At 40.8% G+C, this 44,437-nt stretch carries 31 protein-coding genes and 2 pseudogenes; 2 read left to right on the forward strand and 31 right to left on the reverse strand.

Annotated features, from left to right (window positions below):
* Nucleotides 1-178: 178 nt before the first annotated feature.
* The 26 genes and pseudogenes from recO to DWX73_RS07020 all read right to left on the reverse strand — a co-directional run bounded on the left by recO (nt 179) and on the right by DWX73_RS07020 (nt 35,012).
* The gene (recO, locus tag DWX73_RS06895) at nt 179-931 is read right to left on the reverse strand and encodes a DNA repair protein RecO (protein ID WP_278321086.1); all 753 of its coding nucleotides are present in this window, start codon (nt 929-931) and stop codon (nt 179-181) included.
* A 253-nt stretch (nt 932-1,184) separates the two neighbouring features.
* Complete coding sequence (era, locus tag DWX73_RS06900) at nt 1,185-2,084, reverse strand: GTPase Era (protein WP_118348134.1); 900 nt, start codon at nt 2,082-2,084, stop codon at nt 1,185-1,187.
* Nucleotides 2,085-2,094: 10 nt separating this feature from the next.
* Nucleotides 2,095-5,019: an insulinase family protein gene (locus DWX73_RS06905; protein WP_118348136.1), complete on the reverse strand. Its 2,925-nt coding sequence runs from the start codon at nt 5,017-5,019 to the stop codon at nt 2,095-2,097.
* Between the two features lie 153 nt (nt 5,020-5,172).
* Nucleotides 5,173-8,712, reverse strand: coding sequence for a pyruvate:ferredoxin (flavodoxin) oxidoreductase (nifJ, locus tag DWX73_RS06910; RefSeq protein WP_118348137.1), 3,540 nt, complete (start codon nt 8,710-8,712; stop codon nt 5,173-5,175).
* A gap of 202 nt (nt 8,713-8,914) precedes the next feature.
* A complete protein-coding gene (gene lgt / locus DWX73_RS06915) occupies nt 8,915-9,856 on the reverse strand; it encodes a prolipoprotein diacylglyceryl transferase (protein ID WP_118348138.1) in 942 nt (313 codons plus the stop codon).
* A gap of 58 nt (nt 9,857-9,914) precedes the next feature.
* Nucleotides 9,915-11,012, reverse strand: coding sequence for a redox-regulated ATPase YchF (ychF, locus tag DWX73_RS06920; protein ID WP_118348139.1), 1,098 nt, complete (start codon nt 11,010-11,012; stop codon nt 9,915-9,917).
* Between the two features lie 83 nt (nt 11,013-11,095).
* Nucleotides 11,096-11,689, reverse strand: a complete 594-nt coding sequence (locus DWX73_RS13960) for a site-specific integrase (protein WP_242996685.1) — start codon at nt 11,687-11,689, stop codon at nt 11,096-11,098.
* 8 nt (nt 11,690-11,697) lie between these two features.
* Nucleotides 11,698-12,225: an N-terminal phage integrase SAM-like domain-containing protein gene (locus tag DWX73_RS13965; protein WP_242996683.1), complete on the reverse strand. Its 528-nt coding sequence runs from the start codon at nt 12,223-12,225 to the stop codon at nt 11,698-11,700.
* Between the two features lie 103 nt (nt 12,226-12,328).
* Entirely contained in the window at nt 12,329-12,529 is a 201-nt protein-coding gene (locus DWX73_RS06930; protein WP_004844455.1) for an excisionase, read from the reverse strand.
* Between the two features lie 41 nt (nt 12,530-12,570).
* The gene (locus DWX73_RS06935) at nt 12,571-13,386 is read right to left on the reverse strand and encodes an ATP-binding protein (protein ID WP_118348140.1); all 816 of its coding nucleotides are present in this window, start codon (nt 13,384-13,386) and stop codon (nt 12,571-12,573) included.
* Nucleotides 13,386-13,913, reverse strand: coding sequence for a replication initiator protein A (locus tag DWX73_RS06940; RefSeq protein ID WP_118348141.1), 528 nt, complete (start codon nt 13,911-13,913; stop codon nt 13,386-13,388). Before DWX73_RS06940 ends, DWX73_RS06935 begins: the two co-directional genes overlap by 1 nt.
* A 679-nt stretch (nt 13,914-14,592) precedes the next feature.
* Nucleotides 14,593-16,335: an AAA family ATPase gene (locus DWX73_RS06950; RefSeq protein WP_118348142.1), complete on the reverse strand. Its 1,743-nt coding sequence runs from the start codon at nt 16,333-16,335 to the stop codon at nt 14,593-14,595.
* Nucleotides 16,335-19,928, reverse strand: coding sequence for a DEAD/DEAH box helicase (locus tag DWX73_RS06955; RefSeq protein WP_118348143.1), 3,594 nt, complete (start codon nt 19,926-19,928; stop codon nt 16,335-16,337). The genes DWX73_RS06950 and DWX73_RS06955 overlap by 1 nt, the downstream gene beginning before the upstream one ends.
* A gap of 89 nt (nt 19,929-20,017) precedes the next feature.
* On the reverse strand, nt 20,018-20,206 hold the full coding sequence (locus DWX73_RS06960) for a helix-turn-helix domain-containing protein (protein WP_118125567.1): 189 nt from the start codon (nt 20,204-20,206) through the stop codon (nt 20,018-20,020).
* Nucleotides 20,207-21,553: 1,347 nt separating this feature from the next.
* Complete coding sequence (locus DWX73_RS06965; RefSeq protein ID WP_118348144.1) at nt 21,554-22,204, reverse strand: thiamine diphosphokinase; 651 nt, start codon at nt 22,202-22,204, stop codon at nt 21,554-21,556.
* Nucleotides 22,197-22,856 (reverse strand): ribulose-phosphate 3-epimerase, encoded by a 660-nt coding sequence (gene rpe, locus DWX73_RS06970; protein ID WP_118348145.1) that lies wholly within the window; start codon nt 22,854-22,856, stop codon nt 22,197-22,199. Before rpe ends, DWX73_RS06965 begins: the two co-directional genes overlap by 8 nt.
* A gap of 2 nt (nt 22,857-22,858) precedes the next feature.
* The gene (rsgA, locus tag DWX73_RS06975) at nt 22,859-23,737 is read right to left on the reverse strand and encodes a ribosome small subunit-dependent GTPase A (RefSeq protein WP_118348146.1); all 879 of its coding nucleotides are present in this window, start codon (nt 23,735-23,737) and stop codon (nt 22,859-22,861) included.
* Nucleotides 23,738-23,748: 11 nt separating this feature from the next.
* Complete coding sequence (gene pknB / locus DWX73_RS06980) at nt 23,749-25,929, reverse strand: Stk1 family PASTA domain-containing Ser/Thr kinase (protein WP_118348147.1); 2,181 nt, start codon at nt 25,927-25,929, stop codon at nt 23,749-23,751.
* Nucleotides 25,926-26,672 carry a Stp1/IreP family PP2C-type Ser/Thr phosphatase gene (locus tag DWX73_RS06985; protein WP_118348148.1) on the reverse strand — a complete coding sequence of 249 codons (747 nt, stop codon included), beginning with the start codon at nt 26,670-26,672 and terminating at the stop codon, nt 25,926-25,928. Before DWX73_RS06985 ends, pknB begins: the two co-directional genes overlap by 4 nt.
* 23 nt (nt 26,673-26,695) lie before the next feature.
* Nucleotides 26,696-27,729: pseudogene (gene rlmN, locus DWX73_RS06990) on the reverse strand (23S rRNA (adenine(2503)-C(2))-methyltransferase RlmN).
* A 3-nt stretch (nt 27,730-27,732) separates the two neighbouring features.
* Nucleotides 27,733-29,085 carry a 16S rRNA (cytosine(967)-C(5))-methyltransferase RsmB gene (gene rsmB / locus DWX73_RS06995; protein WP_118348149.1) on the reverse strand — a complete coding sequence of 451 codons (1,353 nt, stop codon included), beginning with the start codon at nt 29,083-29,085 and terminating at the stop codon, nt 27,733-27,735.
* Nucleotides 29,078-29,788 carry a zinc metallopeptidase gene (locus DWX73_RS07000; RefSeq protein ID WP_118348150.1) on the reverse strand — a complete coding sequence of 237 codons (711 nt, stop codon included), beginning with the start codon at nt 29,786-29,788 and terminating at the stop codon, nt 29,078-29,080. The genes rsmB and DWX73_RS07000 overlap by 8 nt, the downstream gene beginning before the upstream one ends.
* Nucleotides 29,789-29,799: 11 nt before the next feature.
* A complete protein-coding gene (gene fmt, locus DWX73_RS07005; RefSeq protein WP_118348151.1) occupies nt 29,800-30,744 on the reverse strand; it encodes a methionyl-tRNA formyltransferase in 945 nt (314 codons plus the stop codon).
* A gap of 1 nt (nt 30,745) precedes the next feature.
* Nucleotides 30,746-31,225 carry a peptide deformylase gene (gene def, locus DWX73_RS07010; RefSeq protein WP_118348152.1) on the reverse strand — a complete coding sequence of 160 codons (480 nt, stop codon included), beginning with the start codon at nt 31,223-31,225 and terminating at the stop codon, nt 30,746-30,748.
* A gap of 71 nt (nt 31,226-31,296) precedes the next feature.
* Complete coding sequence (gene priA / locus DWX73_RS07015; RefSeq protein WP_118348153.1) at nt 31,297-33,546, reverse strand: replication restart helicase PriA; 2,250 nt, start codon at nt 33,544-33,546, stop codon at nt 31,297-31,299.
* The gene (locus tag DWX73_RS07020; RefSeq protein ID WP_118348154.1) at nt 33,528-35,012 is read right to left on the reverse strand and encodes a UDP-N-acetylmuramoyl-L-alanyl-D-glutamate--2,6-diaminopimelate ligase; all 1,485 of its coding nucleotides are present in this window, start codon (nt 35,010-35,012) and stop codon (nt 33,528-33,530) included. Before DWX73_RS07020 ends, priA begins: the two co-directional genes overlap by 19 nt.
* Before the next feature lie 202 nt (nt 35,013-35,214).
* On the opposite strand from DWX73_RS07020, the gene DWX73_RS07025 reads away from it, so the two are divergent.
* Nucleotides 35,215-36,312, forward strand: coding sequence for a pyridoxal phosphate-dependent aminotransferase (locus DWX73_RS07025; protein WP_118348155.1), 1,098 nt, complete (start codon nt 35,215-35,217; stop codon nt 36,310-36,312).
* Here DWX73_RS07025 and DWX73_RS07030 read toward each other — a convergent pair.
* Complete coding sequence (locus DWX73_RS07030) at nt 36,309-37,550, reverse strand: DNA polymerase Y family protein (protein WP_118348156.1); 1,242 nt, start codon at nt 37,548-37,550, stop codon at nt 36,309-36,311. The genes DWX73_RS07025 and DWX73_RS07030 overlap by 4 nt on opposite strands.
* A 1-nt stretch (nt 37,551) precedes the next feature.
* Nucleotides 37,552-38,160, reverse strand: coding sequence for a TetR/AcrR family transcriptional regulator (locus DWX73_RS07035; protein ID WP_158556832.1), 609 nt, complete (start codon nt 38,158-38,160; stop codon nt 37,552-37,554).
* A gap of 156 nt (nt 38,161-38,316) precedes the next feature.
* Here DWX73_RS07035 and DWX73_RS07040 point away from each other — a divergent pair, with 156 nt between their 5' ends.
* Nucleotides 38,317-39,189 (forward strand): DegV family protein, encoded by an 873-nt coding sequence (locus DWX73_RS07040; protein WP_118348158.1) that lies wholly within the window; start codon nt 38,317-38,319, stop codon nt 39,187-39,189.
* 97 nt (nt 39,190-39,286) lie between these two features.
* Here DWX73_RS07040 and clpB read toward each other — a convergent pair whose 3' ends face one another.
* The 3 genes and pseudogenes from clpB to DWX73_RS07055 all read right to left on the reverse strand — a co-directional run bounded on the left by clpB (nt 39,287) and on the right by DWX73_RS07055 (nt 43,785).
* Entirely contained in the window at nt 39,287-41,884 is a 2,598-nt protein-coding gene (gene clpB / locus DWX73_RS07045; protein ID WP_118348159.1) for an ATP-dependent chaperone ClpB, read from the reverse strand.
* Nucleotides 41,885-42,143: 259 nt separating this feature from the next.
* Nucleotides 42,144-43,366, reverse strand: a pseudogene (locus DWX73_RS07050) (tyrosine-type recombinase/integrase).
* Between the two features lie 224 nt (nt 43,367-43,590).
* The gene (locus DWX73_RS07055; protein WP_002578394.1) at nt 43,591-43,785 is read right to left on the reverse strand and encodes a hypothetical protein; all 195 of its coding nucleotides are present in this window, start codon (nt 43,783-43,785) and stop codon (nt 43,591-43,593) included.
* Between the last annotated feature and the right edge of the window lie 652 nt (nt 43,786-44,437).

A 44,437-nucleotide genomic window follows, 5' to 3' on the forward strand; every position in this document is an offset into this window, starting at 1 on the left:
GGGAAGGAATAAATTACTATATTTCGAAACAACGACAAAAATCGCTATACCCCAGTAAACATGAGGGATACAGCGATTTTTTCTTTTTCTAACTGTCAAAGATGGGATTATATATTCTGCAGTGATTTTTTGCAACTGTTATGACACATTTCATCAAATCATTCTGTTTTTAAGCATGTTATGAGCAGGATGTAATCTGCTTTAAAATTTCTAAAGACTTAAATTCCCGGCCAATATAATGCTCCATATAACGTGTCACGATTTTGCGAAGTTTACTAAGAACTTCTTCGTTGACAATAAAGTTGTACATCCGTTCCGGAGGCGCTCCGACAATATATTGAAGCGTATATAATGTAGAATTATCAAGCCCAACTCCATATCGGTCTTGCTCTCTGCAGTTTTTGCAGAGCAGCCCGCCTTTTTTTACTGAAAACACTGCCAGATTCTCTTTCTCGCCACATTCTGCACATTGAAAGACTTCCGGTCCTTCTCCATTGATCGTAATGCTTTTTAGCTCAAATATGTAACGGATCAGTTCTTTCGGAATTTTGGGACTTGTCAGCGCCCGCATTGTCTGATAAAGCAGTTTCAGCATATCTGTCTCATCATTTCCTTCTCTTGTATAGTAACCTGCCAGATCAAGAAAGTAGAAACCATAATATGCTCCTTCCACATCTGTACGCAATTCAGAAAAATAATTGGAGATATCTGCCTGCATCATATTATAGGAATTCTTTCCTTCATAGAGAAGAAATGTTCCGAAGGCGAACGGATTGACTGCCGTCAAAAGAGAGCTTCCTGTCTTTCGTGCTCCTTTCGCAAAGGCAGCAATCTTTCCCCGTTCTTTTGTCAGAAGTACGATTCTTCTGTCATATTCCCCGATTGGCGCTGCTGAAAGCACCATCCCTGTCACGGTTATCGTTTCTCTCACGTTTTTCGACTCCTGCCTGTTTGATATTGTTTTCGTTCCGGCCCGCAGAAACTACTGTCTCTGATTTGTTTTTATAGCACAAGTAATCTTCTATCCGTCCGGTATGCATAAATTCATTCCAATAATCCGATTTCATCCTGACGCACCTTCTTATATTTTTATTTCCGCCTCCAATTCAGTTCTTCTTATTCCTTTGCTGCTTTGGCGGTATAAGAGTATCGTCTCCGATTCTTCCTCGAACTATACTGTATATTTATTCCTCTTCTTCCCGATATCCGAAATTCTTCATCAGAAATTCACTGTCTCTCCAGTCTTTTTTCACTTTTACCCAGAGCTGCAGATTCACTTTACAATCCAGAAGCTGTTCAATCTCATATCTTGCGCGGCTGCCAATCTTCTTCAGCATAGCGCCCTGTTTCCCGATGATAATCCCTTTGTGGGAATCTCTCTCACAGATAATTGTCGCATCAATATCCATAATATTTTTTCTGGCTTTCATGCGGTCAATACAAACAGCAATCCCATGCGGAATCTCTTCATTGAGACAATGGAGCGCTTTTTCCCGGATAAGTTCTGCCACGATCTGCCGTTCCGGCTGATCTGTCACAGTATCTTCGTCATAAAACTGAGGGCCATATGGAAGATACTGAAAAATCGTCTTTACAAGCTCCTCTGTATTGTCCCCGTTTCTTGCTGACACCGGAACAATCTCTGCAAAATCACAGATATGACGATAGGCTTCAATAACCGGAAGGATTTCTTCTTTCTTTACCATATCTACTTTATTGATAATAAGTATGACAGGTGTCTTTGTTCTGCGAAGCTGATCTGCAATATGCTTTTCTCCTACTCCGATAAACGTAGTCGGCTCTACGAGCCAGAGCACTACATCGACTTCATTCAATGTGCGCTCTGCCACATTTACCATATATTCTCCCAATTTATTTTTGGCTTTATGAATTCCCGGTGTATCGACAAATACAATCTGTCCTGCCTCCGTTGTAAGTACCGTCTGAATCCGGTTTCTTGTTGTCTGAGGCTTCTTCGATGTGATTGCAATCTTCTGTCCGATCAGATAATTCATTAGTGTAGATTTTCCCACATTCGGTCTTCCGATCAGCGTTACAAATCCTGATTTAAAGTTTGCTTCCATAGTTCCTCCATTAATTTAATTCTTTTGTTTCCATAAAGAGATCCTGCGCACCTGCAATCTTCTCCTCGCCGCCGATCACACAGATATTTTTCTGGGAAACGACTGCCTCCACAATGTCTGCAAGCTTTCGGATATCTTCCTGTGTCGCCTCAAGAATCTGTTGACGCTCTTTCTGAATCATCTCTGCAGTAACATGATTGAGATACAGATTCATCGAGCGGCTTCCTTTGATTGCCGGTGTCATCGGCTGATCGATATTGCTGATCGTTCCAATAATATATTTCGTCATATCTCTTTCATCAATATCAAACCGGCGCAGATACTCTGCCACTCCCTCATATACCTCTAATGTATTTTTCAGATGCGGATCTCTGAATGACACAAGGTAACTGTCTCCGAGACGATTAAAACTGCTCATACAACCGTATGCACCGCCTTTTACGCGGATGTTCTGCCACAGATATTCGTAACTTAAGATCACTTTCAGAATCTGCAGCGCTCCTGTATATTCATATCCGGCATCAATAAAGTTGCCCGCAGTTGCCACATACTGTACCTTTGATGCGGTCTTAAATCCTTCATTCTTCTTCTCACAGACAATCTCTACCTGGTGTTTTTCCTTTCCATACTCTGTAAGCTTTTCTTCCAGCGCTTTTACAAGATCACATGCCTGTGAAAGTCCTTCCTTCGCTGCGGTATAACTTACGAGCAGGCGAGATGGGCTGAAAATTTCCTCTGCAAGATGTTTCAATGTCTTGATCAGCATTTCCTTCTTTTCATCAAAATGAGCTGCAAGATCGCAGATTAACTCATAGTATTCAATTCCGGCTGTCATATCTTTCAGTCTTGCAGTCGGAGAATGGTACGCCATAGCGCGCATTGCAGCAGAAACATGACCTGATGACTGAATCCGCATCTGAAGTCTTGATTTTGTCTGGGCAACAATCTCTTTCAGACGTTTCTCATCGTCCAGTTTTGAACGAAGCAGGATTTCCTCCATCATGCAAAATGCAACCGGCAGCTGATGATACAGTGCTTTTGCACGCATTTCAAATGTCGGCCGGAACTCTTTTTCTTTTACTTTTGTTACGTCTGTATACAGTTCCAGAGAAGTACCGATTCCTCCTGTCTGAGCATTGATCTCATTAAAAAGTTCTCCGTATTCATAGTTCTCTGTGTCAATCACACCAAGTACAGACTGCAAAATTCCTGTATATGGGAGCAGTTCCTCTTCAATTCCACTCATGTCAAAAATCAAGTTCACATAGCCGATGCCATTCGTTTCAATATCATGGAACACAACGGTCGTATTTCCGGCTTTGATCTCTTCATTATAAATCGGTGCAATCTCTCTGCTGATATCTTCTCGCTGCAGAACCGGGATCTTCTCCAGGTCTTCTTTCTCTGACGGTTCTTCCTGATAAGCTGTCAGCGCTTTTGTTTTCTGAACAAGTTCTTCTACTTCTTCTGCTGTCAGACTGTCTTTATATGCCTGCAGTTTCTCTTCCAGAACCGCTTCTGTCTTTGCTGTCAGACCTTTTTCCGGTTTTACGATTACAATAGCGCCATGCTGATTGTCAAGCAGATATTTCTGGATCAGTTCTTCGAAATATCCTGTATCTGCCTTTGCCTTCAGTGTTTCAAATGTATCAAGCGCTTCTACATGGATAAATGGCTTTGTATCGTCATACAGCCAGCTGTCAAAAATCTGAAGTCCGTACATCAGTCCCTTTGGAAAACTTCCGAAATCTGCTTCACGATAGCGGAACTCATGATAATTGATTCCAGCCTCCAACGCTTTTTTAGACAATCCATTTGCCACAATTGATTTTAAAGTATCTTCAATAACTTTCACAAATTCATCTTTCTGGCACGCATTGGCATTCTTTGCAATAATTGACATCATTGGCTGCAGCGTTCCATTTTCATAAGAGCCCATAATGTCTTTACCGATTCCTGCATCTACAAGCGCTTTCTTTAGCGGCGCTCCCGGTGCAGATAACAGTGCATAATCAAGAATCTGGAATGCCTGGTATAATTCTCTGTCCAGGCTGTCTCCGATCACTTTATTGTAAGAAAGATAGGTATTATCTTCTTCTGATTCTGCATTCGTAATCGAATAAGACATTACCTTTTCTGCCATCTGTGTAAATGGCTGCTGGAAAGAAATCTGCGAATCTACTTCCTGTACCGTAAAGGAAGACAGATAATGCTCATCCATCCAGTTCAGCCGTTCTTCCATATCCATATCTCCATAAAGATAAATATAACTGTTAGAAGGATGATAAAACTTTCTATGGAAATTTAAAAATTGTTCATAAGTCAGATCGGGGATATATTCCGGATCTCCGCCGGATTCATTTGCGTAAGTTGTATCCGGAAACAGTGTGTTCATAACTACACGGTAAAGCACATCTTCCGGTGAAGAAAACGCACCTTTCATCTCATTATATACAACCCCATTATAGGTAAGCTTATCATCGGCAGCTTCCAGTTGGTAACTCCAACCCTCCTGACGGAAAATCTCTTCATGTTCATAAATTGCCGGATAGAATACTGCATCCATATACACATGCATCAGATTCTTAAAATCTTTTTCATTGCAGCTTGCGACCGGATACACTGTCTTATCCGGATAAGTAATCGCATTTAAAAATGTATTCAAAGATCCCTTTACCAACTCTACAAAAGGATCTTTGACCGGAAATTCTCTGGAACCGCACAGTACTGTATGTTCAATAATATGAGGAACTCCTGTACTGTCCTTCGGAGGCGTACGGAATCCGATCGTAAATACTTTATTATCGTCATCATTCTTCACAAGTACCACTCTTGCTCCGCTTTTCTTATGACGCAGAAGATATCCTTCTGACTTCAGTCCCTCCAGTGTTTCTTTCTGGATTAATTCATATGCCGGTACATTATTCAAATTCATCATGTCACACTCCTGTTCTGTTTATTTTTCTGTATCTATATCTTTTCCAGAATCTGCATTTTCAACACAGTATAGTATAACATGAGTACATTAAAAAAGAAAGAGCGTCAAAAGACGCCCTTTCTAAAATATTTTCAAAAATTCCGCAGAATCTTATTCTGTTTTTCCGTACAGAGCAACAAGTTTGCTGAGGTATTCGTATCTCTCTTTTGCTTCCTGCTCGTTCTTAGCAAATAATACTTTTGCTTTTTCCGGATTCTGTCTTACAAGTGAATTGTAACGAACTTCACCATTTAAGAATTCCTGATAATCTCCTGTAGGAGCTTTGCTGTCAAGAGTGAACTTGTTCTCTGCAGCCGGATTGAATCTGAAGTTATTCCAGTATCCACATTCTACTGCTAACTGTTCCTCTGTCTGAGCTTTGCTCATACCTTTCTTAATACCATGGTTGATACATGGAGCATAAGCGATGATCAGTGATGGTCCCGGATATGCCTCTGCCTCTGCGATTGCTTTCACTGTCTGGTTGAAGTCAGCACCCATAGCGATCTGTGCTACATATACATAACCGTAGCTCATTGCGATACTTGCAAGGTCTTTCTTCTTCACTTCTTTACCGCCAGCTGCAAACTGAGCGATTGCACCAGTCTTAGTAGCTTTAGAAGACTGTCCACCTGTGTTAGAGTAAACCTCTGTATCAAATACCATGATGTTGATGTCTTTACCACTTGCTAATACATGGTCAACACCGCCGAATCCGATGTCGTAAGCCCATCCGTCACCACCGAAGATCCACTGAGATTTCTTAGCAAGGAAGTCTTTATTCTCAAGAAGTTCTTTCTTAGCTTCACAGTCACAATCACATGCTTCCAGAGCTGCTACTAAGTTATCTGTAGCTGTTCCGTTTGTAGCGCCGCATCCAAATGTTTCAAGATATTCTTTTGCTGCTGCAACAACTGCTTCATTCTTAGCATTTTCTGCAAGGTATTCCACTTTTGCTTTTAAGCCGTCGCGGATTGCATTCTGAGCAAGTAACATACCATAACCAAACTCAGCGTTATCTTCGAACAGAGAGTTAGACCAAGCCGGTCCTTTTCCTTCCGGTGTTACTGTGTATGGTGTAGATGGTGAAGAGTTACCCCAGATAGAAGAACATCCTGTTGCGTTAGCGATGTACATTCTGTCACCGAATAACTGTGTGATTAATTTTGCGTAAGGTGTTTCACCACAACCTGCACAAGCTCCTGAGAACTCAAGAAGAGGCTGTTTGAACTGGCTGCCCTTAACTGTTGTTTCTTTGAATTTAGCAACAACTTCTGGTTTAACCGGAATCTCACGTCCGAAATCAAAGTATTTCTGAGTTCCGACATTTGCTTCCATGTTCTCCATAACAAGAGCTTTTTCACCCTTCTTACCTGGACATACGTTAGCACAAGATCCACATCCTGTACAGTCAAGAGCTGATACAGTCATTGTGAATTTCAGTCCTGGCATACCGATCATATCAAGTGTTTCGATACCTTCCGGTGCGTTAGCAGCTTCTTCTTCTGTAAGAGCTACCGGACGGATAACTGCGTGCGGACATACATATGCACAGCGGTTACACTGGATACAGTTTTCTGCTTTCCATACTGGAATATTTACTGCAATACCACGTTTCTCAAATGCAGACGTTCCTGATGGTGTAGAACCATCAACATATTCTGTAAATGCAGATACTGGTAAAGAGTTACCTTCCTGAGCATTTACTTTAGACTGAATATTTTTAACGAAGTTTACAGCATCTTCTCTTCCGCCTTTAACTTCTGGTGTGAATAATCCTTCATCTTCAGCATCTTTCCAGCTTTCCGGAACTGTAACTTCTACAACCTGTTTTGCACCGGCTTCGATAGCTGCCCAGTTCTTCTGAACGATATCATCACCTTTTCTTCCGTAAGTTGCTTTTGCAGCAGCTTTCATTAATTCGATTGCCTGCTCTTCCGGAATAATATCAGCCAGTTTGAAGAATGCAGACTGAAGAATTGTGTTGATACGTGTAGGTCCCATACCTGTCTCGATACCGATCTTAACACCATCGATTACATAGAATTTGATGTTATGGTTAGCGATGAATGCTTTTACCTGTCCTGGTAAATGTTTCTCAAGTCCTTCTGCATCCCATGGGCAGTTCAGAAGGAATGTACCACCGTCAACTAATTCCTGAACCATGTTGTATTTGTCAATATAAGACGGATTGTGGCATGCTACAAAGTTAGCTTTCTTAATCAGGTATGTTGATTTGATCGGGCTCTTACCGAAACGTAAGTGAGACATTGTCACACCGCCTGATTTCTTAGAGTCATAATCAAAGTATGCCTGAGCATACATATCTGTATTATCACCGATAATCTTGATAGAGTTCTTGTTAGCACCAACAGTACCATCAGCGCCTAATCCCCAGAATTTACAGTTAATTGTTCCTTCCGGTGTTGTAACAAGCGGTGCACCTACTGGTAATGACAGATGTGTAACATCATCTTCGATACCGATTGTGAATTTAGCTCTGTCTTCGTTCTCGAATACTGCTACGATCTGTGCAGGTGTTGTATCTTTAGAACCTAATCCGTAACGTCCGGAGAAGATCGGAACTGCATCGAATTTTGTTCCTTTTAATGCTGCCACTACATCTAAGTATAATGGTTCGCCAAGTGCTCCCGGCTCTTTTGTTCTGTCTAATACAGAGATACGTTTTACAGAATCCGGAATCACGTCAACTAATGCCTGTGCGCAGAATGGTCTGTAAAGACGAACTTTAACAACACCGACTTTCTTGCCCTGTGCTAACAGGTAGTCAATTGTCTCATCGATTGTATCACAAGCAGATCCCATAGCAACGATAACGCTCTCAGCGTCAGCAGCACCATGGTAGTTGAATAATTTATAATCTGTACCAATTTTAGCATTGACTTTGTCCATGTATTCCTGAACGATTGCCGGAAGAGCATCGTAGTATGGGTTACATGCTTCTCTTGCCTGGAAGAAGATGTCAGGGTTCTGAGCTGAACCTCTCTGGCAAGGATGGTTAGGATTCAGGGCATGTCTGCGGAATTCAGCGATTGCGTCGAAATCTGCCATATCCTTTAAATCTTCGTAATCCCATGTCTCGATCTTCTGAATCTCATGAGATGTACGGAATCCGTCAAAGAAGTTGATAAATGGAACTTTTCCTTTGATTGCAGCAAGATGTGCAACCGGTGTTAAGTCCATAACTTCCTGTACGCTTGATTCACAAAGCATAGCGCATCCTGTCTGGCGGCATGCATAAACGTCAGAGTGATCACCAAAGATTGATAATGCATGGCTTGCAATCGCACGAGCAGATACGTTGAATACACCCGGTAACTGCTCACCAGCAACTTTGTATAAGTTAGGAATCATTAATAATAATCCCTGAGATGCTGTGTAAGTTGTTGTAAGAGCACCTGCTGCCAGTGATCCGTGTACAGTACCGGCTGCACCAGCTTCTGACTGCATCTCTGTTACCTGAACTGTACGTCCGAAAATGTTAGTTCTGCCTTGTGTTGCCCATTCATCTGTAGCTTCAGCCATAACAGATGATGGTGTAATTGGGTAAATAGCTGCGACATCTGTAAATGCATATGATGCATGAGCTGCAGCATGATTACCGTCCATGGTTTTCATTTTTCTTCCCATTGGTTTTTGTCCTCCTTTTTATCTAAACCGGACAGAGAGATCGGTCCTTCCTCAAACGCCGCCGGTTCATGTCATAACTTTATATATTGTTACATATATATCATATTATATATCCTACGTTTTTAAAAGTCCATAAAAATCTTGTTCCTTTTTACAAACAAAAGAAGATGTACATCTTTTCTGCACATCTTCTTCTCTCTGTTTATTTCCATTCTTCGATTTCTTCTAAGATCTTTTCTGTTTCCTGAAGCTCTCTTTCTTCTTCCTGTCTTCTTTTCTTTCGTTTTTTCCTTCGCTCCTGTATCTTTCGTCCTCTCACGATCAGGAACGGACATATGATTGCAGTTACACCTGCAAGCACCTGCGACACTGGCCAGCCGGTAAAAAGAAACTCCAATTGATCTGTTCTAAGTCCTTCAATAAAAAACCGTCCCACTCCGTATAAAGACAGGTATAATAAAAAGATTTCCCCTTTAAATACTCTTTTTTTATGATACCACACAAGTACGATCAAAATGATCAGACACCAGATGGATTCATACAGAAAGGTCGGATGCACCTGAATGTAAGACATGTCATCAAGCATGACAATATGTGTACGCATCTTCTCCGTAATATCAGACGCTCTGACTGCATCAATCGGAAGCTGCATCGCAAACAGCCCTTTCGTATATTCTCCAAAGGCCTCACGGTTAAAAAAGTTTCCCCAGCGTCCGATCATCTGTCCGGTTACAAGACCAATGCTGATTGTATCAAGAATCAAAGGCGCTGAAATCTTCTGCCGGCCTGCATAGACAATGATAACAATTACTGCTGCAATAATCCCGCCATAAATGGCAAGTCCTCCCTGGCGCAGATTGAAAATACTAAGTAAATGATCTTTGTAATAATCCCATGAGAAAATTACATAATAAATTCTCGCACCGATAATTCCAAAGATAATCCCATAGATTGCCAGATCAAAATAATGTTCTGTATTCTGCTTCGTCTTCTTTGCCTCGGCAACTGCCAGAATAATTCCAAGCAGCATACCGATTCCAATGATGATTCCGTAATATGCGATCTCAAATCCAAATACAGAAACAGACTTTCCCACATGCTGCAAATGGATTCCGAGCTTCGGAAAATGAATCGCATAATTCATAGTACCCCTCCTTTAACACTGCCGTCTGCTCCCATGTGATCTCTCCCCTTTGCAGCTCTTATACATTAAATCTGAACAGCATAATATCGCCGTCTTTCACGACATATTCTTTTCCTTCCAATCTTACAAGTCCCTTTTCTCTTGCAGCCGCATAAGTACCGCAGTCGATCAGATCCTGGTATGCCACTACTTCGGCACGGATAAATCCACGTTCAAAATCTGTATGGATCTTTCCGGCTGCCTGCGGCGCCTTCGTTCCATTTTTGATCGTCCATGCCCGTACTTCCGGTTCTCCTGCTGTGAGGTAACTGATTAATCCAAGTAAGTGATAGCTTGCACGGATCAGTTTCTCAAGACCGGATTCGGAAAGTCCAAGTTCCTCAAGGAACATCATTTTCTCATCATCTTCCAGCTCTGCGATTTCCTGTTCAATCTCTGCACAAACTACAAAAACCTCAAATCCTTCTCCCGCTGCATACTCTCTGACTTTTGCAACGCCAGAATTAGAAGCTCCGTCATCTGCAAGGTCATCTTCCTTTACATTCGCAGCAAAGATTACCGGTTTATAAGTCAGAAGATTATATCCGTTCAGCCATTCCTGCTCATCTTCATCATCCGTCTCAAAGCTCTTAGCAAGCCTTCCATCTTCCAGATGTGCTTTGATCCGTTCCAGAAGCGCCAGTTCCTTTGCAGCTGTCTTATCCATTCGTGCGGTCTTCGTTGTCTTTGCGATCCGACGTTCTAAAATCTCGATGTCAGAGAAAATTAATTCCAGATTAATTGTTTCAATATCACGAAGCGGATCAATATTTCCGTCCACATGGATAATATTTTCGTCCTCAAAGCAGCGCACTACATGCACGATAGCATCTACTTCACGGATATTGGCAAGGAACTGGTTCCCAAGTCCCTCTCCTTTTGAAGCTCCCTTTACAAGACCTGCAATATCAACAAATTCAATTGCTGCCGGGATGACTTTCTTTGTATGATACATCTCTGCCAGCACATCTAAACGTTTGTCCGGAACTGTTACTACTCCGACGTTCGGATCAATCGTACAGAACGGATAGTTCGCCGATTCTGCTCCTGCTTTCGTCAATGAGTTAAACAGTGTACTTTTACCTACATTCGGTAACCCTACGATACCTAATTTCATTTTTTATATTTCCTCCTATAAATCCTTTGATTTCAAGGGATTTCAGCATACTTATTTTTGCAAGTGGGCCATTTAGTGGGCCATTACATTGCCATAAGTGCTTCTGCTACCAAGTCCATTTCTTTTTTCTTTTCTTCCTCAGTAGTATGAACATATAAGTTCATTGTAATTCCAATATTCGAATGGCCCAGTAACATCTGAAGTGTTTTCGGTTTCATTCCTGCTTCAATGCATCTGGTAGCAAAAGTATGTCTCAAGATATGCATCGAAAATCTTGGAATTTTCGCTTTGTCACAGATTTTAAACAGCGCTGTATCATATGTACTGTTCTTGACCGGTGTTCCTTTTCGACACAGAAACACAAATTCTTCCCATTCTGTTGAAATTTCTGAAATCCTCTTATTCTTTTCTTTTTGTTTTTTTAGTATAACAACCGCTTCTTCTGTTAAGGGTATCGTACGGTAACCTGATTTACTCTTTGGTTCTCCGATACGCCACTCCTTTGCACTGTAACGATATTCCATACTTCTACGAATCTGAATTGTCTTGGATTCAAAATCGACATCTTCCCATTTCAATCCTACCAATTCACCTGTTCGCAATCCGGTTTGTAGTATAAAACGATATTGATTTTCATAGCTTTGATTTTCTGCGTATTGTAAAAATGTTTTTTGTATGTCTCTTGTTAAAGCAACCTTCTTCTCAGAAGCTTTCCCATATCACTTTTCACAGATTTTTTACAGGGATTGCTACACAAGACTTCATTCTCTTTTGCATACTCAAACATATTGTATAATGCAATTCTTGCCTGATAAATTGTAGATGTGCGATATCCCTGATCTACCATATCATAAAATATTTTCTGACAGTGAAGTGGTTTCACATCTGATAGTGTCATCTTCCCAATTACCGGTTTAATATTTTTAATATATCTCTCCGTATAATTGCGAACAGTATTGGAACGGACTGTTTTCTTTTTTATCCCAATCCAATAATCAAACCATTGATTGACCAGCATATCTGATGGCATTGAAATATCACTATGTTCATCCACATAAGTCGCATCTGCAATCCATGCTCTGCACTCTTGCAGCTTTTTGAATCGTTTATGTTTTCTCTTTCCAAACCGATCTACAAATCTGGCTGAGTATAATCCCGTACTTTCTTGGGATATTCCCTTGCCAAGTTCTTTGCCTTTTAAATCTTTTCCCATATTTCAGCTCCTCTCATAAGAAGCCCTAATACAGTATCTTGTATTATACCATAGCATCTTATTTTTGTGAATATTCATTTTCATCTCATCTCCTGTCATCCATCTATATTTCCACACTTTCCGAAATGAATTTTTCAAATTCTTTTCTCTTTACAAGTTTTTTCGTGCCTACGTAAAGCACAAATGGACATCTCGGTTCTTTCAAAAGACTACTTATTCTGTTTTGTCCGATATTACTGTATTCTGCTGCCTCTTCAATTGTAAGAGCAACTTTTTCACATATTGCAACATATTGTTTGTTCATAAAATCCTTTCCCTATTGTTTAACGTGTGTAGCATACACTTCTATCCGTAATACACACGATCATTCTTTGTATTCAACAACGTTTTCGCTTTTTCCATTTTCATATTTGCAATCGCTTCTCGTTTACTTGTACCTCCAACATACATTGGCGTACACATTTCTAAAATGCGGTCATAGATACGCTTTTTATCCAACATGGTCTCGCTTTTTATTTCATTCAGCGGAAGATTGGTCGTTATGATCAAAGGTCGTCCCGAACGGATCCTGCGGTCTATGACACTGAAAATAATTCCTAACGCATATTCTGAATTTCGTTCCACTCCAAGATCATCAATAATCAAAAGCTGATAGGAAGCTAATGCATTGATATATTCCGTTTTGTCTGCCAATAGAAATATATTGTCGATAATAGTATTAAAATTTGTCATCTTTACTGTTACTTCCTGCTTAAGAAGTTCATTGGCAATACACCCGGCAATAAAGCTTTTTCCAGTGCCAACCGGTCCCCAGAACAAACAGCCTATATGATTTCTTTTCATTTCATCCCAGTTCTCAACATAGTTTTTTGCTCTATGCATGACTGCATCTGACATGTCTGCATTCTCAAATGTCCACTCTTCCATTCTGCTCTCATCAAAACAGATGCTCGTATTTCTGCTGACTAATTCCCGGTGCTCTTTGTCTTTAAAATATTTTTGTTCTGCTTCATATGCTTTTCTGTCACAGGCACATTGCCTGGAATGTTTCTTCATTCCCATAAAGCCACCCTCGGGAAAAAAAGCTTCTTTCGCTTCCCCACAGACTTCGCAGTATCGCAAACCATCACTGCCTACACATACGGTATCTTCTTCTCTCATCACAAACTCTCTCCTTCCCCATAGCAATAATTTACTTCATGATATTTATTTCTTTTATATTTCTCAGTTACTTTACTAGGTGCCATATTTCCGACTCCTGCACAGCCATTTTTACAACTAGATGATGGTTGCTTTTCCGGCTCTATCACAGCCATCTTTTCAACTGCCTTATTCTCAACCGACTGTAGACCAATCTCATCAGATGGAATTTTTACATATAAATGATTGGGTTTTGAAAATCCACCGGATCTGCGAACCAATAATCCCACATCATCTAATTCCTTCAATGCTGTTTTTACAGAAGATTTGCATTTGCCGATTTGAACAGACAATTCCTCTATTGGAAATATCAGATAAACATTTCCATACTTGTCTATCCAACTATTCTTTCTCGATATTCGTGCCCGGTCATACAAAATCATATAAAGAAATTTTGCATTTTGAGAGATCGGCAGCTTTAACAAAAACTTCGGAAACTGGAAGTATTGAAGCATCTGCTCTGACTCCTTCATGTATTCATATTGCATTCTTTTTTCGCCTCGTTTCTATTTCTAATTGTTGTAAAAAACATTTTTCTGCCGGCTCAAAAATGTCCTTACACATATTCAAAAGATGAAGGGCATAAATACAGTCTCTTGATGAAAATTTTTTTATTTTTTCCTGTCAAAAATACCCTTACATAAAACGAAACGCTGAGAGGCATTTTTACAGCCCCCTGATGAAAAACTTTTTTATTTTTTCGGTTAATTGAATACTTAAAAACAAAAAACACTCACCTATTCCAGGTGAATGCCTTATCAAAATTTCATTATTTTGTTGTCTGTGACGCTTACTCAGAAACGCTTGCGTATCTGCTAAAATGTAATTGCTTGCAATTATATTTTCACGTGGGTATGGGGACGTAACCCCCATCAAGTCTGCTACTCGTAAGTAATACAAAATTGTCAAAATGACAATACTGTAATACACGGGTGGATCTTGCTCTGGTTGTAACGCATGAATTCATACAATAATAGGCCCAAATGGGTACTTTCACCATTTGAGCCTATATATTATATGTCTTTTGGATAATAGCTTAAAAAGTATCTGTCTAGACGGTATGTTTTTATCGTAGAATTGATTTTGTGGAAGGCAGTGTAGATTTATTATATTTCATCGCAGATATATTCCATTCAGTCAACATATCAACGCCTTATAGTTCATTATTTAGTCTAACCTCAAAGGTGTTGCTTGAGTCTTCATCGCAATCTTGCCCTTGGGAGCAAAATTAGGTCCCGCTATGACATCTGCAATACTCTTGATTTTTTGATCGTCGCCTTCCACTATAAGTGATAAATATTGTGTTGCTCTTGAGCATGCAACATAAAAATTTCTTTTTCCCTTTTCATCATTGAAACTAGATTCATCGATATCAACAATAATAATAACTCGGCTCTCTAAACCTTTAAATTTTTTTGCTGTAGTAAACAAAATTGATGAATTACTTTTCTCTCTTGTGATAGGAATACCCGATATCTTTGAAATATTATTCATAATAGATTCCGATTCGGTCTTCAATGTAAGAATAACTATATCGCTATAATCATAGCCATATTTATCACCTGTCAGCATTCTCAAAAGCTTAACTAATTTACCCATTGGATCCCCCTTGACAAAGGCAAGGCTGGTCTTTTCACCATTCATCATTTGTATCTTCTGGTTAAGCTCAACATCAATTACGTTATAGGCTGTTAACGCTATCTCATAAGTATTTCTGCAGTTTTTTGTCAACAACAGTCTACATTCTGATTTTTCCACCCACTCAGGTACATTTTCTGTCTGAACGACCTGATTTTTATCAAAGAATGCCAAAAATCTACCATCTTTTAATTCAGCATACTCTTTAAAATATACAATCTCTCTATCATGAAAATCTTGCGCTTCATCAATAATAACATCATCAAAATCTAAATCATCCCAACTAATACGTTCAAGAATTTCCGCACGTTTGCTCGCATCTGATAAATCTTCAGTATTATTACTATATACTGAAATTAGCGAATGAATATTGTAGTATGTAACGTTCGTATATGGGTACTTCTTTTTTAAATCAACATACAAGAACTTATTAAAACAAAGGAACAACACTTTTCGTCCTTCCTCTCCAAAATTTTTAGCTGCTTCTTTTGCAATCAAGGTTTTACCTGTTCCAGCAACCCCCTGTATGGTAGCAAAACGTTGTTCAGAAATATAATCTAAAAGTCCGGTCTGTTCCTGCGTCAATTTCAAAAACGCGTGATCCAACTCATCTTTTTTTACTGCAGGTGCAGTTATTAATTCAAAATCAGAAGCAATCGCTTCAAGAATTTTATTGAATTCATCATCTGTAATATCAACTTTCTCCCTTGAACCATAAAAATCGAAAATATCATATATTGCCTGTGCTCCCTTATCAAAACTACTAAGATCAAGTACAGCTTGTTCAGCCTCTCTGTATGCAAGCGGAAACTTCTTCATTTTCTCACCAATTTTGCATCCTGGGAACCACACAGCAACTTCAACCGGAAATCTATCGTCCAATGCCATTCTTGTTTCAGTTGCCTTGGTTATTTTTTCAAATACGCGCCTATAGTGGTATGCCCCATCAATAGCTTGTGATAAAGGATCCTTTTTCTTTTTAGGATCTAAAACAGATACTTCCTCAGTCTGGGTATTAATCTGATGAAATACCGTTCCTGTATACTCGATGTCTCCTCCTTTAATCTCTAAAACAAGAGCACCCAAATTTCTATTAATAATCAAAAAATCATTTTCTTTCCATGTAGCAGCCCATTTTTTTGTTTTCTTTAGCCACTGAACAGAGTGAAAGATATAAAAATTCTTTCCCAATTTTTCTAGTGCTTCATATACTTTAAGTTCTGCAAATGGTACCTCCGATAAATCTTCTTTTATAGGATATATATTTGCCACTATTTAAGCACCTCACTTATCTCTTCCATATCTACCTCATAAATTCTGTATGCAATCCAACCTTTCTTTTTGAATCCTGATAGAATATGATCAGCTGTATCCTGTTGACATATCAATACATTCTTTGAAGGCCAAGACATAAGGATATTGTTTCCCCAGTCAGACTTCTTCAGAACTGTACTTAAATATTCTGGAATCGTAACTCCAAGTTCAGCTATCTTATCTACAATAATATGATCGTTTTCATCAAAAAATAAATTCAAATCCATCCATTTCTTATACTGATGAGTAGGATACGATTTTTCTTTATCAATCGCTTTTGACATTTCAACATTGCTTACTGGTTCAACCACTGTTTCTGACTCACAAAGAACATCATATCCTAGAAAATAATCTTCAATATAATCCCATCTTTCTTTGTCTGTATTCAATCCATTGAAAAATTTCAAAAGAACACTAATATCTCGATCATGTTTCTGCTTGGCTCTATTAACATAGTTATTAGAGTAATAGGTATTTCCGAGCACTATATTCTTAACCTTCTGAGGATCATTCAAACGAATAAATATTTCCGGTTCCTCTCCACCAAGAATTTCGTAAGAAATATAATCAAAAATCGAAAGCAATTTAAGCGCGATATTTGACCACTCATCATTTGCAATACTCATGTAACTTGAATAACTTGATTCACTACTCTTAGTAATCTTGTTTACAATAAGTGATTTTATAATTGCCTTACGCATATATTCTTTAAAATTACCATTTGAAAGCAAGTAGTAATTCTTTGCTGAGCTATCATTACTTCTTCTTTTAACACATGTCATATTAGGGTCTACTAAATCAAATAATGAATTAGCAATAATCCTAGCCTGAGTCATTCCATATTTTTCTTTAATAACTCTTGTAAAATCGTCAGTTGTAAAATAGTTCTTTCCAAATTCCGAATATAAGATGTTACCAATATATTCAAAATCAGCAAGAATTTTCTCTCTTATTTCATTCAAAAGCAGATCTCCGCGAGCTTCGATATTTACTTTCTGTCTTGGTGAAAAATACTTTCTGATGGAAGGCATAATGGCAATCTTATCTTTTGAAGTTGACGAATCATTAAAATACCAATATTTAAATTGCGGGAATGAAATATTACCATGAAATTGCTCCCACACCTGTTTTAAGTCTAATGTATAGACATCTCCAGTATCGCTCAATAAAGAACCATCTGGTTGTCTCTCCTGGTATCTACCTCTAGCTAAGAACCTAAAACACTTTCCGTATTCCGAATTCAAAACTAATGACTCATTTTCTTTATCAATAACAACATACGCTTTTGTAAACACGCTCTGCGGTCTTGAGATAATAACCTTAAAGTTATATTTATCATAAAAATCCTTCTCTAACATTAATAAGCACGTCTTAAGTTTATTAATGCATTGCCCCTCATCCTTTACACCTTTTCCATTAAAAATATATGTAAATGATTGCGGCGATATCAGGAAACTTCTTGCACCTTTCTTACTCTTATAAACATCGTAAATACCTTCAAGAACCTTCTTTATCTGGTACTGTCTTATCCGAGACATTCCAAATAATTTATTCATGTAGGTCATATCATTGTAAAAGAAATCTGTTATTGCAACACCTGTCATTTCAGGCTTTCTTGCTACTCTACCAATTTCCTGAATGTAATCACACAAATTGCCAGAAACAGCATAATGATATACATTCTGTACATCATCTATGTCAACACCCATTCCAAATGCCTTTGTGGCATACATAATTGGCTGCTCACCAGTTCTGAATTTTTCAAAAGTTTCTCTCTTCTTTTCATTAAACGTCTCTGTGCTCAGTTCATCTACATTCTTTCCTGTAAACACACCGATTCTTGGATCTGTTTTTATTCCAGCAAAACCTCGCACTCCTCTTGATGCATCAAAAGCATTCTGAGCGTAAGGAAAATAAACAATAGTTTTTTCTTTTTCTGCAAGCCATTTCACAATACGAGAAGACATTGCTTCTGTTTTCTTAGACTCATAAACTGTCTGTGGAAGTTTACGAGTTTCACACATCTTTACATCAAACTTAATATCCTCTCTTCTTACATAGCCAATAAATTTTACCGGGTTCTCCATATACAGACTAATAACCGTATCACTTACTGAATCATCAACACCACCATTAATGGCGGTCGCAGTAAATGCACAAATTGGAAAGTCATAAGTTTTTCTCATTTTACCTGCCGTAGTCTGAATCTGATTTCTTAATCTATTAATATATCCTCCAAGATACCAATAATCTGGTCTGAAACCCATACCCCAAGTAGTTACAATGTGAGCCTCATCAATAATCAATAACCCAATTTCTCTATCACCAATGATAGTCTCAATAGAATACGAAAGTAAAGTTTCTGGACTCAAATAAAGAAGATCAACTTCACCAGCTTTTATACGATTAAGTACAGCTTCCTTTTCAACTTGAGAAATCAGATCAGAGTTGAAAGTCTCCACTCTTGTATAACCGTTCTTTATCAACTTTTCTTTTTGATCCTGCATTAATGCTTTTACTGGTTCTATAATAATTGTTAACTTTTGATAATGCTTCGCCAAATAAATAGCAGGAATCTGAAACATAACTGATTTACCTGCACCAGTAGATGCGGTTATAAAAATATCCCTAAAAGAATGTCCCTTTTCTGTGTTATATGAATTCTCAGCCTGATGAATGATCTCTTGGATTAACGTTGACTGTGATATTTCAACAATCTCTTTATCAATATCTGGATTTTTATAAAACTTAATTGATCTAAAGCCTGTAAAATTTGCTATATGAACATCATTCCTAGCGATATCGATAAGTTCCTGTTCCATTTGTGCATCATCTTCAAGATACTCATGAAATTTTACTAATCGAATGTTATTGGCCACGCAATATGCCTGCAAAGACAATACAATTCTCTTTGATACCAATCCTTCTGTCATTTTTAATCCAATAACAGAAGGTTTTAACTCAATAATACGTGCCAAATCTCTAAGATACGTATCTACATCTTCATTAACGAATATGTCAATATCTGATTTTACCTGTGCATCTTCAATAACGATTTGATTTAAATAATATGGTTTAGAAACTATAGCATCATTTTTTTCATATTCATAGTTATAAAAACTTCCATAATACATCCCATCAACATTAACCAGAGTGTTATAAATAGTTAAATATCTCTGGCACTCCTTGCTACAATCATCCGTCGAATCAGAATTAAGATTTTTTTCAATCTCATCAATAAGATCGGTAGTTAATTCAAACGGCAACGGATAATAATCTGGATATAAATTATTGGTAAATATAATAAGCTCTAATCCATCCTCTTCAATTGCATCATCCACCCTGTTTTTTATCAAAGTATATTCTGAATATGTAACCCATACTTCATCACTTTCCTCTAAAGAAATTAATGCCATATCCAATTGTTTTCTTGTTTTCTTATCGAATTCCAAAACATTAAGTTTAGTTGCTATAGTTCCATCCACTAATGGTTCTTCTTTAACCATTGATAGGAATTCTTCATTAAATCCTTTGTACACTACAAGTTTCATAGACTGTCCTCCATTTCCTTGCGTTATAAAACATCTAAAATACTTTTTATCTTTCTCGTAGTCCTAAGTAGATCTATTCATTCACAATGCTAACATTTCTTCTGTTCAATTTTACGGACTCTTCTTGGATCATCTGGTTTTTCTGCATTTTCTGGAATAAGCCAAGTATTCCCTTTCAAAATTGCGCCTTCTATACGTCCCTCAGCGCATAAAGTTGTAACTCTTCTTCTTGATATATCCCATTTTTTTGCCATCTCGCTCGTTGTTAATAATTCCATACCTTTCCTCCGTAATCATCCACTACACACTATCATACATTATAATAATATTGTATTCCTTCAAAGGAATATTTTCAATTATTTCTGTGATTTTGTGATTCTTATCTAACCCACAAAAAATATCAGCGTTTTTCACTCTACAACCATTTAATAGCCAAAATTGACGGAGCAATATCTTCCTTCTCTGATATTGTTTTTATACAAACAAGCAAAAAACAAGACCACTTCTGGTCCATTGGACTAAAAGTGATCCTATAGATCTTGTCATATGAACTTCTGATCCATTAGACCAAAGGTTATTTTCTTCAAATCTATTCTCATATGTTGACTGCATGCCAAACCGGCAGCCGTACCTAAAGTCATTAATGGATGACTCTGTTTTAGTGGGATAATACTTACACTTAGGATACTTCCGCAGGAGGACGCCGACATTCTACAGTAAAAATCCAACATCTGGATATTTCTTAGCAGTATTATCATATAGGTGAAACGAATAGCTTATCAAACGAAAAAGTCCCACTGGATTGCGCATAAAAAATTAGCAACATACATTTGCTTCTTAATTTTATGCTGGCATTCATTAATTTCAAATTTTTAAGACGTATCTTGCCTTTTTCCATATCTTGATTACCGATCCGCTCTTCCAAAGGTGTAAATAAGGTGTAAATTCTACGTTTTCATCCAAGAAACCCAATAGAATCAAGGCTTTTCGCCCCATCCCCTTAAACACTGCCGTGACAATTAGAAGCAAATCATAATACAACAATGTTCTGTTCGATACTAGAAATATATCATCAGCATACAGTTTGAGCGGAAAAAGACTCATGATCATGAGCGAAAATGAAAGTAAAATTTATTAGATGGTACAACATACTATGCCTTTAAAATTCCAGTTACATATTCATATTGGAATCTAATCACCAGTTATTTTTATTATAATACTTACAAAAAAGAAGCGCTCATACAGGCGCTTCTCCTTACCATATTAGGACTTCGATCAAAAGTTAGTGGGCCACAAAGTGGGCCATTTTTCAAAAACTTACATGAATTTATATAGAGTTTTATCCACGTCGAAAATCCGCTAAATGCTCTAGCTATCAGCATTTAAAGGCATTTAACAACTTATATGGACATTTATGAAATCGGTCTCTGAATAACGATACCTAATTTCATCTATCTTTACCTATTTCAGAAATGTCTTTTGGAAACATTTCTGCCTTTCTTTAATGAGTTTAACGCAATTACAAAGTATAGCACAAATACCCTGCTTTTTCAATCTTATCCAATAAATATAAGAACCTGTAACAATGTGTAAAACTGTGTAACAATCAAGTAATATCGTTTCTGCTAATCTCTTGTCTCAATCAGTACCATGACGCCTTCGTCATATGTAATCACCGCTTCTTTTTCTGCAATCTGATTACTGATACAGAGGCTGTCCTGCGGATAAAGTGTATGATTTGTCAAAGGATATTTTGCCCCTCTGATCGTCAGCCCATGAATCACTCCACTCAAAGAAAATAAAGAAAAATATGGTCCGTAAGACTCGCTTTTCTTCAAATGCATCTCCTGTCCGATAATCCTGATTTTATTATGTTCATCTAAGATGACTGCTTCAGCGCCCGCCTGTTTCGCCGCTACAAGCGTCTGAACATTCCCCCACAGATGGTCTACCCTTGTTCCGGTCGCTCCAAGCAGTATGATATCATCACACCCAAGTTCCAGCGCGAGCCTTAGTCCGATTTCCGTATCTGAGGCATCTTTTTCCGGTTTGAATTCCCGGATAGGAATCTCTGTTTCTGATCGGTAATATGTAAGCACTTCCGGAGCGATACTATCAAAATCTCCGACAATCTGCGTTGGAATGACACCATTCTCATACAGCCAGCAAAGCCCTCTGTCTACTCCGATCAGCTCTGCATAAGGTTCTTCCAGCACTGATTTTGCCAGATTATCATACATACTTCCACCACTGATAATGACCGCGCGCTTACTCATGACTTCTCAAGATCTCCATAAATTTCTTTGTATTTTCTTCCGTTGCTTTAAATACCGCAGAGCCTGCTACGATTACATTCGCCCCTGCTTCCAGAACTGTTTCCACATTATCTGTTCCGATTCCGCCGTCTACCTGAATATCAAGTTCCAGCTCTTTTTCTTCTGCCATCTTTCTTACAGCTCTTACTTTGTCTAACGCTTCCGGCATAAATTTTTGTCCGCCAAATCCAGGCTCCACACTCATGATCAGAACCATATCTATCTGGTCAAGCAGCGGTTCCAGAACGCTGACCGGTGTAGCCGGTTTCACAGAAACGCCAACTTTTACCCCTGCTTCCCGGATCTTTGCGATAGTTTCTCTTACATTTTCACAAGCTTCGTAATGGATCGTAATCAAGTCTGCTCCTGCCTCTGCAAATGCGTCAATATAACGGATCGGCTCTGTAATCATCAAATGAACATCCATTACCTGTGCCGTTGCTTTGTGAATTGATTTCAACACCGGAATTCCAAACGAAATGTTCGGCACAAATATTCCATCCATCACATCAAAATGAATGTATTGCGCTCCGCACTCCTCTGTAATACGCATTTCTTCTCCAAGACGTGTAAAATCTGCTGATAAAATAGATGGTGCTAATATATTTTTCATAGCTAATACCTCTTCCTCTCTTTTAATTCCTGATAAAGTTCCTGATAACTCTCATACCGCTTCGGATGGATGATACCCTTTTCGACAGCCGCCTTTACTGCACAATCCGGTTCATGAATGTGGTCGCATCCTTGAAATCTGCACACCTCTTCGCAATTTTGAAATTCCGGAAAAAATTCTTTGAGTTCTTCCTTCTCAAAATCATTCGTATAGAGGGAACTAAATCCAGGAGTATCCATGATGTATGTTTCCCGATCAATCTCAATTAACTCCGAATGTCTTGTTGTATGTTTCCCACGCTCAATCTTCTCACTGATACTGCCGGTTTCCATGCTGACATTGCTCTGCAGTGTGTTGATCAGCGAAGATTTCCCTACTCCTGACGGTCCTGCAATAGCAGTTGTCTTTCCTCTAAGAAGCTCTTGAATTTCTTTTACATTCTCCTGTGTAAATGCACTGACAAATACAATCGGATATCCTGTTCCTTTATAAATCTCATACAGCTCTTGTATTTCCTTTTCTCCTGCCAGATCTTTTTTATTAAAACAAAGTACAACCGGAATCTGGCTGCGCTCCATCATCACAAGAAACCGATCAAGAAGATTTAGATGCGGCTTCGGCTTTGTCACTGCAAACACGACCAACGCCTGATCAATATTAGCTACTGCCGGACGTATCAATTCATTTTTCCGTTCCAGTATTTCTGTAATATTCCCTTTTCTCTCTGCCTCATCTAAAATATCGATTTCTACATTATCTCCAACAAGCGGTTTTCTTTTTTCTTTTCGGAAGGCTCCCTTTGCCTTGCACTCATAAACAATGGATTCTACTACATTGACGTAGTAGAATCCTGCAATTCCTTTTATAATCTTTCCCTGCATATATGCTCCTGTTACTCTGTATCTCCATCTCCGTTTCCCTGATCAGGATCGGTCGGACCCGGATCCGGTATCTCAGGTGCTTTTGGACCATTGCTTATATAGATGGTAATCGTTGCTCCCTCTTCTACTTCCTGTCCAACACCCGGATCACAGGAAATAACGATTCCAGCCTCCTCATTACTGTCCTGCCATACTTCTTTATACTTCAGTCCCATATTTAAAAGTGCATTCTTGGCATTTCCGGCAGAATTGCCAACGATGTTCGGAACTGTCGGCTTCGGCTTTGGTTTCTCACCCTGACTGACAGTAATATTCACTGTTGTTCCCTTATCTACTTTTGTACCTTCAGAAATAGACTGGTCAATAACCGTTCCCGCTGGTTCACTGCTGTATTCCTGCACAACCTGTCCAATCCCAAGTTCAACTTCGGCTAAAAGTTTTGCTGCTGTCTCCTGATCCTTTCCAATCAAGCTCGGCACCGGAACCTGATCTTTTCCTTTGCTGACATATAGCGTAATCTTGCTGTCCTTTGCTACTTCTTCATTGACAGCCGGATCTGTTTTGATGACCTTTCCATTCTCTACACTGCTGTCAAAAACAAGCTTCGGCGTAATATTACTCTCTGTAAATCCTGCGCTGACAAGCATACGGATTGCATCTTCTGTTGTATAGCCGGAAACTTCCGGTACAACTGCTTTTTCTTTTTTCAGTCCGGAGCTCACAGTCAAAACGATCCTTGTATTTTTCTTTACTTTTTTTCCCGCTTTTACATCCGTCTTAATGACATAGCCTTTTTCATATTTTTCTGACTCTTCTGTCTTAACCGGTGTCTGGTAGCCGAGTCCCGCTTCATTAAGCATCTTGATCGCTTCTTCCTGTTTCTTTCCGATGATATTTGGCATCTTTACCATATCTTCTTCTTTTTCAACAACCGTCTTTCCTGAGTCAAATTTCAGAAGTCCCATAGCGCGCGCGCCAATAAATACAAGAACGAATACAATAATTGCCGCCACAACTCCGGTAAGAATCTTCAGTACCTTTGTCATTCCCGGATTCACATCCTCGCCGTCTTTGCGTCCACCCTTCCCGGAACGTCCTTTTTTCCTATAAGAGTAGGTATCATCCTCATCATACCCATGATCATAATCATCGTCATCGTAATCATCATCATAATCTCGGTCATAATCTCTGTCGTCCTGATGATCGTACTCATCTTCATAAGAACCCGTATCATAATATCCGGTATCAGAAGAATATGAGCCTGTATCATAATTTGCCGCAGCTTCTCTTCTGGCACGCTCAATATCAATAGAGGATGCCATCATCGTATCTCCAAGATTATCTGCTGTCGGAATTACAACGAAATTCCCGTTTGGGTCCACAAGCGAACGTTTCAGATCTGCAATCAATGCTGTCATATTCGGGTAACGGCAGTTCGGATTCTTCTGAGTACATTTCATAATAATCTGTTCCAGACTTCTCGGCATTCCGATTGCAATGCTGGACGGTGGGATGATTTCTTCATTTAAATGCTTTACTGCAACTGCAACCGCCGAATCTCCATCAAACGGCACCTGTCCTGTTACCATCTCATAAAGTGTGATTCCAAGAGAATAGATGTCGCTTTTAGCGTCACTGATACCGCCTCTGGCCTGTTCCGGAGACGTATAGTGAACGGAACCTAAAATATTCGTACTCACCGTCTGGGAAGTAGCTGCCTTAGCAATACCAAAATCAGTTACTTTTACTTTTCCTTCTTTGGAAATAATGACATTCTGCGGCTTAATATCTCTGTGGATAATCTGATTCTGATGTGCCGCGTCAATTCCTGCACAGATCTGAATTGCAATGCTAATGACCTCTTTTGCAGAAAGCCGCCCCTTCTTCTCAATGTAATCCTTCAGCGTAATTCCTTCTACCAATTCCATGACAATGAAGTATAAACCTCTGTCAACGCCAACATCATATACATTCACAACATTCGGGTGCATCAATCCGGCTGCGGACTGTGCTTCTGTTTGAAATTTCTTTACAAATGTATCGTCCTCGCGGAACTGTCTCTTCAGCACTTTAATCGCCACATAACGGTTCAGCTTTTCATCTTTTCCTCTGTAGACATCAGCCATACCGCCCGCGCCGATCCTGTCGAGTACAACGTAGCGTTTCGCTAATACAACACCTTCTTTAATCATAAACTCACCTCTGCCCCACCTGCAAACGGTTCAACAACAACGACCCCGATGTTGTCCTTTCCCCCATTATCGTTCGCACGTGCTATTAATTTCTCTACCGCATCTACAACATCTCTGCGAGACTGTACGATACGGAACAATTCATCATTTTCCACCATATTGCTGAGCCCGTCTGTACACATCAATATGACGTCATCCTTTTTCAAATGATATTCAAAGAAGTCGATTTCAACTTCTTCCTTTCCCCCAATTGCTCTCGTAATAATGTTCTTATCCCTGTGAAATCTTGCTTCTTCCGGCTTAATCCCACCAAGACGCACCATTTCTTCCACAAGAGAATGATCTCTTGACAGCTGCTTAATTTCCTGATTGATCAAATACAGCCGACTGTCACCAATATTGGCAAAATACAGTGTATGCTCGATTACAGTAGCTGCCACAAGCGTTGTACCCATTCCCTCCAGCTTCACGTCTTTTGCCGCTGCTTCCATCAGCTTATGGTTCACTGTCTGGATTGCCTTTCGCATAACTGCCTCCGGTCCATCCTCTTTGCTGTTTTCAATCTCCTGCTTCAGTGTCTCTACTGTATATCTGGATGCAAAATCTCCGGCCTTATGACCGCCCATTCCGTCTGCCACAACGAACAGGTTCGGAATATTTCCAACCGGCGTGGTAGACACATATACATAATCCTGATTCACTTCCCGCTTTTTTCCGACATCTGTCATTGAAAATGCTTTCATTAATGAATCCTCCCGAATCTATGCTAATCCTTCGTGTAACGTCTTCTTAACTGTCCACAGGCTCCATCAATATCAGAACCCATTTCTCTTCTTATAGTAACATTTAATTTTTCTTTTTCAAGCCTATTTTTAAAATTCAGCGCACTTTCCCTTGTTGGCCGAACATAATCCCGTTCCTTGATCGGATTGACCGGAATCAGATTCAAATGACAGTTTCGATGTCCAAGAAGTGCGATTAATTCTTTGGCATCTTCTTCTGTGTCGTTTACTCCGTGCACAAGACTGTATTCAAACGTCATCCTCCGGCCTGTGTTCTCGAAATATTCATCACAGGCTCCATCACTTCTGAAAGCTCATATTTATTCGCCACCGGCATCAATTTCCTGCGTTTCTCCTGCGTAGCCCCGTGCAAGGACAGTGCCAGCGTAATCTGCAGATTTTCTTTTGCAAGCCGTTTCATATTCGGTACGATCCCGCATGTAGACAGCGTAATATTTCTCTGGCTGATGTGAAGACCATTCTCATCACTTAACATATGTATAAATTTAACCATATTTTCGTAATTATCAAGTGGTTCGCCGGTTCCCATAACAACCACATTCGATACCCGCTCTCCTGTCAGACGCTGAATCGCATAAATCTGTCCGAGCATTTCAGAAGGCGCAAGATTTCTCACAAGTCCTCCGATTGTAGACGCACAGAACCGACATCCCATCCGGCAGCCTACCTGGGAAGAAATGCATACAGAATTGCCATGCTTATAGCGCATCAGAACACTTTCAACCATATTTCCATCAGAAAGACAAAACAAAAATTTATTCGTTCCATCCAATTTTGAAATCTGCCGTTCCTCTAACTCAACCTTTGGAATTACATAGGAATGAGAAAGTTTTTCTCTTAACGGCTTTGACAGGTTCGTCATCTCCTCAAAGGAATCTGCCAGTTTCACATGCAGCCACTCATAGATCTGCTTACTCCGAAATGCTTTTTCTCCAATGAATTCCATTTCTTTTTTTAATTCTGCAAGTGTGAATGACCTGATATCCTTTTGTTCCATGTTCTACTCCTTTTTTTGAAATGCTGAAATAAAAAATCCATCACTTTGATGTATGCCCGGCAGAAGCTTCAGCATATTTCCTTCAACTGCTGATTTTAAGCTGTCACAAACCGCCTCTGAAAGTGAAACCGGAAGAAATTCCGGCGCAGCTTCCAGAAACCAGCTTACATTCTCTTCATTTTCTTCTCTGTTCAGCGTACAAGTGCTGTAGATTAATTTCCCTCCCGGTTTTACATATGTCCGGACTACTGTCAAAATCTCTCTTTGCAGCTTTACAAGCTCTTTTTGCATTTCCTGTGTAATATTGTATTTTAAATCTGTCTTTTTTCCAAGCACGCCAAGTCCGGAACATGGAAGATCTGCAATTACAATATCTGCTCTTCCTTCCGATTCCAAAACCGGCACAGTTGCATCCTGGCAGGAAACAGTTACGTTTTCAAAGCCAAGACGCATTACATTTTCTTCAATCAGTTCTGTTTTATAAGCGGTCAGATCTCTTGCTTCCACAAGTCCTGTCCCTTCCAGTTTTTCTGCCATGTGAAGCGCTTTTCCTCCCGGCGCCGCACACACATCGATTACATGGTCTCCCTTTTTCGGTGCTGCAATCTCTGTCACAAGCATGGAACTCAGATCCTGAACTTGAAATGCACCATCCTGAAAGCTCTTAAGGCTTCCGAGATAGTCAAATCCGCTAATCCAATATGCATAAGGCAAATACGGATGTGGTTTCACATTCACGCCTTCTTCCTGAAGCAGCTCTGCAAGTTTCTCAGGTGTCTGCTTCTGAAGATTACACCGGATTGTCAGCGGTTTTTCTTTCTGAAAATCTCCAAATATCTTTTCTGTGATTTCACGTCCATACTGTTCCAGGAATTGTTCTGTCATCCACTCCGGAATGGAATAGCGGACAGAAAGATACGTCACTGCATCTTTCTCATCCGGCCATTTTACCTGATCTTTATTCCGTCCCACAGTTCTTAATACACCATTGACGAAACCTTTCAGATTCCGGAAGCCTTTCTTTACAGCAAGTTTTACCGCCTCATTGCAGACTGCAGAATCCGGAACGCTGTCCATATAACACATCTGATATACAGCGCTTCTTAAAATCATCCGGATGACCGGTTTCATTTTGTTTACTTTTACACTGGAAAACTGATTCAGAATATAATCAATCTCTATCATATGTTCGAGCGTTCCCTCTGTCACTCTTGTAATAAATGCACGCTCCCGTTTCTCCAGGTACTGGTATTTCCCAAGCGTATTCTGAAGCGCCACATGACTTTTTACATGGTCTCGCATAATTTCAAGAAGAATTTCCAGCACAAGTTCTCTCTCATTGATTTCTTTAGTCATTGTCCCTTCTTCCTCCTGTCAGGAGCAGAATTCTGAGAAGCTGCAGAATAGCTCCTGCCGCTCCAGCCACATAAGTAAGGGCTGCAGCTCCAAGTACTTTCTTTGCAGCTCCAAGTTCATCTTCCGCAAGCATTCCCGTAGAACCCAAAATCCGGATTGCACGACCAGATGCATTGAACTCTACCGGAAGTGTTATAATCTGAAAAAGCACTGCCATAGAAAACGCAAGAATCCCGATATTGATCAGCCAGGAAGCACTCTCTCCTCTAATAAATAAGCCCATTACGATTAACGGCCACGCAATTGCAGAACCAAAGTTTGCCACCGGAACAAGCGCCCCGCGAATCGTAAGCGGTGCATAGCTGCCGGCATGTTGAAGTGCATGACCACACTCATGTGCGGCAACTCCTACTGCTGCCACAGAGGTTGATCCATAAGTCGCATCCGAAAGTCGAAGCACTTTTCTCCTTGGATCATAATGGTCTGTCAGCTGTCCCGAAACATGTTCTACCCGAACATCATAAATACCTGCCTGTCTAAGTATACGCTCTGCTGCCTCACGCCCGGTCAGCCCTGCCCGGTTCTGAATATACGAATACTTCGCATAAGTCGATTTTACTTTCGCCGATGCAAGAAGACTGAGCACTACACCGATGAAAACTAAAATATACGTTGGATCAAAATACATTGGATAATAAAACATACTGTTCCCTCCTAATTACAATGTGCTCCCCCAAGCATCATTCCTTCTGCAATTTGATATCCCCGCATAAACGAAGCGCTGTCCATACGTTTCTTTCCCGGGATCTGAAGTTCCTGAATCAGAAGGCTTCCCTTTCCTGTCTGCACTTCAAATCCTTCTTTTGTGACTTTTACTACAGTGCCAGGCTCTTTTCCGGACGCCGTATCGGTCACATCTGCTGCCCAGATTTTCATAACCTTTCCATCCCATTGCGTATAAGCGCTTGGCCAGGAATTTAATCCCCGGATCAGCTGTTCAATTACTTTGGCATCCTGTGTCCAGTCAATTTCTCCCATTTTCTTATCCAGCATCTTCGCATATGCCGTCGGAGAATCTCCCTGTTTCTCCGGAACAATTGTATGCTCCTCAAGTCCCTTTAACGTCTCAACACAGAGTGCTGCTCCCGCTGCCGCCAGCTTGTCATGAAGACTCTCTCCTGTTTCTTTCGGTTCCAGCGCAACCTCTGTTTTCAGCAGCATATCTCCTGTATCCAGCCCTTCATCCATCTGCATCGTTGTAACTCCGCTGACTGTCTCGCCATTAATAACCGCCCACTGGATCGGAGCCGCACCGCGATACTTCGGAAGAAGAGAAGCATGCACATTCACGCAGCCATATGGCGTCAGTTCCAGTATCTCTTTCGGAAGAATCTGGCCAAATGCAATTACAACCATAATATCTGCTTCGTATTTCTTCAGTTCTTCAATACATTCTGCATTGCGGATTCTCTTCGGCTGATAAACCGGAATCCCATGTTTCTCTGCTGCAATCTTTACCGGAGTAAACTGCATTTCTTTTCCTCGTCCCTTTGGTTTGTCCGGCTGTGTGACCGCCAGCACCACTTCATGTCCTGCCGCTACGAGCGCTTCCAGTGTTCCGACAGAGAACTCCGGTGTTCCCATAAATATTACTCTCATTTTATTCTTCCTCCGGTTCCGGCGCTTCCACATCGTGAAGCTCCCCTTCCACATGTGCTACATAAAGGGTTCCATCCAGATGTTCAATCTCATGGCAGAATGCTCTTGCAAGCAGGCCTTCTCCTTCCATCTCAAATGGTTTCATATCCTGGTCAAGCGCCCGGATCTTAACTACATTTGGACGAGTAACTATTCCTGATTTTCCCGGAACACTTAAACAGCCTTCCTCTCCTGTCTGCTCTCCGGATGTTTCAATAATCTCCGGATTCACAAGAACAATCGGGCCTTCTCCCACATCAATAACGACAAGTCGTTTCAAAATACCGACCTGAGGCGCTGCAAGACCTACACCATATGCCTCATACATCGTATCTAACATATCATCAATCAGAATCTTTGTACGCAGTGTCATCTTGTCTACCGGTTTACAAACTTTTGTTAATACCTCGTCTCCGATTTCACGGATTTTTCTAATTGCCATATCCAATTCCTCCCTGTCTGTTGTTTTTATGACTATTGATATTACAAACATATTCTCTCTGCTGTCAGCAGTTAAAAAACTCCCATTGGGTTCAGATCAAACTGAATCCTGATTTTTCGGTATCCCTCATTGATTTCAATATATGTTTCTGTCTGATCTTTTACTTCAATCAGCGCAGATTCCGTCTCACTTTTCACATAAATGACCCGCCGATACACATCATTTACCTTACCGACATAGGGACTGGCCGGTCCAATGATCTCCATGCGTATCTCTTCTTTCTTTTGCTTTTTCAAAAGCATCTGCATATACTCTTTCAGATAACGGCATCCCCGTTCCAGAAGCAATTCATCTTCTGACGACAGCAATACTGCCATCAACTGCTCTGCCGGCGGATACCCCATCAAGCTCCGATATTTCATCTCTTCCTTATAAAATTGTTCATAATCCTGCTTTGCTGCATCTACAATACTGTAATGCTCCGGACTATACGTCTGTATTACCACACTTCCTTCCAGTTCTCCCCGACCTGCCCGGCCTGCTGCCTGTACAAGAAGCTGAAAGGTGCGCTCCCCTGCGCGGTAATCGTCAGTGTAAAGCGACATATCTGCCGCCAGTATTCCTACAAGTGTTACTTTCGGAAAATCATGCCCTTTTACAATCATTTGAGTGCCGATCAGAATATCTGCTTCCCCATTGGCAAACGCAGATAAAATCTTTTCATGCCCATCCTTTGTTTTTGTTGTATCCATATCCATCCGCAGCACTCTCGCTTCAGGAAATTCCCGCTTCACAAGTTCCTCAATCTGCTGCGTTCCTGCACGAAAAGCACCAATATGCACTGATCCACATTCCGGACAGACATGAATCATCTGTGTTTCATAACCACAATAATGACAGACCAGTTTCCCGTTACTGTGTGAGGAAAGCGAAACATCACAATGAGGACATTTTACTACATATCCACAGGACCTGCAAGCCAGGAAGCCCGCATATCCTCTCCGATTCAGAAAAAGTATGATCTGCTCTCTTCTGCGAAGCCTGTCCTCCATTAATTCATGCAGGCGCTCACTTAAAATCGACCTGTTCCCTTTTCTGAGTTCCTCTCTGAGATCTACAATTTCCGTCTCTGGAAGCTTCTGCCTGGTTGCTCTGTTCTGCAACGTCAAGAGCTTATATTCCCCCTTTTCTGCCCGGTAATAAGATTCCAGCGATGGGGTTGCAGAGCCAAGCACAACACTAGCTCCCTCAAGCGCAGCCCGCGCTTCTGCAGTTTCTCTTGCATGGTAACGCGGCGTTTGTTCACTCTTATAAGTTCCCTCATGCTCTTCATCGATCACAATTAGTCCCAATGCAGGAAAGGGCGTAAACAGCGCTGACCGCGGTCCGATCATCACATCCAGTTCTCCTTTTTTGGCACGTTCCATTTGGTCAAACCGCTCTCCTGCTGACATCCTGGAATTCAGGATTGATACCCGTTCTCCAAACTTCCGATAAAACCGCATAACTGTCTGATAGGTCAAAGCGATTTCCGGAATCAGCACAATAGCTTGTTTTCCGTCTTCCACAACCTTCCGGATCATCTCAATATAGACTTCTGTCTTTCCGCTTCCGGTAACCCCATGTACCAGATAAGTTCCCTTAATTCCCGCTTCATAGTCCCTGCAAAAACAATGAATTGCATTTTTTTGTTCTTCGGTATAAATCAATGGGATTTCATTCTGTTCCCGTGCTGTTGCCCGGATTGGATTACGAAATTCCTGTTCTGTCTCAATCGTCAGAAGTCCTCTCTCCTTTAGCGCATCAACTACCGTCTTTGTAATATTCAGCTTACGCTTCAGTAATTCATACGCAATAATTTCATCATCCAGAAGCGCCGCCATCAGCCTTGCTCTTGCCTGCTGATGCTGCCCCAAAAACTGCTCCAGATACTTTTCTCCTTCTTCTTTTGAAACCGTTCTCCTGACATAGCGTTTTTCTTTCACACGTTCTTTCTTTTTGATCGGAAGCACCGTCTTTAGCGCCTGAATCATCGTCCCTCCGTAATGCTCCTTCATCCAGGCCGCAAGCGCCACCAGACGCGCAGTAATATCTATGCCGTCTTCACAAATTCCGGATATTGATTTTACCTTCTCCGGATCAAATTCACAAATTTTTGAAAATCCAACGATATATCCTCTCGTCTCCTTGTTGCCCCGCCCAAAAGGCACAAGAACCTCTGTACCGACTTTAAGCATCCCTTCCAAATCGGAAGGGATGCTGTATTCAAATACTCTGTCCAGCTTTTCATGCGTAATGTCCACTATAATTCGGGCGTACATGAATCACTCTCCTCTTCTTTTAAAATCTCAGCGATCAAAACTCTTTCATCCATTGGATATTTTACTCCTCGGATTTCCTGATAATCTTCATGTCCTTTTCCTGCCAGAATAATAATATCTCCCGGCTGTCCGTGGCGGATCGCATAGCGGATCGCTTCTTTCCGGTCACAAATTTCCACATAAATTCCATCTGTCTTTTCGATTCCGATTTTAATATCATCAATAATCGCCTGCGGCTCTTCAAATCTCGGATTATCTGATGTGATAATCGTCAGATCTGCAAGTCGACCGGATACCTCTCCCATTTCATAGCGCCGCGTCTTAGAACGGTTTCCACCGCATCCAAATACGCAGACAAGACGTTTTGGATTATATTCCTTCAAGGTTACCAAAAGACTCTCAAGACTCATGGCATTGTGCGCATAATCAAGCATCAGTGTAAATTCATCTGATACTTTGACCATCTCTGTGCGTCCTTTGACTTTGGCATACTTAAGCGCTTTCTGGATTACATGTGTTGGCACATTAAAATGTCTGCAGACAGCGATCGCTGTTAAAGAATTGTACACATTGAATTTCCCCGGAATATCAATTTCCACATCAAAATCCATCGTTCCCGCTGCATGATAGGCAATTCCGAGATATCCCGGCTTATGAACCAATTTTGTCTGTTCTGCCCGAAGATCTGCCTCTTCGCTAAATCCAAAGGTTTCAATCTTGCATGTAGCATCCCGGAAAACCTCTTTAAAATACGGATCATCCGCATTAGCAATTCCCAGTCTGCACTGCTTGAATAAAAGCCCTTTACATCTTTTATAGTCCTCAAAATCTTTATGTTCATTCGGTCCAATGTGATCTTCCCCAAGATTTGTAAAAATACCGATCTCAAATAGAATTCCGGCGGTACGGTGGAGCATCAGCCCCTGTGAAGATACTTCCATCACAACGCTGTCGCATCCTGCTTCAACCATTTCCCGAAAGTACTGATGAATCGTAAAAGATTCCGGTGTTGTATTCTTTGCAGGAATCACTTTATCTCCGATAATTGCCTCAATCGTTCCGATCAGTCCCACTTTATGACCGACTTGCTCCAAAATAGATTTCACCATATACGTTGTCGTTGTCTTACCCTTTGTTCCGGTAATTCCAATGACCCGCAGCTGTTCTGCCGGATACCCAAAGTAAGCTGCCGATGCCAGCGCCAGTGCATATCTCGTATCATCTACCCGAATAACCGTTACTTCCGGCGGAGCAGTCACATCCTTCTCTACAATCAGAGCTGTCGCCCCTTTCTCTGTTACCTCCGGAATAAAATCATGGCCATCCACAACTGCGCCGCTGATACAGACAAAGACAGATCCCGGCACGACCTTTCTCGAATCATTCGTCAACTCAGTAATTTCAATGCTGTCGCTTCCCTGCACGACAGAGTATTCTATACGCTCTAATAATCTGCTTAATTTCATATACGATCAGCCTCTTTTTCCTCAAATTTTATGCACAGAAATTCTCGAATCCGCAAGCGGAGCAAAGACCTTTCTGCACTCTATTAAGATACCACTGATTTATATGCCGCGTCAAATAAATTCCACCCTTTCCCCTTCTGAAAAAACATATTATAATACAAAGAGAATCTAATTTTAATTATTTATCAAAGGAGGAATTTCCATGCAGTCAAATCAACCACAATTTCACGGAAGTGATCTGGAAACGATTGCTGCCTATTATCATATTTCCCAGAATGATATCATTAATTACAGCTCCAACGTAAATCCTCTCGGTCTTTCCGATGCATTTCAGGCATCCGTAGCGCAGCATATTACTTGTGTCTGCAGTTATCCGGACCGAAACTATACCGCTCTTAAACGCTCGATAGCGTCATACTGTCATACTGCTCCTGAACACCTTCTGATTGGTAGTGGCGCAACTGAATTAATTTCACTCTTGATTCAGGGCATTCATCCTAAAAAAACATTGCTGGTTCAACCAACGTATTCGGAATACGAACGTGAGATCCGGCTTCATCATGGAGAAATTTATTCTTTCTATTTATCCCAGGAAGATGATTTTCGTCCAAATCCTTCCGCATTGATTCGTGCGCTGACAGATGACTACGATCTGCTCATTTTGTGTAATCCGAACAATCCTACCGGAACTCTATGGACACAGGATCAGCTTCGCAGCATACTTGCTCACTGCCAGCGTTACAATATCATGGTACTGATTGACGAAACATATATAGAATTTACTGAAAGCATAGACAAAGTCAATGCAATAGAGTTGACTGATGAATTTGTAAACTTATTTGTAATCAGAGGTGTCTCCAAGTTTTTCTCTGCACCGGGTCTTCGTCTCGGATATGGTGTAACTTCCAACGAAGAACTGCTGACATATATCTGCCAGTCTCTCAATCCATGGAATGTACACTCTATTGCCGCCGTATGCGGCAGTGCATTATTTGAAGATCAGACATTTATCAAACAGACACAGACATTTATTGCAAATGAACGCAGACGTGTTCTGCATCTTCTGAAAGAGATTCACAGGCTTCATGTTTATCCGATGTCATCTAATTTTGTATTACTCCGCATTCTGGATCCTTCTATTTCTTCAGAAGATACCTTTGAAATGGCGATCCACCGTAATATGATGCTCCGAAACTGCAGTTCCTTTCCGGGCCTCTCCCACAATCATATTCGTTTCTGTCTGCAGATGCCGGAACACAATGATCTGTTGATTCAATTTTTTCGGGACACCTTCTCCTAATCCTCAGACCGCTTTTGTCCGGAATTTGATTTTTTGAGTTCTGAATCCAGAAAAGTTCCACGCATAACTGCCTGCTCGCCAAAGCGTTTTCGGATTTCATCCAGCGCTTTGTCGAGCTTTTTGTGTTTCTCATCTTTTGGTTTATCGTACTGGATATCGAAAATTGAAAGCTGCTCCGGTTCTCCTTCATCTGCCAGCTTGGAAGTCCGTACTCCAAGAAGCCTGATCGGTTCTTTGCTCCAAAGCTCTTCAAAAAGCTCACAGGCTGCCTGATAAATTACTGTGTCTGCATTTGTTTCTCTTGAAAGTTGTTTTTGATGAGAAACGCTTCTAAAATCATAATATTTTATTTCAACACTTACCATCCCTGCTTTTTGTTTTGCCTGGCGTAAACGATTTCCGACACTTTCCGATAACGAAAGCAATATTTTTCTTGCTTCTTCCCCTTCCAAAATATCTTTCGAAAGCGTTGTCGAATTTCCAATTCCTTTTGCTTCCACCCGCTTCGTCTGCACCGGAGTCAGATCAATGCCATTCGCAAACTCCCATAAAAGTTTTCCATGACTCTTCAAATGAATCTGAAGCAGATCCGGATCTGCCTGCGCCAATTCTCCAATCGTGCGAATCTCCAGTTTTTCAAGCACATCCACACTGGATTTCCCTGCCATATATAATTCCCGGATTGGAAGCGGCCACATTTTTTCTTTTATTTCTTCCGGAAATAACGTGTGTACCCGGTTCGGTTTCTGAAAATCAGACGCCATTTTCGCCAAAAGCTTTACCGATGAAATCCCTATATTCACAGTGAAACCAAACTGTTCGTAAATACGATCCTTAATCTCAATCGCCGCTGCCACCGGCGACTGGAAGCGATGTGCGATCCCGGTAAAATCAAGATAACATTCATCTACGCTTACCTGCTCCAGATCCGGCGTATAACTCTTTAAAAACTCCATAAGCGCTTTACTGTAAACTGCATACATCTTATGATCCGGCGGAAACATTAATAGCTGCGGACATTTACGAAGTGCATTTACAACCGGCTCACCCGTATGGATTCCATACCGCTTCGCCGGAATGGATTTTGCCAATACAACACCGTGCCTGGACTTCTGATCTCCTCCAATGATAGACGGAACTGTGCGGATATCACATTCTGCTCCCTGCTTTATCTGCTCTACCGCTGTCCAGCTTAAATATGCTGAATTAACATCAATATGAAAAATAATTCCGGGCATACTATCTCTCCTCACTTGCCGCAATTCCCCGAAGCGCCCATTCATAATCTTTAACAAACTGTGCCACCAGATTATATTCCCCTCCGTGAATTGCCCAATCAAAAATCTCCGACCGCAAAAAACGCATAAAATATTCTGCAATCTCTTTCGCCTCGCACTCTCCGCGAAAACTTCCGTCCTGAATCCCTCTCTCTGCCTGCGCACAAAGCGCCTGATAATAAGGACGATGCGGGTCCAATGCAGAAATATTCATTCCTTCCAGCATAACTCGATAATACTCTTTCACAAGAAGCCCGATTTCTTCATCAATCAACTTCAAATATAATCCAAGCAAGCTGCGGATACTGTCTCTCGGAGGCTGCTTCTCACATTTTTCTATAAATTCTTTCGTTACATATTGATCAATATGATAATACGCATCCAGAACAAGCGCCTCCTTTGATGGATAATGATGATAGAATGAGCCGCTGGATACTTCTGCTGTTCTGCAAATATCTCTTACCGATACATTTGCATATCCTTTTTCTTTTACGAGTTCAATCACAGTCTCAAGAAGACGTTTTTTTTGTTTCTTTTGCACATTTGTAAGTTCCTCTTGCCACTTAACCATCTCCTCCATTATCGTTTCCATAATTTCTGATGTTATTATACATGGATTTCTGTTGACAATCAATGACCGTGTAGAGTATAATCTCAATTTGTAACACTGTTCTAATTTCATTTTATCAAAATAAGAGCTTTCTTATTTTATTACCAGGAGTGTTTTATGAATCAGACAGAATTATCCAGAATCGCAATCATTACCGATACAAACAGCGGCATCACACAGGCAGAAGCGGCACAGCTTGGAATTTTCCTGCTTCCGATGCCATTTTTTATTCAGGACGAACTTTTTTTAGAAGGGAAAACATTATCTCAGGAAGCTTTCTATGAAGCACAGGATGCCGGAAAAGCTGTTTCTACTTCTCAGCCCTCCCCTGCAGATCTTACAGAACTCTGGGAGCATGCATTGTCATCACATGACACGATCGTTTACATTCCTATGTCCAGTGGTCTGAGCGGTTCCTGTGCCACCGCACAGATGCTTGCCAAAGACTATGAAGAAAAAGTTTTTGTCGTAGATAATAAGCGGATTTCCGCCACGCAGCGGCAATCTGTGCTGGACGCACTCACACTTCGCGATGCCGGTTACACCGCAGAGCAGATCAAAAATCGCCTGGAAGAAACAGCTCTTGACGCTAATATCTATCTCACGGTAGAAACTCTTTCCTATCTGAAAAAGGGCGGGCGGATTACTCCTGCAGCCGCTGCACTTGGAAGCGCATTAAACATCCTTCCGGTACTTCAGATTAAAGGCGAGAGTCTCGATGCTTTCCGGAAAGTTCGCGGTCAGAAAAAGGCTTATCACACCATGTTGGAAGCCATTCGAAGCGATCTTGCCGAAGAATTTCAGGAAGAGGATGTTCTCATCCAGACAGCTTACTCCGGTTCACCGGAAAAAGGCGCTATCTGGAATCAGATCGTACAGGATGCTTTCCCGGAAAAGCATGTGGAGAATTTCGTTCTCCCTCTGAGCATTGCCTGCCATACAGGTCCGGGTACCGTTGGCGTTACCTGTATGAAACCGGTAAAACCATAAACTATCACAAAAGGGAAGAGCAGACAAATCACGCCTGTTTCTTCCCTTTTGCTTTTTTATTTCTTTAATTTTTTTGTTTCTTTATTCGCTTGCGCTTTTACCGGCGCAGTCCTTCTTTCACTCTTGCCTGCAAAGCGCCGTCAGCTACATCAAGAAGGATTGTATCCTGACGTCCCACATTTCCTTCCAAAATCAGTTTTGCTGCCAATGTCTCCACATGTTTTTGCAGAAAACGTTTCAACGGTCTTGCACCGTACATCGGTTCATATCCCCCATCTGCCACAAAAGCTTTCGCCTCCGGTGTCAATTCAATACGAAGTTCCTTATCTTCCAGACGATGATTCAAATCCTCTACAAGAAGATCAATAATGGATTCAATATTATGTTTGCTCAGAGGCTTGAACATGATAATCTCGTCCATACGATTCAGAAATTCTGGTCGGAAATGAGCTCGCAGCTCATGCATCACAAGTTCCTGACTTTCTTCTTTGATTTCTCCATTCTCCTCAATTCCTTCAAGCAGATAAGAAGAACCAATATTTGATGTCATAATCAGAATTGTATTTTTAAAGTCAACTGTACGCCCCTGTGAATCTGTAATCCGTCCGTCATCCAACACTTGAAGCAGTACGTTAAATACATCCGGATGCGCTTTCTCCACCTCATCAAACAGTACAACCGAATACGGTTTTCTCCGGACTGCTTCTGTCAGTTGTCCGCCTTCATCATATCCTACATATCCCGGAGGCGCTCCGATTAGACGGGAAACGGAGTATTTCTCCATATACTCACTCATGTCAATACGCACCATACTGCTCTCATCATCAAAAAGACTTTCTGCGAGTGCCTTTGCAAGCTCTGTCTTTCCTACGCCCGTTGGTCCTAAGAATAAGAAAGAACCAATTGGTTTTGTCGGATCTTTAATACCTGCCTTTGAACGGATAATGGCCTCAGTTACTTTGGTCACTCCTTCCTCCTGTCCAATGACACGTTTATGGAGCTCCTGATCCAGATGAAGTGTCTTGCTCCGCTCGCTCTCATTTAGTTTGGCAACCGGAATCCCTGTCCATCTGGAAATGATTCTTGCAATCTCCTCATCTGTTACGCTTTCATGCACCAGAGACAGATCTTTCTCTTTTATTCGCTGCTCTTCTTCCTCAAGCTGTTTCTGCAGCTGCGGAAGTCTTCCATATTGAAGTTCTGCTGCCCTTTCCAGATCATAAGATCTCTGGGCCTTCTGAATCTCATTATTTACCTGCTCAATTTCCTCACGGATTTTCTGGACACGTTCAACACTGGTCTTCTCATTATCCCACTGTGCTTTCTTTTTCGCAAAATTCTCCCGCATCTCTGCCAGTTCCTGCTGCAGATGTTCCAGCCGCTCCCGACTCAGACGGTCTTCTTCCTTCTTCAATGCCGCCTCTTCAATCTCAAGCTGCATAATTCTCCTTCGCTGCTCATCCAGCTCTGTCGGCATAGAATCCAGCTCTGTCTTAATGAGAGCACATGCCTCATCCACAAGATCGATTGCCTTGTCCGGCAGAAACCGATCGGAAATATAACGGTTTGACAAAGTTGCTGCTGCCACGAGTGCACCGTCTGTAATCTTCACTCCATGAAATACTTCATAGCGTTCCTTCAATCCACGCAAAATCGAAATGGCGTCTTCCACACTTGGCTCATCTACCATAACCGGCTGAAATCTTCTCTCCAGCGCGGCATCTTTCTCAATATACTTTCGATACTCATCCAGTGTCGTCGCACCAATACAATGTAATTCCCCTCTGGCGAGCATCGGCTTCAGCATATTTCCCGCATCCATCGCACCTTCTGTCTTACCTGCTCCTACAATCGTATGAAGCTCATCGATGAAAAGAATAATATTCCCGTTACTGTTCTTTACCTCTTCCAGAACCGCTTTCAGACGCTCCTCAAATTCTCCGCGATACTTTGCTCCTGCCACAAGCGCTCCCATATCAAGCGCAAATACCTTTTTATCTTTCAGCCCTTCCGGTACATCACCTCTCACAATTCTTTGTGCCAGTCCCTCTACTGCTGCCGTCTTACCAACGCCGGGTTCACCGATAAGCACCGGATTGTTCTTTGTCTTCCGGGAAAGAATCCGGATCACATTGCGGATCTCTGCGTCACGTCCGATTACCGGATCCAGCTTCTGTTCTCTGGCACGTTCCACAAGATCCGTACCATATTTTGCAAGCGAATCATAGGTTGCCTCCGGATTGTCGCTCGTCACTTTTTGATTTCCCCGCACAGTTGAAAGCGCTTGAAGAAATGTCTCCCTGGTAATTCCAAACTCTCGGAAAATTGCTTTTAATTCCCGGTTCGGATATTTCAGCAGTGACAAAAACAGATGTTCTACAGATACATATTCATCCCCCATCTGTTTTGCTTCGTCTTCTGCATGAATCAGAGCTTTATTCAAATCCTGTCCAATAAAAATCTGTCCTCCCTGCACTTTTGTGCGCTTTCGCAGACCTTCCTCAACTCGATTACAAAATAGTGACTCCTGAATCCCCATTTTCTCGATTAATTTGGGAATCAGTCCATCTTCCTGTGTTACTAACGAATAGAGCAGATGCTCTTGCTCCACTTCCTGATTGCCGTATTCATATGCAACCTTCTCGCATCCTTGTACAGCTTGAAGTGAATTCTGAGTAAATTTATTAATATTCATAATCAGTCCCTCCTTCTGTCAGAACTTACTTGTTTTCTTGTTCTATTCGAAATATAACACTTGTTATTAGCAATGTCAAGAGGTGAGTGCTAATTATTTTGTGAAGATTTTGTGAAGCCTTGATTTTACGGACTTCACAGGGATTTTTCACTTGCTTTCGCACTCGATTTTCTTGATTTGACCACATTTTTACGACAAATCTTTGGAAAAATATATTCGTCTGATTTTCTTACCACATTTTACGACAACGACTTATGGTTTATACCACAGCAGGTACGGTTTCTGGCAGGTTCATTTTAGACATCTCGTTCTCCACGTGAGACTTCTCTGCAATATGATTGTAGACATTCATTGTGATCTGTGCATCTGAATGGCCCATCACATACTGCATAACTTTGGGATTGACATTGTTCTCACCCAATCTGGTACATCCCGTATGACGAAGAGTATGCGATGAAATGGGAGGCATCAGCTCCGGCTCTCGCTTCTCTTCTTCTGCCAGTTTGCTTTCTTTCTTATTATAGGCATTGACAATATTTTTCAGAAAGCTGTTCACTCCCGCCGGCATGATTGGACGTCCATGCTTTGTATTGAAGATGAATCCACTGCGTCCACCAATCTCCACATTACTCTGTAAACCAAGCATCAGGTTCAGCTCTCTCTGTTTACGGAACGCATCATATACCATCTGTGTCATAGGAATGTCTCTGATTCCTGCATCCGTTTTGGTTTCTGAATCATGGAAACAATATCCTTCATCACCTTCATAATACACAAGCTGTCCACCTACATGGATCTCCCGATTCTTCATATCCACATCCGACCAGGTTAAGCCGATGGTTTCACTCACTCTCAGGCAAGCCCCAAACATAACCTGCATCATTGGAAGATGAGGCTTATACACATTACTCTGTTCAACAAACTTCAGAAGTTTTTCCTGCTGTTCCAGTGTCAGTGCTTCTTTCTCCTTTGCTGGAGCCCCATAATCTCCAAGTGTTCCTGTTACCGGATTCTTGCGGATAATCCCATCTTCCACTGCCAGTTCAAAACTGGGATTCAATAAGCCATAAAGACCTTTGATCGTACTGTGTGCCAGTCCTTCATCTGACAATGCGGAAAAGAACGTCCTTACGTGAGATGTCTTAAAATCTACAACACGAATGTTTCCCAAAGTATTTCGTATCCGGTAGTCCCACATACGGATATAATTTTTTTCGTTCTTTCCTTGATATTCTTTGTTGCCATGTATCGCTCAAACAACGTATTTACGGTCAGCTTCTTGACTGAGGCGTCTGTAATAAGCAGATCATCCATATCCTTATTGATCTTCTTTTCCATTTCTCGCAGACTCGCCAGATCAGCTGCATAAACCGAATTACGCTTTCCGGTAATTTCATCCTTGTAGCGATACTCATAACGTCCATCCGGGCGCTGGTATTCACCTGTTTTTAAATTTCTTCCTTTATTATCTTTTCTTGCCATATCAATCATTCCTTTCACTTCATTTTTCGTTATTCGGAATGATTTTTGTCCTGTCGGTATCAGTCATTTACTGTCTGATATCTGCTCACAGATTAACATAATATTTTATGATTTCCAAGGATAAATTCCTGCAAAATGCTAATTTTTATTTGCCTTTTTTACAGGAATATTTTTCCCTTTTCATTCCGAAGGAAAGTTGTTGTATTTTATCCTTTTATCTTTCATTACACTGCCATTGCATCAAGATATTTTTTTATCTTATCCACGTTATAAAGAACACGTCTTCCAACAATCACTCTTGCTTCTGCATAGTCTGCAATTTTCTTTGCAGTTACTTCTCCGCAGGATAACATTGCCATTAATCCTTCAATATCTACCGTCAGACGGTTCTCAGCCTTATACTCTGTTGTTTTTCTCATGATGCACATACCTCCTTTCCTCCGTATTCTTCTGCATCACCTCCCAGACAGCGGTTATGCCCGTTGTCAGTACATCTACTTTTTATTTGGACTTCTTACGATGATTTTTCATTCCGTTCGGCGTGTTGGCTTCCATTTGTATATGGCGGTGTCAACGTTACAATTGACCTCTATCAGAAATCTTTCTGAATACTGGCAGCTTCTTCTCAAGCATACCAGCCGTTGCCGGAGTATCTTCGGTTTCCACATACTACTCTCTGATACAGCGGTGGAATCCTGTGTTACCTTTAAGCCCCGAAAGGCACCCATACAGCTCATTCAATTTTCAAGGTCCAATAATCAAAAGTTTTGTAGGTATACATTTTTGTACCTATTTGATTTAATGCCATTATATCCCCCGTTACTGCTAATGTCAATAGCACTTCATGCGTTATAGGTTCTTTTTTGTACTCTTTTTTATTGATTTTCTGCTAGTTTGTGTTATAATCCCATCTTTGACAGTTGAAAAATGAAAATGCGGCTACAAGTCCAGTAAACATGGGCGGTGTAGCCGTTTTCTTGTTTGCAACGATATGTGCTATTTTTCTATTTTTTCTGTTTTGTTTCTTTTATGATCGTCCTCATAGTAGATTTGCGTATGAATTCATAATCC

It is taken from the genome of Coprococcus sp. AF21-14LB (assembly GCF_003458885.1).
In the GTDB taxonomy this organism is placed as follows: Bacteria; Bacillota; Clostridia; order Lachnospirales; family Lachnospiraceae; genus UBA9414.

Excerpts from the sequence above, each read along its gene's own strand:
- era (WP_118348134.1), bottom strand. The coding sequence starts at position 2,084 with ATGGAAGCAAACTTTAAATCAGGATTTGTAACGCTGATCGGAAGACCG.
- DWX73_RS06905 (WP_118348136.1), bottom strand. The coding sequence starts at position 5,019 with ATGAATTTGAATAATGTACCGGCATATGAATTAATCCAGAAAGAAACA.
- nifJ (WP_118348137.1), bottom strand. The coding sequence starts at position 8,712 with ATGGGAAGAAAAATGAAAACCATGGACGGTAATCATGCTGCAGCTCAT.
- lgt (WP_118348138.1), bottom strand. The coding sequence starts at position 9,856 with ATGAATTATGCGATTCATTTTCCGAAGCTCGGAATCCATTTGCAGCAT.
- ychF (WP_118348139.1), bottom strand. The coding sequence starts at position 11,012 with ATGAAATTAGGTATCGTAGGGTTACCGAATGTAGGTAAAAGTACACTG.
- DWX73_RS13965 (WP_242996683.1), bottom strand. The coding sequence starts at position 12,225 with ATGGGAAAAGATTTAAAAGGCAAAGAACTTGGCAAGGGAATATCCCAA.
- DWX73_RS06930 (WP_004844455.1), bottom strand. The coding sequence starts at position 12,529 with ATGAACAAACAATATGTTGCAATATGTGAAAAAGTTGCTCTTACAATT.
- DWX73_RS06935 (WP_118348140.1), bottom strand. The coding sequence starts at position 13,386 with ATGAGAGAAGAAGATACCGTATGTGTAGGCAGTGATGGTTTGCGATAC.
- DWX73_RS06940 (WP_118348141.1), bottom strand. The coding sequence starts at position 13,913 with ATGCAATATGAATACATGAAGGAGTCAGAGCAGATGCTTCAATACTTC.
- DWX73_RS06955 (WP_118348143.1), bottom strand. The coding sequence starts at position 19,928 with ATGAAACTTGTAGTGTACAAAGGATTTAATGAAGAATTCCTATCAATG.
- DWX73_RS06960 (WP_118125567.1), bottom strand. The coding sequence starts at position 20,206 with ATGGAATTATTAACAACGAGCGAGATGGCAAAAAAATGGGATATATCA.
- DWX73_RS06965 (WP_118348144.1), bottom strand. The coding sequence starts at position 22,204 with ATGAGTAAGCGCGCGGTCATTATCAGTGGTGGAAGTATGTATGATAAT.
- rpe (WP_118348145.1), bottom strand. The coding sequence starts at position 22,856 with ATGAAAAATATATTAGCACCATCTATTTTATCAGCAGATTTTACACGT.
- rsgA (WP_118348146.1), bottom strand. The coding sequence starts at position 23,737 with ATGCAGGGAAAGATTATAAAAGGAATTGCAGGATTCTACTACGTCAAT.
- pknB (WP_118348147.1), bottom strand. The coding sequence starts at position 25,929 with ATGATTAAAGAAGGTGTTGTATTAGCGAAACGCTACGTTGTACTCGAC.
- DWX73_RS06985 (WP_118348148.1), bottom strand. The coding sequence starts at position 26,672 with ATGAAAGCATTTTCAATGACAGATGTCGGAAAAAAGCGGGAAGTGAAT.
- rsmB (WP_118348149.1), bottom strand. The coding sequence starts at position 29,085 with ATGACTAAAGAAATCAATGAGAGAGAACTTGTGCTGGAAATTCTTCTT.
- DWX73_RS07000 (WP_118348150.1), bottom strand. The coding sequence starts at position 29,788 with ATGTTTTATTATCCAATGTATTTTGATCCAACGTATATTTTAGTTTTC.
- fmt (WP_118348151.1), bottom strand. The coding sequence starts at position 30,744 with ATGAGAGTAATATTTATGGGAACACCGGAGTTCTCTGTCGGAACACTG.
- def (WP_118348152.1), bottom strand. The coding sequence starts at position 31,225 with ATGGCAATTAGAAAAATCCGTGAAATCGGAGACGAGGTATTAACAAAA.
- priA (WP_118348153.1), bottom strand. The coding sequence starts at position 33,546 with ATGTACGCCCGAATTATAGTGGACATTACGCATGAAAAGCTGGACAGA.
- DWX73_RS07020 (WP_118348154.1), bottom strand. The coding sequence starts at position 35,012 with ATGAAATTAAGCAGATTATTAGAGCGTATAGAATACTCTGTCGTGCAG.
- DWX73_RS07025 (WP_118348155.1), top strand. The coding sequence starts at position 35,215 with ATGCAGTCAAATCAACCACAATTTCACGGAAGTGATCTGGAAACGATT.
- DWX73_RS07030 (WP_118348156.1), bottom strand. The coding sequence starts at position 37,550 with ATGCCCGGAATTATTTTTCATATTGATGTTAATTCAGCATATTTAAGC.
- DWX73_RS07035 (WP_158556832.1), bottom strand. The coding sequence starts at position 38,160 with ATGGTTAAGTGGCAAGAGGAACTTACAAATGTGCAAAAGAAACAAAAA.
- DWX73_RS07040 (WP_118348158.1), top strand. The coding sequence starts at position 38,317 with ATGAATCAGACAGAATTATCCAGAATCGCAATCATTACCGATACAAAC.
- clpB (WP_118348159.1), bottom strand. The coding sequence starts at position 41,884 with ATGAATATTAATAAATTTACTCAGAATTCACTTCAAGCTGTACAAGGA.
- DWX73_RS07055 (WP_002578394.1), bottom strand. The coding sequence starts at position 43,785 with ATGAGAAAAACAACAGAGTATAAGGCTGAGAACCGTCTGACGGTAGAT.